Origin of the sequence: Thalassobacillus cyri (assembly GCF_900107755.1) — a bacterium.
GTDB classification, from domain to species: domain Bacteria; phylum Bacillota; class Bacilli; order Bacillales; family Halobacillaceae; genus Thalassobacillus; species Thalassobacillus cyri.
Genome location: NZ_FNQR01000010.1, coordinates 1 through 57,671 on the forward strand (window position 1 = coordinate 1; position 57,671 = coordinate 57,671).

A 57,671-nucleotide genomic window follows, 5' to 3' on the forward strand; every position below is an offset into this window, starting at 1 on the left:
TTAATAATGTGTAGTTTTTCTTCGGGGGTATACTGGCTCATAAGAGCACCTCCTATTGTCAGATGAGTGTCCAACAATAGGGGTGCACTGCACTTTAGCCCGAGGAAGCTCACCGTACACCCATGGAAAGTGAGTAATTTCCCGGACCTCCATACGCTCACCACCATAACAGAAACAGTATTTTTCGAAACTGCGTCTTCAAGTAAAGGGAGCTTAACTGTAATATCAACGTTTCATTTCGTATTATTTCTCGATAAATTTCAATATTCTTTCCCGGTTCTTTTCATAAATTTGCTTACCGAGTTCTATCAGTTCTTCGGTGAACTTGACTTCATCAAATGGAACTTCTTCTCCAAGCTCTTCGTTTATACGGAGATAATTATCCTGCAAAAGCAGCTGGCAGTGGTAGGATACGGATTCGGAAGACAGATTAAGTGCCAGATCCAGCAGCTTCGGAGTGACCTTCATGGCTGGCAGTTGGAATGGCATCCATTTTTTAATTCCCCAAAACTTATCATGGTCGATTGTAAAATCAATGTTTTGCTTCCCTGTTCCCAGGGAGAGGATTTGTATGTCCTGAAGGCTTTCTTCAAAATAATGGACCGCTTCAGTAATACAAACGAGTGAAGGGTTGTTCGCCCATAGGCCACCGTCGATCGACAAGTAATCGTTGTCGACATTGTTTGGTGGAAAATAAATCGGTGCTGAGCATGAAGACAAGACAGCATCCCATAACGGTATTGATAAATCATCTTCTTCTGAGTCAACGGCGTGAGAGCGGTGGATATAGGGTTTGCCATGAGTGACGTCGACCGCGGGAATCAACAAAGGGCCATCCATCTCGCCCAGCTTTTTATTTTCAAAAGCTTCCTTCAGCAATTGACGCAGATAGCGATCGCTATAAACGCTCTTGAACACTCCCACTTTCGCCTGCCGGATAAAAATCTTTTTTCCATATCTCTGATAGGCACTCAGCAATTCGCCCATATCCGTACGCAGCATGACAGAGGCAGCAATAATCGAACCAGTACTCGTCCCTGCAATCAAATCAAACTTTTCAGCAGCAGAGGTTCCGATATCGTTTTCCATCGCTCTCAACACAGCAATCGGCATAACACCACGGATACCGCCACCATCAATACATAATATTTTCATCCATCTTCACCATCACTCATTATGCAGAAATTCCTGTCTCGACGATATCCACATTAACTTTTATCTCAACAGATACTTCAGGATAGAGCTCTTTCCATTCTTCATCCGTTACTTTGCCTTTACGGTTTTTCAAAAGATGCCCCAGTCCTAGTGGGTCAATGTTTTTTTTCTGGAATTGTGTGATCATCCTTCTGCTCTTATCCTCAAAAAACGACGAAAATGCGGCTTCCATCTTTTTAACACGCATTTGTGTCTCTATGGTTTTAATATCGGAAACCTCACTGACGATTCCGGCCATATCCACTGTAATGACAAACTTTGGATTAGCTTTGTCTCCTTTTATCTGATACTTCACTTTTGAACCGATATTCTCAAGGACTACGCCATTCCCTTCCAATTCAATTGCCTGGATTCCCTGTTTGAAGTTTTCCACCATCATCTTGAAGGTGAATACATCCTCATAAGGGAGCAGATGGACAGATTTGCCACCTTGGAATAAAGCAAGGCCATCCATCTTAACCTCTCCCTCCTCTAACAACAGGTATGGCAAGTAGCCGTCCATGCCCATCGCATAGTAAGCGTATAAAAATGTATGAAGGTTGGTTTTTGGAAAGATGTTCTTTTCATTTTGTTCAATCAGACCGATCAAGTAATCTGCAGTCGTTTGATTTTCACTATATTTCGTTTCAATCAGTTCCTTTGTATCCCCCTCAACTACCCCTAACTGTACGTCCCTTCCTATATGAGGATCCCGGGCAAGCATATCAATGATTTTACTCAAATCTCTTTTAGCTAGATCTTCTCCATATAAGGAGAAGGAAAGTTTCCCCATCCGAATCGGTCTAGGAGACTTACTTTCCAATCCATTGCCAATCTCTTTCATTGTTTTGGCCTGATAGGATAAATATTGTTCGGTCGGCACTTCTTCCTTACTACGACCATAAATTGGAACAGCTACCGTGCATTCTGTCAGTTCTTCATCCACATAATCACACCCGGAAATACTTACCAGAGCTACTTCCTCGACACTGGGATGCGGCATACACCCTGCAAGGAAGACAGTTACAGCAAGCATGATTGGCAATAGCTTTTTAATTTCCATGACGGTATCTCACCTTTTTCATGATCAACATCATAATATATAGCACGGGAATATAGAGCAGGAAATAGAATCCGGCTTGGTTCGTAAACGTATTTAAAGCATCGATCATCCTGCGATCATCTATCAAATTGGAGGCAATTAATAAAATGATTAAATATAACCAGAGTACGTATTTTTGCTTGATTTTGAACATCCGTTTCGGAATCCGGCTGGCGGCCCATAAGCCCAGACAAATATTCGGCAGAACAACATAGGCCCATAATCCGATTCCCATATATTCAAAGCGTTGTAGAAATGGGAAATCAACGATTTTCCATAAAGAAATCGTTCCCCATGTTACATGCTGCAATTGCTCTTCACTGTAATAAATGAAGGCGACTAGCGCACTGATCAGGTAAATCATTGTGGTATAGAAAGCTCCAAAATGGGCCCATTTCTTCGATGCTTTCTGATCTTTGATAAACGGATAAAACATTAAGAGCAATTCAAAACCTAGAAAGCTTAGTGTACTTACTTTCGCCGAGCTGAGGATGTCCGTTACCGAGGCGTCAATCATAGGGTACAGGTTATTGACATCCCCAATCTGTAATGGGAAAAACTTGAACAACAATAACGGCAATCCAAGAATGACGCTGAGAAGACACATCCCAGTGATCACCCGAAGCCCGCCCTCAATAAAGTAGTAAGCAAGGAGAAGGTATACTAATGCAAACAGCCAGGTATTCAATTGAGGAAAAACCCAGACCTGGATGACTTCAACAAATGTCCGCAATACGGTCAGACTCAACAAAAGAAAGTAGACACTGAATACGAGATTCATCAAACCGCCTAAATATTTACCGAAAATAAAATTATGGACAGATACCAAGTCCCCGCCACAGCCTTGCAAGAGACGATAAATCATCCATAATAGTAGATGAATGGCCAGGCCAGCCACCAAAATAGAAATCCAGGCATTATAACCCGCATCCTCGGCAATATATTTTTCAAATCCGAGTATCCCGACCCCTACTTGCATGGAATGTACCAAAAAGAAAGCCATCGTAGAGGTAACCATTAAGTTTTCTGGTACATGAAAACCTCCCTTTGTATCATTCATCTACATCCCTCTTCTCATTTGCCCGTTTCTGGTTGAACCGGCTGGAATCCACCGGCCTTGTCTGAATCGGTCTCATGGATTGTTTATTAAACGGAAGGCGGATGAAGGCATCCTTCAAATCATGAAACCGAAGTGGATAGATCGGCGCAAAAAAAGGTCTTCCAATCGATTGCAGCTTGATCAAATGAGCGATGAAAAAAGACATCACGATCGATATTCCTACAACCCCCCACATTTGGGCCCCGAGTAAAAACGGAAACCTTAAAAGCCGGATCGTGTTGCCTATCTGATAGACGGGGGTCGTAAAGGAAGCCAGGGCTGCCAGCGCAACTATAATCAACAGCACATTACTGGTCAAACCGGCTTCGACCGCTGCTGTTCCGATAACGATACCACCAACAATACCGATGGTCTGACCGACCTTTGTTGGAAGTCGTGCTCCCGCTTCCCTGAGCAGTTCAATTGTCAATTCTAAAATGATCACTTCCAATATCGGCGGAAAAGGAATGTCTGCCCGGGAAGTTACTATTGTCGCCAACAAGTCTTCCGGAATCATCTCATGATGATAACTCAGTATCGCGACATACAAAGGGGTGCTTAAGACTGAAAATATGACCGCGAATAATCGGATTAAACGAAACCCCGAAGCAAGATGCCAGGGAAGAAAGTAGTCATCAGAAGCAGAGAAAAATTCAACGACTGTTGTCGGACAAGTCAGGGCATGAGGAGAACCATCGACCAAAATGGCCACCTTTCCCTCCACCAGCGAACCCGTAACCCGGTCCGGCCGTTCTGTATCTAACAGCTGAGGAAACGGGGAATTGGAATTATCCGCAATCATCTGTGTAATATAGGAACTATCATTGATCTGATCATATTCAATGTCTTTCAGCCGCTGCATGACTGTGTTGACATTCTCTTGATTTGCTACGCCATCGACATATAATATAGCGACACGTGTTTTGGTCATTTTTCCGATATTCAATTCCTTGACCGTCAGCTGTGGCAGTGTCAATCGTTTACGTACCAGGTTGATATTCGTGTCAAGCGATTCTACAAACGCCTCTTTCGGCCCAACTACACTGAATTCTACTTCAGGGATGCTGACTTTTCGATGTTCAGCGATCACAGCAGGAATCGTCAGAAATTTCTTGTCGTACTCCTTCATTTGAAGGATGACATGACCTTGCATTACCCGCTGTCGAAAAAGGTCGACATCATTCGTGATAGCCAGCCCCTCAACTGGGATGACATCTTTCATTTCCTCCAGTGAATGCAAAGCATTTTGTTTTAAGGCAGGGAGGATTATTTCATTTAAAACTTTCGGCTCTACCATGGTTTCAAAATACGATAGAAAGCACTTCGTCCCGCCTTCAAGAGGATAGACCATGAAATCCTTCGACTGTTCCAGACTCTTTGTCACATCTTTGACTGTTTCGTTTTGTTCTGGAAATTCGTTACCTTTATCTTTCTTCCATTTCCACATGAGAAATCTCCTTATAGCTACGAATCGTTCATCTCTTTAGTACTTTGCAAAATGGAATAATTTATACCAGACAGGGAAAGATATTGTTTACATGGAAATGGGAGGGAACAGTGTGGTTATAGCGTATATCCTGCCGCTTGTGATGGTTGCGGCGTTTTTTATAGCAATCATGCTATTGTTAGACTGGCTTGCTCAAATAATTCTATATTCTTTAATCATTGTCCTCTTCTTCCTCCCGTTTGTTCTTCTTTATAAAGCTGAAAAAAAAGACGAAAAAAAATAAAAATCGATTCATCTTCACTAGAAGATGAATCGATTTTTTTATTTATATTTAGCTTGCCATCCGCTTCTGCTTATGTTTCCTCAAAGATTGCTCAAGTGCTCCTGTCCCCAGTAATACTCCTGCCACAATGAACAAAAATCCGAACAACTGCTCAACCATAATCCTTTCACCTAAAAACAGGTAAGAACCAGTCAATGAAAAGAACGGGGTAAGATTGATGAAAATGGCCGTTTCACCAGCACCAATCTGGTGAATTGCTTTATTATAGACCATGTGACCAATTCCCGTGGCCAGTATTGCCGAAGCTAAAAACACAATCCAGTCCACAGGAGTACCTGTCGTCAATGTGGAAAGGCCGTCAGGTTCCAGCCGGGAGCTTACAACGAACAAGAAAAAAGCCCCTACGATTTGCATCCATCCCGTCATCAGCCGTGCATCCATCGTTTCGGTCGCCCGTTTGATGGCAATGAAACTGACTGCCTGGGTAACAACGGCAAGAAAAATGTAGAGATCGCCACGAGAGATGCTCCCTACGCTTCTTTCACCGTTCAAAACAATGAACGAAACGCCAATCAGCCCGGACACGATCCCTATCATTCTCAGGATTGTCAGTTTATCTCCTAAAAATAAAATGGCAGCCAAAGCCGTCATCAGTGGCACTAATCCCAGGATAAGACCAGCATTAGAAGCGTTGGTACCCGTGAGACCTACTGACAAAAAGAAATGGTGGCCCAAAATACCGGTTAAAGCTCCTATCGTAATGTAGATAAGTTGAGGTTTGGTAACCTTTCGGAATTCCTTTCTGATTCCTAATATAAGCATGACAACAATACCTGCAAGTAGAATCCGTAATGCTGTAATGGTTACAGGCGCAAAGCTCTCCACCAGAATTTTAATCGCAATGACATTGAAGCCCCATATCATCATGATCAAAAAGAGCAGGGTATACGTAAGTGATTTAGACATATGCTTTCATCTCTTTCTTTCTTTGAGTAAAAGTATAAAAATATAGTTTACTTTCGAAATCGAAAATCTTCAACACAAAAGCCCGGGATTCTTTCCTCATCCTCGGGCTTTACTGTTTAATATCAAGCGATTTCTGGGCGTGAATTTTTAATGAAAAAGGACATGATCAGACCGGCAATTGCAATAAGACCGGCTACGATGAACGATACATTTACACCATGGATCAATCCTATCACCCCATCTGAGGGAACTGCCTGTGTCGTCATGACAGAAACAAGCAAAGCTGTACCGACAGCACCAGAAACCTGACGCATGGTGTTATTCATAGCTGTACCATGCGGCATCAGTTCATTCGGCAGTTGATTAAGCCCCGCGGTGGTCACCGGCATCATCACCATCGAAATACCGAACATGCGGGCTGCATTGACACTGGCTAAATACAGAAAAGTCGTTTCAAGTGTGGTATTTGAAAACATGAATGTAGTAATCACTAAAATTGAAAGTCCGATAATGGCAAGCCAGCGTGCTCCGAATTTATCAAACAGACGTCCTGTAACAGGATTCATCAATCCCATCAAGACTGCTCCTGGCAGCAGCATCAACCCTGATTCCAGAGCTGTGAACCCGAGCATATTCTGCATGAGAATCGGTAAGATAACAGCACCACCGATCATCGCTATGAAGGATACCATGCCGATAGCTGTCGTAACCGTAAACATGGTATTTTTGAAAATCCTGAATTCCAAAATTGGCTGCTCTAATTTTAGCTGTCTTAGTATGAAGAAAACGAGCGTGATAGCCCCGACAACAATCGCACCGAGAACCTCCCCACGAAGCCAGCTGCCACTGCCTGCGACACTGAATCCATATAAGATCCCGCCAAAACCGATTGTCGACAACATAATAGACAGGACATCAACCTTCGGGAAAGTCTGCTTCGTTACATTTTTCAAAATGAAGTAAGCAACTATGATAGCAATTGGCAAAATGACATAAAACAAGCTGCGCCAAGGGAAGTTTTCAACCAGATAACCAGACAGAGTCGGTCCTATGGCAGGTGCGAATGCGATGACCATACCGAACATCCCCATAGCCGCTCCCCGCTTTTCTATCGGAAACACCAGGAAAAGGATGGTCTGCATCAATGGAAGAATAATTCCCGCACCTGCTGCCTGCAGAACCCTTCCGGATAAAAGGACAGTAAAATTCGGAGCTATCGCACACACTAATGTACCGAATGCGAAAGTACCGACAGCTGTTAGGAACAAGCTCCTTGTCGTAAAGCGCTCAATTAAAAAAGCTGTGATGGGGATCATGATCCCATTCACAAGCATAAAAATTGTCTGCAGCCACTGGGCCGTATTGGCATCCAGGTTCAAATCAGCCATAATATGAGGAATTGCTGTAGCCAGCAATGTTTGATTCAAAATAGCGACGAATGCGCCAGAAATAAGCACAATCATTAATGGAACTTTATTTATTGGCTCTTCTTGTGAATTTGATTGTTCCACGGTATTCCTTCTTTCTTTTTTAGGTAACTAAGAAATTCTAACTCAATTTATCTTGAAAATCAACATTTAGCCACTCGAAACATTCAAGAGAGTACACTTAAGTATTCCATATTAATCATTTCTGTTTCAAAACTACATAAAAATAACTAGCTTACTCACTTATGCAACCGGGTATATTATGAGCAAAACTTTTTTTACTGGGAGTAAATCCCTTAATCTATTACTGCAAAGGAGACTGACTATGGGTAGCAAACGGAAGAAGTACAAATTTATGAACAGTATCTTCTGGGTATCATTTACCATCATTTTTTTATTCGCCTTGTGGGGTGCTTTAGCTCCAGGAGCCCTATCCTCCCAGGCAAATACCATCTATGGCTTCATTGCTAATACATTTGGCTGGTTTTATTTAGCTTTTGTCCTCTTCATTATCATCTTCAACTTTTATTTAGCATTCAGTAAATACGGAAAGGTTAAACTGGGCGGTGAAAATACAAAGCCGAAGTATCCGATTTTCACATGGATTGCCATGCTATTCAGTACTGGTTTCGGTGTCAGTATCGTGTTCTGGGGGGTTGCCGAACCGATGACCCATTTTGGATCGCCACCGCCATTTGATAATGTCGAACCTGAAACTGCTGAAGCCGCTCGGATAGCAATGTGGAATGCATTCTTCAACAACGGTATCCATCAATGGGCTTCATTTACATTCGTAGGACTGGCTCTTTCTTATTTCATCTATCGTCAGGACGAAAGAAGCTTGATTAGTGATACCATGAACCCGGTTATCGGCAATTCAGGGAAGAAGCCGCTTCGAAATACGATAGATATCATCGCAGTCATTGCAACCGTAATGGGTGTTGCTACTACCTTAGGTTTAAGTGTGCTGCAGATCAATGGCGGACTCGGTTTCGTTTTTGATGTGCCAGCCGGAACCACTACCCAAATCATTATCGTTTCATTGATGTTCTTATTCTTTATGGTCTCGACTATTTCCGGTCTGGATCGTGGAATCAAATACTTAAGTAATACCAACTTAGCACTTGCACTCCTGCTGATGGTAGTAGTGTTGTTCATCGGCCCGACTGGGTTCATCCTCGATACCATAACCATGGGGATCGGTGATTATTTACAAAACTTTTTCCAGGCAAGCTTAAGACTGGATCAATATACAGATGGAACCTGGGTCCAGGATTGGCCGGTTTATTATTGGGCGTGGACGATTGCATGGGCACCATTTGTCGGGATGTTCGTAGCCCGGATTTCGAAAGGGCGGACCGTCCGCGAATTTGTGCTAGGTGTTATGGTAGCTCCTCCAGCTATCGGGATTATCTGGATTGGAATTTTCGGTGGAACAGCGATCAATCTCGATCTTTTCCATGGAACAGACATCGCAGGCGCGGTAGCTAAAGACGAAACCACTGCACTATTCAATATGTTGCAAAACATACCATTAGGCACTGTTCTCTCTGTTTTGGCAATCTGTCTATTGTTTACATTTCTGGTTACATCAGCTGACTCCGCTACCTTCGTACTAGGAATGATGACCTCGAATGGAGACAATAATCCGTCCGTCATTGTAAAAATCGTATGGGGTTCCCTAATCGCTGTTCTAGCTGCTGTCTTAATTATCAGTGCTGGATTAAAGGGCTTACAGACAGCTTCACTAATAGGAGCGCTGCCATTCTCCTTTGTACTGCTGGTAGCTGCGATTTCATTATTGAAATCAATCCGGGAAGATTATAAAGATGCTCGCAGGAAAGCCGAGAAAAAAGCAGAAGAAAAACGCCATCAGCGAGTTATCGATCATATCGAGGAAAATTATGATTGGAATGAAAATGATCAGTAAAAACACGAAAGCCCTCTCGATGCGAGAGGGCTTTTTTTCTGCGTAACATCCAATAGACGGCTTTTTCAATATATTGAGTTATAACTTTTTCATCATGTGTTCCGAATATCCCTTATACCATTACAATTCCAAAAAATTGAGTAGTTTCTTAAGATCTAATTGCTTATACAACAATAGCAACCTCGCTAAAGGTTGCTATGTTACTATTTATAAATTATCTTTTATTTCCTATCTTCATATCTGGCTGTAATCAACCCTAATGCAGTTCCTAAAATCGCTCCTCCCATCACTTCTAATGGCTGATGTCCCAGCAGCTCCTTTAATTCCTTTTCCCGCTGAACGAATTGAAGGCTCGGAAAATCTTTTGATATCATAGCAAAACTGTCTTCTAATTCATTGACCAGCTTGGCGATTTCTCCGGTATGACGTCTGATTCCCTGAGCATCGTACATGACAATTACTCCAAATACTACTGCTAAAGCTGTTTCCGTATGACGTGAGCCTCTATTCGCCGCTATGTAAGTAGCGAGCGCTGAAACGCCAGCCGAGTGCGAACTTGGCATGCCGCCTGTTGTAGCGACCTGCTTTATATCCCATTTTCCTGATACACGTTTATGTGTCAGTATCTTTAGTCCCTGTGCAATTCCTATTCCAGCTAGAGCTGTCCATATTCCTCTATTCATTTTATCATCCATACCATTACCCTCCATTCTATCATTTACTTTTGCCCAAACTCACTTCTTCTATATTTCATTACCCGAAATGGACAGTTTTATTCAGGAAAGTCATTACGATGATTGTAGTCCTGGTATGTTAAAATGAAAGAATCATTTAATAAAAAGCACACCCCCACAGAATTTAGGAGTGAAGAATTAATGGACAAAAAAGATGTAGCTGGAATTCGAAGACAGTTCAAAGTGGACAATGACTTATTGAAGATCTCTGACCTCTTTAACGTATATATCATGAAGGAAACAACTGACATTTATCACCATCAGAGTCAGCCGTTCGAAATGCTCGATAGAGACCAGCAGGAACTATTTATGAATAATTTTAAAAAAGTACTGACAGGCCAGCTTGATGAAAAACTGTTTGCACTGAAATTCAAGGGGGACGCAGAAAATCACACCCAATTCATGCTACATAAAGGACTGTTAAGCAGTGACCTTGAGGACTGGAAGACACAGATGCTGCAGATGACAGAAAAAATAATCAAAGATCATCCATATGAAAAGGACGTCGTCATCTCCTTCATCCGCGCCGAATATATGAAGCCGATGAAACGACGTAATGAAGAAACTGAGGAAAGCGAACGGGACGCCGTCTATTCTCATCCCTTTATTCTTTGCAGCATCAACAAAACGCAGGAGCCTAAAAGAGAGTGGCAATTCGACTATATCGAAAAGGAATTTAAATACAATATCGAGGTGGATCCGGTTATCGATCTCAACGCCCCAATGGCAGGATTCCTTTTCCCGTGCTTTACTGACAACTCAGCCGATGTAAACCATATCCTCTATAGTGCTGGCAAGGCAAACGAGCCTGACTACCGATTTATCGAAGAAGTTTTGAATGGCGAAGAAATCATGACAGCGAAAGAAGACAAAGCGGTGTTTGAAGAAGTCATTAGAGATGTCGTCGGAGATCAACTCCCCCCATCTACCCTGGCTACCGTTTATGGAGAAATTAACAATGTAGTGGAAGAAAGTGAAGAAGGAGAAGCCCCAAAACTCGACTATAATGACGTAGAACGTGTCTTAAATAGAAGTGGTGCAAAAGTAGAAGCAGAAAAAGTGAAAGACGCCTTTCAAAGAATCACGGATAATGAAACTTACGGACTGAAAGCAAGCAGCATTGTTCCCAAGTATAAGTCAAAGTCGATTAAAATCAATACGAAAGTAGCCAACATTTCCATTAGTCCGCAAGATTTACAATTTGTGAGACAAGTCAATAATAAAGGGAAACGTTACATTATGATTGAAGTTGAAGAAGATGCGGAGATTGAAGGATTCAAGATGCTTCCGGAAGCTTTCGGTGAATGATGCTTGATAAATCCAATGGAAGGCAATTCTAGAAGGCATTCTCATTGGGAATGCCTTCTTTTTATGAAAAGATCATGCCTCAAAATTAATATCATTATTATCACACCACTCTTTAGCGATTACTTCCATCTTCTTATCTCGGAATTGATACCATTCCTGGTCAATCCCCCACCGCTGTACCTGATCTTTAAACCTGCGGAAAGCACCACGGCCACGAATAGCTTTCAGTAGCCGCTCTTGTTTCCTTTCGTCTCCCAACTGGAAACAAAAATCCTCCATCATGCTATATTCGTTAATCTCAAATTTATCAGGTAAACTTACAAAGCGATCTGGATATTCGAGCCATAAATCCGCCCTTTCCCTTTCTTCCTGCTGCCAGTCCGGCAAATGGTCAAATGGCTCCCTATCCTCAGCATCCTGATAAGCTTGTTCACTGAAATGTATGAATGTGTAAGTCTCGCGGTCAAATAATGTATAATATTCATCCATTTGCATATCAATGACTTCGCCGACTTCTTTCAGTTTCACCTTCATCCTCTCACCCTTTCTTATATTGAAATAACCAACTTATAGCTTTAGAGAACATATTAAATTATTAAAAAAGCAGAAGCCTGATTAAGACTCCTACTCTTCCAATTCAACAACTCTCGCAACTTTATTCCCACAGTCCTTACACTTTCCTTCTAAAAGTACACCCGATGGATGATCGACAATAATAAAATCCTCAATCGTTACTGCGTCCAGACAATTCGAACAGAAGACATTGCTGATTAACTGCTTTCTAGTATCCATAGGTATAGATAGCCACTTTTTATTCGCCTCCATTTAAACTCCTCCTTTTATGATTAACGATAGTTACATTTTCTTCTCCAACCACGAGACGCACTCCACGTGAGAAGTCTGCGGGAACATATCGACAGGCTGCACTTCTTTTGTTTCATAGCCGCCGTCTTCAAGAATTCTCAAGTCACGCGCCAGGGTTGAGGGGTTGCAGGAAACGTAGACAATCCGTTCTGGTTCCATATCCAGCATCGATTGCAATAATTGCTCCTCGCAGCCTTTTCTTGGCGGGTCGACAACTATTACATCCGGATTCAGCCCCTGTGACTTCCACCATGGCATCACTTTTTCGGCCTCGCCAACATAGAACTCTGCGTTATCAATATGATTTAACTTAGCATTTTCTTTTGCATCTGCGACAGCTTCCGGCACCACTTCGACGCCATACACTTTTTTAGCGTTCCGAGCTAAGAAAAGGGATATCGTTCCGATTCCGCAGTAGGCATCGATGACTTGTTCTTTTCCAGTTAATGCCGCGTAGTCCAATGCTTGATCATATAACATTTTCGTTTGGGCAGGATTGACTTGATAAAAAGATTTAGGCGATATGGCAAATTTGATATCACCGATTGTGTCATAGATATATTCTTCGCCGTATAGCACCTTTGTATCGTCACCCAATACAACATTCGTCCGTCTGGGATTTACATTTTGGGCAATCGACTTCACACTTGGATAGGCTTCCCGTAATTCATCAATCAGCTTGTCCTGGTTAGGTATTTCTTTTGTTCTTGTGACCAGTACAACCATGACATCCTGGGTGTTCTGCCCGGTACGGACCATGATATGGCGCAATACTCCTCGGTTATTCTCTTCATCATAGGCTTGAATCCCGTATCGCTCGGCGATACGGCGCACTGCTTCAACCATCCGGTCATTTGATTCATCCTGTACAACACAAGTATCCATATCGATGATATTGTGGCTCCGTTTTTGATAAAATCCAGCAACCAGACGATCATCACGCTCCCCCACTGGCATCTGAACTTTATTGCGATAGCGCCATGGGTCCTTCATTCCTTTTACAGGGTGGACAGGTACATGTTCAAGATGACCGATTTTCCGCATCGCATCTTTAACCTGCTTCTGCTTCATTTCCAGCTGCATATCATAGCTCATATGCTGGATTTGGCAACCGCCACACTGAAAAAAAACATTGCAAGGCGGCTCCACACGTTCCGGACTTTTTTCATGCAGGTCGAGCAGTTTACCGAACCCAAAGTTTTTCTTTACTTTAACGACTTTCACCGTCGCTTTTTCACCTGGCAGTCCATAGGGAACAAATAGCGGATAGCCATCAATTTTTCCGACGCCGTCTCCTTCATGGGTCAAATCCTCAAAAGTCAGTTCCACCCTTTGATTTTTTTGTACTGGCGGCTTTGGTTTAGCCATTTTACATCGTCCTTTTTCTTAAGTTTTTCAAAATAACACAGACCCTCAAATATTAGTATTGAACGCTTAATTTTTGCATGTGCGCCTAATTCTCCGGCTAATTCGCCTAATGATGACAGTTTAGCGCTCAATTTCAGAAGAATAACGCCCAATTATATGATACAGATTGGAAAAATACTCATTATTTGCTTTAATATCAAAATGTTTTTAATAGGTGTTCGCTGACAAAAGTTTAACACAATAAGCTTCTGAAAGCGAAAAGGCTGTAGATATTCATATCTACAGCCCCTCTGGCTTTATTTCATATCGATGTCTTCTAATTTCTTTTCTTCTGCGACAAATTTATCTTCAGGGACAAAAAAGTCGATATGTCGATACAAGTTTACAAATTTCCCGGGCAATAATCCACCAAATTCTCCGTCGATATTCAATTGCATCTTCTCTTCGGTGTGAACTTTGATCAGACTTGCTTTGGTATAAATGATATGCGGATCATTCAAATGCCTTCCCTGGGCTGCTAATGAAGCGATCCGGATAAAATCTGCCATGTTCATCTTTTTGATAATCAGCAGGTCGAATAATCCATCGTTCATTTCCGCACCTGGGGCCAGCTTCTCAAACCCACCGACTGAGTTTGTATTAGAAACGAGGAAAAGCATGATTTCCCCTTTGAATTCTTTGCCATCATACTCTATTTCTACATAGGTCGGCCTAAGTGAAGGGAGCATCTCGATTCCTTTCAAATAATAGGCAAGCTGACCCAGCATCGTTTTAAGCTTGCTGGGCACCTCATACGAAAGTTCGGTCAATTTTCCTCCACCGGCAATATTCATGAAGTATTGATTATTGACTCTGCCGATATCCAACGCTTCATAATGATCATCCAGGATGACATCGACCGCTTTATGGATATTATTACGTGGTACAGAAAGTGCGCGTGCAAAATCGTTGGTCGTGCCGACAGGGATGATGCCAAGCTTTGGACGGTTTTCCTGTTCAGCGATACCATTGATCACTTCGTTGATCGTTCCATCACCGCCTGCCGCTACTACGACATCAAAACCACGCTGAACCGCAATGGTAGCGGCTTCTGTCGCATCACCCGCACAGGTAGTGGCATGCGCAGATGTTTCGTAGCCGGCTTGCTCAAAGCGCTGCAGTACATCAGGTAATACTTTTTTGAATACTTCCCTTCCGGAGGTCGGATTATAGATGATCCGAGCACGTTTCATAAGGTCTCCCCCTCATCCAGGCTTGTTCCATTATCTATCATAGCTTGTTTACATTTTTTTCGCCATTATTATAGTGTATGGTTCTAAAATGTAAACATACAAAAGCACGCAGTCCTATGCGTGCTCTTGCAAGCCCGTGTTCTGTTCTGTAGTATGATTTAGCGTTTTTCCATTTCCGAGAGAATGATCTTGTTGACCATTGGCGGATTCGCTTGTCCTTTGGTTTCTTTCATGACCTGTCCGACAAGGAAACCAAGGGCACGGTCTTTCCCATTCTTATAATCCTCAATCGACTGCTGATTGTCATCAAGAATCTTGGTGATAATTTCAGTCAGCTGGCCTTCATCAGAAATCTGTACAAGCCCTTTATCTTTGACGATTTTCTCTGGGTCGCCGCCTTTTTCAACGAGCTCGGCAAAAACTTTCTTGGCGATTTTAGAAGAAATCGTACCATCTTCAAGCAGCTTGATCATCTTAGAAAGCGATTCCGGAGTCAATGCTATCTCATCAAACTCCTTCTGCTGCTTGTTCAAATGAGCAGAAACTTCACCCATCAGCCAGTTAGAGGTTTGTTTGACGTCCGCTCCATGGTTGATGGTTTCTTCAAAGAAATCAGACATGGCTTTGTTATTGGTAAGTACCATCGCATCATATTCCGGAAGCTCAAGGTTTTCAATATAACGTTTCTTTCGTGCATCCGGGAGCTCTGGAATTTCGGCACGAATACGCTCTTTCCAATCTTCATCTATATACAATGGAACCAAATCCGGTTCCGGGAAGTAACGATAATCGTCCGAACCTTCTTTGACACGCATTAAAATCGTTTCTTTCGTCTGTTCATCATAACGCCGTGTCTCCTGCAAGATTTCTCCGCCGGAAAGCAGGACTTGCGCTTGTCGCTTTTCTTCAAACTCCAGACCTTTTTGCACAAAGGAAAATGAATTCAAGTTCTTCAACTCTGTCTTGGTACCAAACTCCTCTTGGCCGATTGGGCGCAGGGAAAGGTTAGCATCACAACGGAGTGAACCTTCTTCCATCTTACAATCCGATACTCCTGTGTACTGGATGATATTCTTCAGTTTTTCCAGGTAAGCATATGCTTCTTGGGGAGAACGAATATCGGGTTCCGATACGATCTCTACAAGCGGGGTACCCTGGCGGTTATAGTCGACCAGCGAGTAGCCTTCATCGCTATGGGTCAGTTTACCAGCATCTTCTTCTAAATGAAGACGAGTGATACCAATTCGCTTTTTCACCCCGTCAACTTCGATATCGATATGGCCGTTTTCCCCAATCGGCTGATCGAATTGGGAAATCTGGTAGGCTTTCGGGTTGTCCGGGTAGAAGTAGTTCTTCCGGTCGAACTTAGTATCTGTTGCAATCTCACAATTTAAGGCCATTGCAGCTTTCATAGCGAAATTGACCGCTTCCTCATTCAAAACAGGCAGAACACCAGGATACCCGAGGTCGATCGGGTTGACGTTTGTATTTGGCTCATCTCCAAACATATTAGGAGATGGGCTGAAGATTTTTGAGTTTGTTTTTAGTTCTACGTGTACTTCGAGACCAATTACTGTTTCAAAGTTCATGATTGCGCACCTCCAAGGGATGGGCGTTGTTTATGAAAATCTGTCGCTTTCTCGAACGCATGTGCGGTGCGGTAGACAGTGGTTTCATCAAAATGTTTACCGATGATTTGCAGTCCGATCGGAAGTCCATCAGATGAGAATCCGCATGGCACAGAGATTCCCGGGACGCCTGCAAGGTTGACTGGAATCGTCAAAATATCGTTAGCATACATCGTCAGTGGGTCATCTACGATTTCACCGACTTTGAAAGCAGGTGTCGGAGTTGTCGGTCCGATAATGACATCGTAGTCTTCCAACACTTTTTCAAAATCATTCTTGATCAATGTACGTACTTGCTGGGCTTTTTTATAATAAGCATCGTAGTAACCAGAGCTTAACGCAAACGTACCAAGCATGATACGGCGTTTCACTTCATCACCAAAACCTTCGGAACGGGAACGCTTGAACATATCAAGCATGGTTTCAGCATTTTGTGTGCGGACACCGTAACGGACACCGTCAAAACGAGCAAGGTTAGCAGAGGCTTCTGAAGATGCCAGCAGATAATACGTCGCTACTGCATATTTGGAATGCGGCAGGGAAACCTCTTCCCATGTCGCGCCAAGTTCTTCGTATTTTCTCAGGGCGCTCATAACCGCTTCTTTCACTTCAGGGGCGACGCCTTCACTTAGATATTCTTTTGGTACGCCAATTTTCAATCCTTTGACATCCCCTGTCAAAGCATCGGTGAATTTCGGCACTTCAACATCTGCAGAGGTAGCGTCCATTTTATCGTGTCCGGAAATAGCTTCTAGCAAATAAGCATTATCTTCTACCGTTCTGGTGATTGGTCCGATCTGGTCTAGAGAAGAAGCAAAAGCGACTAACCCGAACCGTGAGACACGGCCGTAAGTCGGCTTCAATCCGACCACACCACAGAATGCCGCCGGCTGACGGATGGACCCCCCTGTATCTGAACCAAGTGAGAAAAACACTTCACCTGCAGCGACAGAAGCAGCAGAACCGCCACTGGAACCGCCTGGCACGTAATCCGTATTCCATGGGTTGCGCGTTGCATAGTAGCTGGAGTTCTCATTGGAAGAACCCATTGCGAATTCATCCATATTCAATTTACCGATTGTTACGGACTTAGCATCTGCTAATTTTTCTACAACCGTTGCCTCATATAACGGATCGGTAAAGTTGTCTAAAAACTGGCTGGCACAAGTCGTGCGAAGGCCTTTAGTAACAATATTGTCTTTTACACCGATCGGCAGTCCGAACAAAGCTGCCGAATCAGTCCCACGTGCTGCATCAAGTTCTTCTGCCTGCTTCAATGCTTGTTCTTTATTCAAAGTCAAAAATGCTTTGACTTCGCCATCAACTGCTTCAATACGCTGATACGATTCTTCAACCAGGTCTGTTACACTGATTTCTTTATTATGTAGCTTCTCCTGAAGCTCTCTTAATGTATAGTCAAACAATGACATTGGTGTACCTCCTTTATTCCAAAATAGATGGAACCTTGAATTGTCCGTCTTTATGATCTGGTGCATTATTTATTACATCTTCTTTCTCCAGCCACTTTCTCGGCTCGTCCTTACGCATGACATTCTTCAAGTCCAATACGTGCGTCGTCGGTTTAACATCAGTGGTATCCAGTTCATTCAGTTGTTCGGCATACGTAATGATATCGTCCAACTGTTTTGTAAACATGTCCGCTTCTTCTTCACTAATTGCAAGACGTGCCAAATTGGCCACGTGTTTCACTTCATCTTTACTAATTCTAGACATAACCAAACCTCCATTCAGTCTCGTACTCACATAATATTAGATGATACCAAATGATTGATTCAATAAGCAACGTTCAAGTTTTTCACCTTTCCTATCTTAACATAAAACAGACGGTAGCTCATTAGAAACTCTTAAATAGGAAGGAAAGCATTACCGCAAGATTTTCTATTAAAATCATGCTATAATTTCGATGGTACAACCGTTTTCACAACCAACACACCCTATTCCCTCATTAGTTTATGGACTAGCGCAAAAGGGAACATTTATGTATGTGTTGTCACAAAGGAGATCATCAATGCTTGACTACGTTTTGAAAACAAATGATTCTACTTCTGAGTACGTTGTTTTTGTTCATGGTATTGGAGGAAACTCAACGATATTTTATAAGCAGATTAAAGCTTTCCGTAAACATTTCAATGTATTATCCATCCACCTGCCTGGACACGGTGATTCACCCAGCACCACATCTTATCCAGAAAAAATGAGCTTTCAAACGGTAAACGAGGAAATTATCGCTTTGCTCAACTACTTAAAAATCCCTAAGGCACATTTTGTTGGAATTTCATTAGGATCGATGGTGATCCAGAGCTTGATCAGTCATTTTCCTGAACGAGTTAGATCCACGGTACTCGGGGGCTCTATTGTCAGGTTAAATGCGATGGCAAAAGTATTACTCATTTTCGGTGAAGCACTCAAAAATTTCATGCCTTACCACGCACTATACAAATTGTTCGCGCGTATATTGATGCCAAGATCCAATCATAAATCAGGACGAGAAGCATTCGTCCGGGAAGCCAAAAAAATGAAGCGAAAAGACTTTTTGACCTGGTATAAAGTAGCCAGACACCCGAAAATGACATTGAAGAACATCCACAAGGCAGCAAAGGTTCCAAAGTTATTTATCTCGGGAACGCAGGATCACCTTTGTATCAAGGATGTTCGCAAAACAGTGCAAAAAGTTACTCATGCCCAGTTAGCAGAAATTGCGGACTGCGGCCATGTCTGCAACATTGAACAGGCAGACAAGTTCAATGAGTTAGCGATAAACTTCATCAATCAGTATCGTCATAAGAAAAAGATTCAAAACTCTATTGCTTTGTAAAACATTTCTAAACACAAAAAAGAGGCTGTCCCGGTAAGTCTGTTGCAGACTTATGGGACAGCCCTTTTTTATTTTGATTAACGGCGAGCCGCTTCATCAAATGCACTAATTACTTCTTTCGATGGTTTCTTCCCTGCTAAACTGACAATAACAGCTACAAGGGTATTCAAAATGAAACCAGGTACAATTTCATATAAATCAAAGATACCGCCGCTTAGGAAATCGGCCCAAACTACGACTGTAACCGCACCGACAATAATACCTGCCAATGCACCGTTTCTAGTGATGCCTTTCCAGAATAGGGACAACAGGATGATCGGTCCGAAAGCGGCACCGAAACCTGCCCAGGCGTACGAAACAAGACTTAATACGGAGCTGTCAGGATTACCGGCAAGCAGGATTGCAATCAATGCAATTGCCGCAACTGCGATACGACCTACCCATACCAATTCACGCTCTGTCGCCTGTTTACGGATGATTGCTTTATAGAAATCTTCCGCCAATGCAGAAGAAGATACAAGCAACTGAGAGTCAATCGTACTCATAATAGCAGACAGAATGGCTGCTAATAAGATACCTGAAATGATTGGATGGAACAGAATTTGAGAAAATGCGATAAATATTTTTTCAGGGTCTGCAAGCATTTGGACGCCATTTTCATTGACGATTTCAATTCCAAACTGGCTTAACATGCCAACATCCTGGGAATTGATATAAGCAAGACCTGCAATACCTGTAAAAATAGCACCATAAAGACCTAGTACCATCCAGCCGATACCGATGAAACGGGCTTTCGGTACATCTTTTGCTGAACGCAGTGCCATAAAACGTACAAGGATATGCGGCTGACCGAAGTAGCCCAGTCCCCAGGCCATAGACGAAATGATAGCGATGATGCCTACACCTTGTACCATATCTACGTGAGACGCGCTGATATTTCCAACAGCATCAATCGTAGCATCCCATCCACCGATTTGACTGATCGCTACAATCGGGACTGCGATCAATGCGACGAACATCAGGATACCTTGGACGAAGTCTGTCCAACTTACAGCCAGGAAACCACCTAAGAAAGTATAAGAAATGGTTACGATGGCACCGATCCAAAGCGCTTGGGTATAAGTCAATCCAAATGAAGCTTCGAACAGTTTGGCACCTGCTACCATTCCGGAAGATGTGTAGAAGGTAAAGAATAGAAGGATTACAAGTGCTGAAATCACACGCAAAATATGTGTGTTATCGTGGAAGCGATTCTCTAAGTAGTCGGGAACCGTGATCGAATCATTCGCAACCTCCGTGTAAACACGTAGACGGCGGGCAACGAACTGCCAGTTCAAATAAGCACCAATGGCAAGACCGACACCGATCCACGCTGCTGAGAATCCGGAAGCATAAATAGCACCAGGCAAACCTAGCAATAGCCATCCACTCATATCCGATGCACCTGCACTTAACGCTGCAACACCAGGTCCAAGACGGCGGCCACCTAATACATAGTCAGATAAATTACTTGTCATTTTGTATGCGGCAAAACCGATGCCGAGCATACCTAAAAGATAGATAATAAACGTTATTAACGTTGCTGTACCCATTGTTTGTTATTCGCTCCTTCCAGTAAATAATGTAATGACGGATAGTATGATTAATATTGGCATTGGGACAAACAGCCAGAACCATGTTGCCCCCGATAATGCGAATTCTTCCATATTTCCACCTCCAAGTTTTTTGTCCGTAGCTCCGTTATACACTCCCATGCAATTTTTTAAAAATTTTAAATAATGATTCCAAAGTCACAGGAGCGCTAAATCACAAACGCAGGTACAACTATATCATATACAAATGATTTGAACATTGCAAAAATTATATCATCGACAAACGGATGTATATTTATTCATATAAACGCTATATTTAACGTCATATATTTTTTATATGCGATATATATTCATAAAAGGTAATAAAAAAAAATTTAATAAATTTGCAGAAACACCCAAATATGGGGATACTACTATCTACCCATACATTTTTTAACATCTCTTAAACCCTATCGGATGATGTTAATATTTTTCCCAAACCCACAAAAAAAATCCTCCAGGAGCGGAGGATTTTTTGTATAGTCTGTATTGATTTTTATAGCATTTCAGAAGTAGTTTTTGGCTGCATGTGATGCAGAAGGTAATCTGGACCGCCGGCTTTAGAATCGGTACCGGACATATTGAAACCACCAAATGGATGGTAGCCGACAATCGCTGCTGTACACCCACGGTTAAAGTAAAGGTTTCCGACATGGAAATCTTGACGAGCCTGTTCCAGGTGCTGCCTGTTGTTCGTAATGACAGCTCCAGTCAAACCATAATCGGTATTGTTAGCGATATCGATCGCTTCCTCAAACGAATTAGCTTTCGTAAACGCGACAACCGGGCCGAAAATTTCTTCTTGCATAATAGTGGCTTCCGGGTCGACGTCAGCGAATATAGTCGGTTCAATGAACCATCCCTTGCTGTTGTCGCCTTTGCCACCGTGCATCAGCCGGCCTTCTTCTTTCCCTGTAGAAATGTAACCGAGAATCTTATCGTAAGCTCCCTGGTCGATGACAGGCCCCATATAGAAGCTATTATCTGTCGGATCCCCATATTTCACTTCTTTTTTTGTTTTTTCTACGACACGTTCAAGCAGTTCGTCATACACATCTTCATGAGCGACGACACGGGAACATGCGGAACATTTCTGACCAGAGAAACCGAAAGCAGAATAAGTGATAGCATCCGCTGCAAGCTCCAGGTCCGATTCATTATCTACAACAATCGTATCTTTTCCGCCCATTTCTATAATCGTACGTTTCAACCATTTTTGCCCATCCTGAACTTTGGCTGCACGTTCGAAGATACGAGTTCCTACTTCCCGGGATCCAGTAAAACTGACAAACCTTGTACGCGGGTGATCGACAAGATAGTCGCCCACTTCTTTACCGCTGCCAGGAACATAATTGATGACGCCTGCAGGTAAGCCTGCTTCTTCTAATACTTCCATCATTTTATAAGCAATGATAGGAGTCGCGCTCGCAGGTTTCAGAAGGACTGTGTTGCCAGAAACCATAGAAGCAACTGTCGTACCGCACATGATTGCGAATAAGAAATTCCATGGGGAAATTACAACACCTACACCCAGTGGGATATAGTGAAAACGATTGTTTTCAATCGGACGGGAATTCACTTCGACTCCTTCATCAATGCGAAGCATCTGGCGGGCATAATATTCCATGAAGTCAATCGCTTCTGCTGTATCCGCATCTGCTTCCTTCCATGGCTTACCGCCTTCTTTAATCAGATGCGCAGTGAATTCATGTTTACGGCGGCGTACGATTGCAGCCGCACGGAATAGGATATCCGCACGTAAGCTGGCATCCGATTTGCGCCACCATTCAAAAGTTTCGTCTGCAATTTTGTGCGCTTTCTCAGCAAGGTCTCTATTTGTTTTTGATACATACCCAATGACTTCTTTCCGGTTGGCAGGGTTGACGACCTCAATTTTATCGTCCGTCATGATACGCTCGCCACCAATGATCAGTGGATATTCTTTACCTAAATCAGATTCCACTTTGGCAATCGCTTCTTCTATTGCCTTGCGATTTTCTTCCACACTGAAATCTGTAAACGGTTCATGCTTGTAAGGTACTACCATTCTAAAACGCCTCCTTGGGAAATAGAAATAGAAGCCCGCTTTCGTCTCACATATGTAACCTTATTAAAGCGCTTCCATAACATATTCTATCCTATCTCTTCCAACTCTTCAAACGTAATACCTATTTTTCCGTTTCATACAAAAAAACCACCCAGCAATTTGGCTGGATGGATATAAGTTTAATAGATATGGACGGTGGGTTCTTCTTCCCCCCGTTCTTTTACGATCAAGCTTTCGGGCTTGTTATTACTATGAATTTTCACTTCAATTTTATAACCTTTATTGAACATCTCCATGACTAAGCCATAGACATATTGCGTGAAACCGACAACTTCCGTTTTTGAATAGAATTGGATCGGGATTTCAATGGAAATCTCCCTTAAGGTATCCTCGACATAAAAACCTTCACCCACGAAGCCTACGAAGTTAGGGAAATATTTGGATACATCATTTCGAAACTCCCCAATCAGCTGAGAATCTTCGAAATGCTTTTCTTCTGCTTCGCTGGACGGGAATAAAATGTAATCTTCATTGACGTCTTTCCAATCGGATGCTGATGTGCTCCCGCCTTTTACATACGTTTTTTTGACAAAATCACCTGGGACAGCTGAACCTGACTCTTCCTCACGATAGAGCGCAATCATAACAGGAACATTCTGTAATGCTTCATTGCTGCGAATTTCCTCAAGCACACGATCAGCTGTTTTTTTCCCCACTTCCAAAATTTCCTCGTTAGAGACATCTTCATGGTAGGTAGGTCCCCCAATTTCCGTTTGAAAGGAATAGGTGGACTTAAGGGCTATTCCAATCGATATCCCCGCAACCTTGACTACTCCTTCTTCTTCCTCTTTCAAGTAATTTTGCTCCAGAATATGGGACAATACCCGGGGGTTTTCCCTGTAATCTTCTTCGGCTTCCAATTTATCACGGTTTGGATTCAATCCATCAATCAACGACAGGACTGTCCCTTTATCTAAATACTGGCCGGCCTGAAAATAAAAGGATTCCGGATTAAAAAACTCTTTCGAATGCCGTTGCAGCCCAGTTTCAAACGCATCAATATCAAGACGATTACTGATTTGACGGGTAAGAGCTCCTCTGGCTTCAGCCTGTTTCGGTCCATCTTCGGTCAAAATCGTTTTGTAGTGTTCCTCGGAAATATTATGGCGCGGTACGATGGCTGTCTCGTTTTTATTTTCTTCGGAGTTCTCTTGTACGATTTCTTCTTCATTATCATAGACCGGAATACACCCGGTCAGCACCAGGAGGGTACTTATCCATAATGCATGCAGCTTTCTCATATTTCCACTCCCTAAGCATCCAATGCTTGTTTGAACTTCTCTTCATCCCAGATCTCAACTCCAAGATCTTTCGCTTTATCATACTTCGAGCCAGCATCTTCCCCTGCAATTAATATATCTGTTTTTTTGCTGACACTACCTGTGATTTTACCTCCAAGGTCTTCCACTAATTTTTTTGCTTCCGAACGGGTATAATCTTCCATTTTTCCGGTCAGCACAATCGTTTTATCTAAAAATAATGAATCAGTGGGCTGGTCGTTCTTTTTACGTCCTTTATATTCCATATTAAGACCGAGGCGTTTTAATTCCGTAAGCAAATCCTGTACTTTTGGTTCATCAAAATAACGATAAATGGAATCGGCCATCTTATCTCCGATTTCATTGACTGCCGTCAGGTCTTCATAGCTCGCTTCCTGCAGGTTTTCCATCGTCCCGAACGCTTCTGCCAAAGTTTTAGCAGCTTTTGAGCCGACATAGCGGATTCCGAGACCGAATAAAAGCCGCTCTAACGAGTTCTCTTTGGAAGCATCAATCGCATTTAGAAGATTATCTACCGACTTTTCTCCCATCCGTTCCAGCTTCAGGAGTTCCTCGCGATCCAGTTTATAGAGATCGGCGATTGTCGATACGAGACTTTCTTTAAATAGCTGGGCAATTACTTTTTCTCCAAGACCATCGATATTCATCGCATTTCTTGATACAAAATGGATCAGACCTTCACGTAATTGAGCGGGGCAGTTCGGATTGATACAGCGAAGTGCTACTTCCTCTTCTAAACGAACCAGCTCACTTCCACATTCCGGACAGTGGTCCGGCATCCGGTAAGGCTCCTCTTCCCCCGTACGTTCATCCATCACGACCCGTACTACCTCAGGGATGATGTCTCCAGCTTTTTTGATGACTACCGTATCACCAATACGGATATCTTTTTCTTTGATCAAATCTTCATTATGAAGGGAAGCACGCTGTACCGTTGTTCCAGCCACCTTTACAGGTTCAAGGATGGCAGTTGGTGTAACTGCTCCTGTTCTTCCTACGCTTAATTCAATATCTTTCAGATGAGTGATCGCTTCTTCTGCCGGAAACTTATAGGCCGTTGCCCAACGGGGGCTTTTAGCGGTAAAGCCTAGTTCTTCCTGCTGATCGAGGCGGTCTACCTTGATGACGATGCCGTCGATCTCATAATCGAGGTCCATACGGCGTTCCACCCATCCATTGACATAATCGATCACTTCATCAATATTACGGCACTTTTTCCATTCTGGATTGGTTTTCAGACCTAGTTCTTTTAATTTTTCGAGGCGCTCACTATGAGACTCAAGCGTGCTGTCCTCCCACTCCCCGACACCATATAAGAAGATATCGAGATTCCGTTTGGAAGCGATTTTAGGATCGAGCTGGCGCAAAGATCCTGCTGCTGCATTACGAGGGTTGGCAAACGGCTCGTCCCCATTTGCTTCTTTTTCTTCGTTAAGTGCTATAAAGGACCTTTTCGGCATATAAGCTTCCCCACGAACTTCCAACGTATAGTTCTCCTCCAGTCGCAGTGGAATATTGCGAATGGTACGCAGGTTTTTCGTAATATCTTCTCCAGTTGTCCCGTCTCCACGAGTGGCCCCGCGGACGAACAAGCCATCTTCATATGTCAAAGACACAGCAAGCCCATCAATTTTCAGCTCACATACATATTGGACCTCTTCCTCGACACCACCCTGGGCACGACGGTCAAAATCCCGGAGTTCCTCTTCATTGAAAGCATTTCCGAGGCTGAGCATCGGAACATTGTGCTGGACCTTTTCAAATGCATCCAGCGGGGGCCCGCCGACACGTTGAGAAGGAGAATCAGGTGTTATCAATTCTGGGAATTGCTCTTCAAGTTCGATCAATTCCCGCATTTTCATATCATATTGGTAATCAGAAACACTTGGATTATCCTGAACATGATATTCATAATTGTACTGATTCAGTTGTTCACGCAGTGTTTCCAGTTTTTGTTTTGCTTCCGTTTCATTCACAGGAGCCACCTCACCTTATCCTTTTGTGATTGGTGCGAATTTGGCCAGCAGGCGTTTGACACCGACTGGTGCCGGGAACGCGATATCAAGCTCCATCGCTTCTCCTTCTCCCTGCACCTTGACGACCGTTCCCTCGCCCCATTTTTTATGTTGAGCTTTGTCGCCGGCCTGCCAGGTGATTTTTTCGCCGCCAGACGCTGGCTTTTTCTTGATCTTTTGAGCAGCCCGTTTCGGCTGAGCAGGGGCCTCAAATCCGGTAGAGCGTATTTGGTTATTGAAAAATGGCAAGCTTTCTTTTTCTGCTTTACCTTCGATCATATCTGCTGGAATTTCATTGATAAACCGGCTGACCGGGTTCATATTCGTCCTTCCATATAACGTGCGCATTTTTGCATGACTCATGTACAGCTGCTTTTCCGCCCGGGTGATACCGACATAAGCAAGACGACGCTCTTCCTCCATTTCATCATCATCCATGATGGAACGGCTGTGCGGGAAGACATTCTCCTCCATCCCAATCAAAAAGACAATCGGGAACTCCAGTCCTTTAGCGGAATGGAGCGTCATAAGGACAACTTTATTATCACCCATTGGATCTTCATCCATTTGATCGATATCGGCAATTAAAGCAAGGTCGGTCAAAAAGGCAATCAACGTTTTATCTTCGCTGTTTTCCTCGAAGTTCTTCGTGACTGATTTGAATTCTTCGATATTTTCCAGACGGCTTTGCGCTTCAATGCTTTTTTCGTTTTTCAGCATTTCTTCATAGCCTGTCTTATCGATGACTTCCTGAACCATGTCTGTCGCAGATAAAAATTCCTGCTGCTGGGTCCAATTCCTGATCATGGTACGGAAATCCATGATCGCCTTTGCCGCCCGGGCGCTGACACCGACAAAGTCCACTTCTGCCGCTGCCTCATAAAGAGAAATATCATGATCAGCTGCATAGGCCTGCAGTTTTTCAATACTCGTTTTACCAACCCCACGCTTCGGCTCGTTAACGACACGAGTAAAACTTAAATCATCATTCGGATTAGCGATCAAACGTAAGTAAGCAAGCATATCCTTGATTTCTTTACGATCGTAGAACTTTGTTCCGCCAATCATTTGATAAGGGATCCCAGCTTTTACGAATGTTTCCTCAATCGTACGGGACTGGGCGTTCGTCCGGTAAAGAATCGCAATGTCTTTATACTGGCATTTGCGGTCATGGACCATGTCTTCAATTTTATTGGTAACGAAAAGACTTTCTTCCCTTTCCGTCGCTGCTTCATGGTAAAAAATCTTCTCGCCGCCATCATTAGCGGTCCACAAGCGCTTCGGTTTACGGCCCGAGTTATTCTCAATCACCTTGTTGGCGGCATCAAGAATCAATTTAGTGGAGCGGTAATTTTGCTCCAGCATGATGACGCGTGCGTTCGGATAGTCGTTTTCAAACGACAGAATATTCTGAATGTCCGCTCCTCGCCAGCGATAAATTGACTGATCGGAATCCCCGACGACACATAGATTCTGGTAGCGGCTCGCCAATTGATTTACCAGCTGGTACTGTGCATGGTTGGTATCCTGATACTCATCGACATGAATATACTGGAAACGGCGCTGGTAATATTCCAGCACTTCCGGTACCCGGTCAAATAAGTTCAGCGTCTGCATGATCAAGTCATCGAAGTCTAGCGACTGATTTTTCCGCAACGTTTTCGTATAGCGCTTGTACACTTCAGCGACTTGCTCTTCATAAAAACTTCCAGCCTGTTGGGAGTAATCATCTGGAGACATCAATTCGTTTTTCGCACCACTAATCGCACCGAGCATCGCACGAGGGTCCCATTTTTTCGGGTCCAGGTTGAGCTGTTTCAACACCTGTTTGATAACCGACAACTGGTCACTTGAATCTAGAATGGAAAAATTGCGGTCGAATCCGATCCGGTCGATATCACGACGCAGAATTCTCACACACATCGAGTGGAACGTCGACATCCAAATCGCATCGCCTTCCGCTCCGACAAGACTTTCTACCCTTTCTTTCATTTCGCGCGCGGCTTTATTGGTAAACGTAATTGCCAAAATGCTGCGCGGAGAGACTTCCTTCTCTTGAAGCAGATAGGCAATCCGATGTGTAAGTACTCGTGTTTTCCCACTTCCTGCACCTGCCATGATCAGTAGTGGTCCTTCTGTATGTGTCACAGCATTCCGCTGTTCTTTGTTAAGACCTTTCAATAACCCGTTAATAGCCTGGGCCATGTTGACACCATCCTTTATTTATTATCCTTTTGCCGCCTTGACCGTTTTCAGGGCAGCTTTTATATCCTCATAAATGACGTTTCCTATGACGATGACATCCGCGTGCTGCTTCATTTCTTCTGCTTGTCCAGCTGTGGTGATCCCGCCGCCATAAAAAAGGCACGTTTTTTCAAGCGTGTCTTTCACCTCTTTGACGAGCTCGGTATCACCGTAGACGCCGCTATATTCCAGATAAAAAATCGGCAGTTGGTACATATGCTCTGCCATTCGTGCGTAGGCGATGACATCTTCTCTTGAGGGGAGACTGCTATTTGTATACTGAAAAGCTTTCGCATCTTCATTAAGAATACAATAGCCTTCTACCAGCATCTCGTCCCAGTTCATGATATCACCGTACTCCTTTACTGCCTGGTGCTGGATATCCATCATCCATTTTTTATCCTGACTATTCATCACCATCGGAATAAAATAAAAGTCGAAGCCTGGTGTTATGGCATCGAGATTGGAAACCTCCAGCACACATGGTACAGAATAGCGTCTTATTTTAGCCATTAAATTCAGGACATCATCAAGCGTGACATTGTCCGTACCACCTACGATGACAGCGTCTGTGCCTGATTCGCATATTTGTTCCAAATGATCATCTGAAATTTCTTTATTCGGATCGAGCTTGAATACATGCTGCCACTCGTTCACATTGTACACGATTGTATCCTCCAATACCTATTATCCATTATTTCATTATAGCAAAAATCACTGGCAGAAAGGAACCAGCATCACCCTTTCTTCCATAGACGGATATGAGGAGCGAAAACTGGGTATGGGAGCAATAATCTACGTAGGTGAGCAATAATACAGATTTGCGATCGACAATATCATAGTACGAGCGAATCGCATTCTTCCTTTTTCTGCGAAGTACTTTCAAAGAATTAGTTCTAGTGTGGCGTTATCGGCACTAGCATGTCCTATGCGTCGGAGCTGGATGCGACTCACTGCATAATGTTGGCCACAACCATCATTTTTAAAAATTTCCTAGACTAAAAAAAATCGCGCTCCGTATAAGGGGCGCGATTTTCTTGTTTATTCACTTTTTTGGACGGCCAGGCGATCAAGCGCCATTTGGTATGCATCGTTCCCATAATTCAAGCTGCGCTTGACCCGGGAGATTGTTGCAGTCGAAGCTCCTGTTTCTGTCTCTATTTTATGATAAGTGTATCCTTCGCGAAGCATCCGGGCCACCTCAAGACGCTGAGCCAATGACTGGACTTCATTCATCGTAGCCAAGTCATCAAAAAAGCGATAGCATTCTTCTACATTTTCTAGTGCGAGGATTGCTTCAAACAGTTGATCTAGTGTCTTCCCTCGCAATTTATCAATTTGCATTAACCTTCATCCTCCTATTCTCCGTTTACCGGTACGACACGGAACGTTCGAGACCAGGATCAGCCGGAATGACATTGACCCATGTTTGTCCTGGAACCAGCCCTATTTTTTCATCTCCTTGATAAGGAATGATGCGGCCAGCTTCATTTTTCCATGTCACTTCATGAAGCTTTCCTTTTTGGAGTAAATACCCTTTTCCACCAGTGTTTAAATCAATATCTCTGCGGCCAGCCGAATCAATTACCCGATGACTCGTTTCTATAATCAGAACATTATCGAGTTCAATCGGAGTTTGCCCCTCTCGCTCTACTGTCTGTTTCCCATCATTGTAGCGGAGGTAACTCCCTTTATCCTCATCATACTCGTAAGCTACAGTCACACCAAACCGATTCGAGTAGACGATTTTCAAGTCAGAAACTACTTTTCCGTTCTTTGTTTCCGCCGACTCCTCATCCGTATAGAAGTATGGCTCAATTTGATGGCTTGCTGCGTAGCCTTTCCGCTCCATAACAGAAGATAGTCCGTCTTTCAGCATATACGAATTGTGCGGAGCTTTCCTGGTATTATCCCGCTGAAACAGCTTCCCGTCATTATCATATGCTGCCCCGTTCAAATAGTCGTGGCCATCATTCCTGATTTGGTCGTCAATGAATTTAGCAGCCCCATGATAGGTGTAGATAGCATCATGAGCTTTAGCCAGGTTGAAATAATAAGGACGCGCACTTCTTACAGGACCGATTTTAGCGGGTATGTTACTATGAAAAACCGCTAAAAATCTAGTGATTTCCCCCTCTGCCAGCAACTCATAAACAATATCGGCCTGGCTGAGCCCTGTCTGCGGCCTTGCTTTCGAATGATTGTTCACCATTACGGCGATAGCGCGATGATCCACCGTTTTGTTGGTCGGCTCCCCTGTAAAAGGAAATACATGGCTATATGTATTCTCCTCGGGTTCTTTCTTCTCATAGCTGTCCGAGTCCCGTGTCTCCTTTTCAGGAGCATCGGCTGGTTCTTTGCCCTCGGTTTTCGCATTTGTACAGGCGGCGAGCAGAAGAGACAAGAGCAACAACACACCCATTACATACTTTTTCACGGATTCCCACCCTTATTTTATTATTTCTCTATATTAACATTTTAACGCATTATTGCAGGAAAGAGTACCTCTTTCTTCTTGATATCCAATATTCCAACAGGGGTAATGCGTATATAAGGCAAATGAACAGAGGATAAGAATAGCAATGTGTATACAGGATCCTCATGACGATAGCCGAAGCTTTCCATGTGCTTCCGCAACTCTTTTTCCTTTGCCATCACCTGCTCCATTTTTTCATCGGACATGACACCGCCCAGCTTAAGAGGCATTTCAAAGATGATTTCTCCCTCATGGGTCAGGACGATGCCGCCACCCATTTCCTTCATCCTGTCAAAGGCGATTCTCATATCATGCTTGCTTTTACCAATCATGACAATATCGCCGGTATTGGAATATGAACTTATCAAGGCACCCAGTTTATTGGTAAAACCTTTTAAAATCGTATTTACCCGCCATTCCCCGTCGCGGTCGAGAAGCATCAGGAATGATTCATCATTTTCTTCCGATAGTTTTTCTGCCGAAGCATCAATACTTACCGCGTAAGGCTGCAGAATGACAGCACTGGTCATTTTAATTCCTAATGGCATGGAAAATTGCAAATCTTCCTCCTGCAAATCCCAGTCCAATCGGAGTGGAGTCACACCGAAGGCAGGAAAATCAATCTTCTTATCTGTTGTGATTGCTTCACCATTACGCTTTACCCATTCGCCCTTTGCAAGAACTGAGTGCGGGTTCGGGTCATCCGGTGCACGGAGAAAATTTAAATGAGCGGTTCTACCGGGAGCGATACTCCCGACGCGATGTTCAATACCGAAATGCCTGGCCGCATGATAGGATGCCATCAAATAGGCATCTACTACCGGCACCCCTGCTTCGATTGCTAATTCAACACAGGTATCCATGATCCCCTGTTCATAAAAGCTTGGAGTAGATCCATCAGTAGTCATCATAAAGTGATCGAACTGTGTGTGACCGCGATCGACCAGCTCTTTTAACATGTCATAGAGATCTGGGCGAATCGAAGAATTACGAAGCCCGACATTGTAACCAAGCGCTAACCGCTTTAATACTTCATCTGCGGTGATCGCTTCATGGTCGGAGTCTACACCGAGCAGGCGCATTTTCGTCAACGTCTTTTCAGAAGCTCCCGGCAAATGGCCTTCCACCGGCTTACGAAGCCTGGTGGTTTCTTGCATCCAGTATAACGTCTGATCATCACCCTTCATCACTTCCGGCCAGGAGGTCAACTCCCCTCCCTGGATGACGGCATCATGATTCAGCCAGGGCATCACTTTTTCTGAGAATTCCTCCTGATCCGTTTCCTGAAGGACTGATTGTGAATCGTAACGCCCCCACCAGAACATGGAGCAAGGAAGTTCTACAAATTCTTCTAATAAAGAAAACGCTTTCTTTTCATCTAATAAAAAAAGCCACATCAAGTTGTCATTTATTAGAGTCGTGGTCCCTGTCTTAGCTGCATAAAGCCCTAGACTTTGGGGATTATATAACTGAAATGGATGAGAGTGGGGCTCAATATAGCCAGGTACGATATATTGGTCTTCCGCATCAATGATATCAGTTCCCTGGATGTTGCCAGGCATTTCCTTGCCAACATAAACAATCCTGTCTAGATCAATCCATATGTTGCCTTCCATCCATTGTTTCATATATACATTTAAATACGTAGCATGTTTGATTACTTTGGTAGGCGCTTGTTTTCCATCGATGATGGAGGCATGCTCTCTTAGCTGCCGATTGCGCCAACGGAATCGATTTTCGTTCATTACCCTTCCCCCAATTTGGAGTTTCTTTCTATCTTAACACAGGAAGAGTTTTCACGCAGTAACGTTTTGAAGTATTATTTGACGAAAATATGACAGGAAAAGGGGTGTTTTTTATGTTTAAACGAATAAAGCCGAATATTGGTATCTTGAATGCCATGGTGCGTATTACAGCAGGATTCACTTTAATGAGTTATTGTACGATCCGGGCATTGAAACGTCCGTATTCTGATACTAATATACTGTGGATTATGATTGGTGCTATGAAGGTTGCGGAAGGTATCGTGCGATACTGCCCGGTGACAGCCCTTGTCCAAACAGGGATGAAAGCCAATGATGGCAAGAAAGAACAGGAACAGACCTTCAATCCATCTTAACAACATAGAAAAAGGGTTACTCTCATAAGGAGTAACCCTTTCCTATAAAAGGAGTGAATACTATTATGGACATCATGGAATATTTAACGGACACTTCATTTGTGCTGGCTGTCATTATCGGGAGTATTATTGCGCTTTTATATGCTTTTATGAAAAAAAGACGGTCTTAGTGCACGCTTGGCTATGTCAGTACGATAGAAAAAGTGTGCTGAATCATCGAATGCCTGTAGTTTTTGATATACATGCTGCATCGCTTCTTCGAGCTCCGTCGCATAAGAATATGCCAGCAGCACGCGTCCTCCATCCGATACAAAGCGGTCTCCCTGCCGCTTTGTCCCGGCATGGACGATGGTCACTTCGGATTCTTCTATAGGTAAATCCGGGAGCGGTTTCCCTTTTTCATAAGCTTCAGGATAACCTTCTGAGGCAACAACTACTCCACCGCAATAACCTTGTTTCCATTGAAGTTGTGGATCTTTCCCCTTCAATACGTCAACCATTACTTGAACTAAGTCATTTTTCAGCAAAGGCAGCACAACCTGTATTTCGGGATCGCCGAACCTGGCATTGAATTCAATGACCTTAGGCCCTTCCGCTGTCTGAATCAGGCCAGCGTACAGGATGCCGGTAAACGGCCTTCCTTCGTCTGCTAATGCTTTCGCTGCCGGCTTCAGAATACGGTTGATCGCAGTATCTATATCTCCGTCAGATAAAAACGGGACAGGAGCATATGCCCCCATGCCTCCTGTATTCGGACCCTTATCGCCATCAAAAGCACGTTTATGATCTTGCGAAGGGAGCATTGCAAATACCTGCTCTCCGTTTACGAATGCCATCAGGGAAAACTCTTCCCCTTGTAAAAATTCTTCGATGACAATTTCCTTGCTCGCTTCTCCATACTGTTCTTCAATCAGCATTTTATCCACCGCTTGTTTGGCTTCTTCATCGGTTTCTGCAACGACTACACCTTTTCCTGCTGCTAAACCATCTGCTTTGATAACGATTGGCACGCCCTTGGCATCCATATACGCTTTCGCTTCGTCCGGATCTGTAAACACACGGTACCCAGCTGTCGGAATATCATATTTTTCCATCAATGCCTTAGCGAAGTGCTTACTGCCTTCGATTTCCGCCGCCTGCTTATCAGGACCAAAGACGGTGAGCCCGGCTTTTTGGAATTCGTCAACGACTCCTGCCATCAAAGGGTTTTCCGGTCCTACAATCGTAAGGTCTACCTCATGTTCCCGAGCGAAAGCAATCAATCCTTCCCTGTCTGTTTCATGGATAGCCACCCGTTCTGCCAAGGCTTCCATTCCTCCATTTCCAGGGGCTGCGAAAATCTGATTGACCTGAGGACTTTGATAAACCTTTTGGATGATGCTATGCTCACGCCCTCCACTTCCGATAACTAATACGTTCATAACGTTCCACTCCCGTCTGGATTAATGTTTGAAATGACGCATTCCCGTAAATACCATTGCTATACCATGCTTGTTGCAAGCATCAATGGAATCCTGGTCGCGCTTCGAGCCGCCCGGCTGGATGATTGCTTTGATTCCAGCTTCAGCTGCCGCTTCCACCGTATCAGGCATCGGGAAGAACGCATCAGATGCCATCACAGCTCCCTTCGCTTTAGCAGCCGCCTGCTCTAAGGCTATTTTCGCAGCGCCGACACGATTCATCTGCCCGGCACCAATGCCTAACGTCTGGTCTGCCTTGGCAACTACGATTGCGTTTGACTTCACATGCTTGACAACTTGCCAGCTCAGTTTCAAGTCTTCCATTTCCTGTTCCGTAGGTTCGCGATCTGTTGCCACCTGTAAGTCAACGGAATCTAAGTTTCCTTCATCCGTATCCTGGACTAGCAGCCCTCCACTAACCGAAGTAAGCTTATGTGCATTTTTGCTGTTTTTCGTCCATTCAACTTCCAATAAGCGCAAGTTTTTCTTTGTGGTCAGTATATCTAATGCCTCCTGGCTGAATTTCGGTGCAATGATAATTTCCAGGAAGATCTCTTTCATCTTTTCTGCAGTGAGCAAATCGACTTCCTGATTAACTGCGACAATACCCCCAAATATGGAAATCGGGTCCCCTTCATAAGCTTTTTGATAAGCCTCAAAAAGCTTAGTTCCGGTACCGACCCCACAAGGGTTCATATGCTTGACTGCAACTGCTGCCGGTTTCTTGAATTCCTGAACGATTTCAAGCGCAGCATTGGCATCCTGGATGTTATTATAGGAAAGTTCTTTTCCATTCAACTGCTTAGCATTGGACAGTGTGGCACCTTCTGCATTTGCCTGCTTATAAAATGCTGCTGTCTGATGGGGATTTTCACCGTAACGAAGAGACTGGACTTTTTCAAAAGTTGCCGTGTATGTCTCTGGATAGTCATCTTCTGTCCTTTCTGTAAAGTACGCTGCAATCGCCGCATCATAATTGGCAGTATGACGGTAGACTTTGCCTGCGAGACGCTTGCGCATATCGACACTAAGTCCGTCATTTTGCAACGCATCCGCTACTGCCTCATAATCCGCTGGATCAACGACCACAACCACATCGTGGAAGTTTTTAGCCGCAGCACGCAGCATAGTAGGACCGCCGATATCAATATTTTCAATGGCATCAGCTTCTGTCACATCAGGCTTGGCAATTGTTTGTTGGAAAGGGTATAAGTTTACGACTACCACATCGATTGTGTCGAGTTCCAATTTACGCAGCTGATCCATATGGACTTCGTTATCCCGTTTCGCCAGCAACGCACTGTGCACAGCTGGATGAAGGGTTTTGACGCGCCCGCCCATGATTTCCGGGAAGTTGGTTACATCACTGACTGATAATACAGGCAACCCTGCTTCCTCGATCACTCTTTTCGTCCCGCCAGTAGACACCAGCTCGTATCCGTTATCCACTAATTGTTTCGCAAAACCAGGTAATCCGGTTTTATCTGAAACACTTAACAATGCGCGCTTTTTTTCACTCAATGTATTTCCTCCTCGACTAATAATGTTTGAATGACTTTAGGATACAGGGAATGTTCAATTGCCTGGATTTTTTTCTGCAGGCTTTCTCTTGTATCTTCGGCTGTAATCCGGACTGCTTCCTGTTCTATAATCGGACCGGTATCCATCCCGTTGTCAATATAATGGATGGTCACCCCTGTCACCTTCACTTGCTTTTCAAAAGCCTGACCGATGGCATCTTTACCTGGAAAAGCAGGCAAAAGTGATGGATGGATATTGATGATCCGGTTTTGATATGGAGCTAATAAAACAGGCCCGATCAACCGCATATATCCAGCAAGAAATATCCACTCAATTCCCCGTTTCCTACATTCTAATAGAATTTGCTGCTCATACGCATCCTTTCCACCAAATTCCTTCGGTGAGAATACGAACGTGTCGATGTTTTTCTTCTTTGCTTTCTCAATCACCCGCGCATTACTGCGGTCACAGACAAGTAAACGGACATCACAGGAAATTTCCCCCTGCTCGGCAGCCCGGACAATGGAATCAAAATTACTCCCTGTACCTGAGGCGAAAATAGCGGCCTTTATCATGTCCACTGAACCCCTTCCTGGGCTGTTACCATTCCGATGTGATGGGCGGTTTCTCCGCTTTCTTCCAATCGTTCCATCACTTCTTCCCGGACTGCTTCTGAGACGATAACGATCATTCCGATGCCCATATTGAACACCCCATACATTTCATCATCAGAAAGATTTCCCTTCTCCTGCAGGAAAGGGAATACCTCAGGCTGCTTCCATGCAGCACGATCGATTTCCACACCAAAACCATCCGGTAGTGCACGAGGAATATTCTCATAGAAACCGCCGCCGGTAATATGAGCGATACCTTTAATTTCTGCATGCTGTTTCATTGTCTTCACTTGCCTGGCATAAAGTCTTGTCGGTGTCAGAAGTACTTCTCCTAATGATCCCGATAATTCCGGAATAGCTTTTTGAAGATCCAGGTTATACTCTGCAATAATTTTTCTTACTAATGAAAAACCGTTGGAATGAACCCCTGATGAGGACAGCCCGATAATTGCATCTCCTGCTCTGACATCTTCGCCGGTAATCAATTCACTCTTCTCTGCAATCCCAACAACAAACCCGGCCAGGTCATACTCCTGCGGGTCATACATTCCAGGCATTTCCGCTGTTTCCCCGCCAATTAAAGCACATCCGGATTGTTCACAACCATCCGCGATACCTTTGACAATCTGTTCGATCTGATCGGGGCTATTTTTTCCACATGCGATATAATCTAAGAAAAATAATGGATCTGCTCCTTGAGCGACGATATCATTGACACACATCGCCACAGCGTCCTGACCGATGGTATCATGTTTACCCATTTCGAATGCCAGCTTCAGCTTGGTCCCGACCCCATCCGTGCCGGTGACCAGTACCGGATGCTCATAGTCGAATTTACTGATATCGAATATACCTGCAAAAGCGCCTAGACTGCCGACCACTTCCGGACGCAGTGTCCGCGTCACGTGTTTTTTCATCTGTTCCACAGATTGATAGCCTGCTTCCACATCGACACCTGCTTGTTTATAACGATCGCTCATGTTAACCCCTCTTTTCATATTGTTTCTTCTTAACAGTAATTTCTAAGCTTTCACATAGGGAGGCACGGTATTCGGGTAGATTTCTGTTGGATAGTTGCCTGTAAAGCAGGCCGCACAAGCGCCGTGCTCCATGGATTGGCTACCTTCATAGATGGCATCTTCCAACCCTTCGACTGATAAAAATGCCAAACTATCCGCACCGATGATGTCCTGCATTTCTTCCAGGCTATGATTGGCGGCTATCAACTCTCCGGATGTCGACGTATCAATACCGTAATAACAAGGGTTTTTGATCGGTGGCGAAGCGATGCGGACATGAACCTCAGTCGCCCCAGCCTCCTTAAGCATCTTAACGATCCGTCTGCTGGTAGTTCCGCGAACGATCGAATCATCGACCATTACAACGCGTTTACCATTGACGATACCTCGTACCGGGGATAGTTTCATTTTCACTCCTTGTTCCCGGAGCTCCTGCGATGGCTGGATGAAGGTTCGGCCTACATACCGGTTTTTTATCATCCCAAGTTCATACGGGATGCCAGCCTCCTCGGCATAGCCGATGGCTGCAGAAATACTGGAATCAGGGACGCCTGTCACTACATCCGCTTCAACAGGGGCTTCTTGAGCCAGCGCCTTTCCCATCCGCTTCCGGGAAGCATGGACATTGATGCCATCCAAATCACTGTCCGGACGAGAAAAATAAACATGTTCCATCGAGCAGAGTGTCCGTTGAATAGGGGCAGAAAAACGCTTCGACTCTATCCCGTTTTCATCGATGATCAATAGTTCTCCTGGCTGCACGTCACGCTCATATTGAGCTCCCACGACATCAAACGCACAGGTTTCTGAAGCCACCACATAACCGGTGCCGAGGCGTCCGATCGACAAGGGACGCAGCCCGCGTGGATCCTGAGCTACAAACAGCTGTTTTTCTGTCATGACTGAAAATGCGTAAGCTCCTTTGATCATCGTCAGTGCCTGGACCAATGCTTCTTCCATGTCCAAGTGGCCGCTCCGTTTGATCAAGTGGGCAATCACTTCTGTATCGGAGGTCGTTTGCAAAATGCTTCCTTGTGCTTCCAGCTGATATTTAAGTGCCTGGGCATTGACGAGGTTGCCATTGTGCGCGAGTGCCATGCTGCTTTTTTGTGATCGGAATAACAATGGCTGGACGTTTTCATATCCGCCACCGCCCTGAGTTGCATACCGAACATGACCGAGCGCTGCATGTCCTTCCATATCCCCAAGCAAATCCTGTCGGAACACGTCATTTACAAGGCCTAACCCTTTGGCCAGCTTCAATTCTTCTCCATTGCTGACGACAATTCCGGCTCCTTCTTGCCCGCGATGCTGTAATGCGTGAAGACCATAGTACGTAATTTGTGCCGCTTCTTCATGCCCCCACACTCCAAAGATGCCGCATTCTTCATTCAGGCCTTTGATTTCACCAAGCATGGAATTGCTCCTTTCCAGGCGTCCTTCAATTTTTTCGTCGGTGTATGAAGGATAGTTTCACCATCCAGACTTACACGATAATGACCATCATTATTGACGGTACCGACGAAGACTGCCTCTGTCATCAATTGCTCCCATTTCTCATGATCTTCCGGACGTACAGAAACAAGAAAACGCGATTGTGTTTCCGAAAAAAGCTCCGCTGCTGCATTTCCTGTCAAACTGACATCACAACCGAACTCCTTCCCGAACAGACTCTCTGCCAAAGCAACCGCGAATCCGCCTTCTGAAATATCATGTGCCGATTGAACAAGGCCTGTTTGAATCGCAGCTAACAAACTGGTTTGACGCTCTTTTTCCACTTCTAAATCAATACGGGGCGCTTTACCAAAATGACGACCTTCAAACATCCCTTGCAATTCGCTGCCGCCAAATTCCGGTTCTGCTTTTCCAATCACATAAATCAAGTCACCAGCTTGTCGAAAATCGGCTCTCGTAATATGGGAAGTATCTTCAACCAAACCGACCATTCCAACAATCGGTGTCGGATAAATCGCTTTTCCATAGGATTCATTGTATAAAGACACATTTCCACTGATTACAGGTGCATCAAGCACCTTACATGCTTCACTCATACCATCTACGCTTTTTTCCATTTGCCAGAAGATTTCCGGATTTTCTGGCGAACCGAAATTCAAACCATCCGTCAAACCTAATGGACGAGCACCTGAACAGACGATATTACGTGCTGCTTCTGCTACAGCGATTTTCCCGCCTGTTTCCGGATCAAGGTAGATATAACGGGAATTACAATCCGTAGTCATGGCCAGGGCTTTTTTAGTATCCCTGACTCTGAGAACCGCCGCGTCAGAGCCTGCTGTGACGACCGTATTGGTCTGCACCATGGAATCATACTGATCGTAGACCCATTCTTTACTGGCGATTGTGGGCTGCTGCAATAGCTGAAGCAGTGTTTCCTCATAATCTTCTATAATAGGCTGATAAGTTTCCATCGCTTGAAATTCTTTATAGTATTCTGGAACGCTGGAAGGCTGGTGATAGACCGGTGCATCTTCCGCCAGGGCATCTACTGGTACATCAGCGACTACCTCACCATGATGAAGCAGACGGAAGCGGCGTTCTTCGATGACTTCCCCGACCGCTACAGCTTCCAGGTCATACTTTTTGAAGATCTCACTGATTTCCCGCTCGCGTCCTTTTTCAATAACCAGCAGCATCCGCTCTTGGGATTCTGACAGCATCATTTCATAAGGCGTCATATTCTTTTCCCGCTGGGGGATATGGTCTAAGTTCATTTCCATTCCTGTTCCGGCTTTACTAGCCATCTCACTTGCTGAAGAAGTCAGACCAGCTGCTCCCATGTCCTGAATACCGACAAGTGCATCATGATGAATGACCTCCAGGCACGCTTCAATCAACAACTTCTCCATGAACGGATCGCCGACCTGTACGGAAGGACGCCTGCTTTCTGCTTCTTCTGACAGTTCTTCCGAGGCAAAAGTAGCACCATGGATCCCATCACGGCCGGTTTTCGCTCCTACGTACATCACCGTGTTGCCGACGCCAGCGGCAATCCCCTTCTGAATATCGTCATGGTTGATCAAACCGACACACATCGCATTGACAAGCGGGTTGCCTTCATAGGAATCATCGAATTGGACTTCTCCTCCCACCGTCGGCACACCGACACAGTTGCCATAACCGGCAATCCCGCGTACTACTTCTTCAAACAGATATTTGATCCGTGGATGCTTAAGGGAGCCGAAACGAAGGGAGTTCAACAAAGCAATCGGCCGGGCACCCATAGAGAAAACGTCACGGATAATCCCGCCGACCCCTGTCGCTGCTCCCTGGTATGGTTCGACCGCAGAAGGATGGTTATGGCTTTCGACTTTGAATACGACAGCCTGATTATCACCGATATCAATGACTCCCGCGCCTTCACCTGGTCCCTGCAATACGTGAGGACCTTCTGTCGGGAACTTTTTCAAAAGCGGCTTTGAGTTTTTATAACTGCAGTGCTCGGACCACATGACGGAAAACAAGCCGATTTCAGTATGATTCGGGCGTCTTCCTAACAATTCGACAACCTGCTTGTATTCCTGGTCGCTGAGTCCCATTTCTGCGTATAACCGTTTCTGTTCTATTTCTTTTGGACTTATTTCAAGCATGGATGACATGATTATTCCTCCAATACATCAAAATGGACTGAAATAAGCGCAGACCGTCTGCATTTCCGAGCAGGCTCTCAACCGCGCGTTCCGGGTGTGGCATCATACCGAGCACATTACCGGTTTCATTGACAATACCAGCGATATCTCCTGTTGAACCATTAGGGTTATTTGTGTAAGTGAAGACAATCTGTTCATTATCCTTCAACTGTTGATAAGTTGCATCATCACAATAGTAATTCCCTTCTCCGTGAGCTATCGGAAGATGGATTAGTCCGCCTTTTTGATATTCAGAAGAGAACATCGTTTCCGCATTTTCGACACGCAATTCTTCGTGGTGGCACATAAACTTAAGATCCCGATTAGGAAGCATCGCACCTGGTAAAAGGCCGGATTCCAATAAAACCTGGAACCCATTACAAACACCTAAGACCGGCTTTTTCTGAGCTGCTGCTTCTTTAATCTGCTGGACAATATTCGACGTGGAAGCAATCGCCCCGGAACGAAGATAGTCGCCATAAGAAAAGCCGCCTGGAAGTAAAATCACGTCATATTCAGATAAATCTGCATCCTGGTACCAAACTAAGTCCACTTCTTCGTTCAAGCTATCTTTGACGGCATGGTACATATCCCGATCACAATTGGATCCTGGAAATACAACGACAGCGAATTTCACGCGATGACCTCCTCTATCTGATAGGAGTAGTCTTCAATAACCGGGTTAGCAAGCAGTTTTTCACACATCTCCTCTACCTGAGCTTCCAGATTCTCAGCGTCTTCCATCATGACTTCCATGTACTTTCCAACCCTTACCTCATTGACATTCGCATAATCCAATGTATTCAAAGAGTTTTTCACTGCTTTACCTTGTGGGTCTAAGACGCCTTCCTTTAATGTGATATAAACTTTTACTTTACGCATTTGTTCTCCTCCAGTCGTTGTAAAATAGTTTCATAGGTTTCAATCAGATCGCCGATATCTTCGCGGAAGACATCTTTGTCCATTTTTTCTCCGGTTGTGACATCCCAGAGCCGGCATGTATCTGGTGAAATCTCATCAGCTAATACAATAGTTCCATCTGCCAGACGGCCGAATTCCAGCTTGAAATCTACCACTTCCAAATCAGCCTGCCTGAATAGCCGTTTCAATATTTCATTGATTTTAAGTGCGAGAATTTTAATATGGTCAAGATCATGTTCCGTTACGTCTGCTAAACGTTTCGCATGATCATCATTGATGAGCGGATCATCGAGTTCGTCATTTTTATAAAAAAGTTCGATGATGGGAGGGTTAAGCGCTGTTTTTTCCGGGATAGCCAGCCGTCTTGTCAAGCTGCCGGCGGCAATGTTCCGGACCACTACTTCCAACGGAATGATTGTTGTTTTTTGAACAATCTGTTCATTATCATTCAGCGCTTTCAAAAAATGCGAGGGAATATGCTGCTGGTGTAAATGTTCGAAAATACGGGCAGTAATTAAATTATTCAACCGACCTTTACCGGCAAATTGGTCTTTTTTCTTGCCATTGAAAGCCGTAGCATCATTTTTGTAAGAGAGTATTAATTGCTCGGGTTTACCGTCGACATAATAAACTTTTTTCGCTTTACCTTCATATAATAGGGAGCCTTTCATCTTCAGAACACCTCGTTTAGTAAAAGTAAAGGGAGAAACACCATGTGTTCCTCCCCTCCAGTCGACTACAATCCAATCCGTTCGAAAATACGGTCTACGTTTTTCAAATGATGGTTGTAATCAAAGCATTGGTCGATTTGTTCAGGGGACAGTGTTGATGTTATTTTTTCGTCTGCTTCAATTAATTCCCGGAATGGAATACCTTGCTCCCAGGCTTCCATCGCCTTCGGTTGCACCAAGTCGTAAGCTTCTTCACGTACCATGCCTTCATCAATCAATGTCAGCAACACCCGCTGTGAGAAAATCAAGCCGTAGGTTTTCTCCATGTTGGCTTTCATCTGTTCTGGGAATACGGTCAGGTTTTTGACGATGTTTCCAAACCGATTGAGCATGTAATTAATCGCGATGGTCGCATCCGGCAAGATGACACGTTCCGCGGATGAATGAGAAATGTCGCGTTCATGCCAGAGAGCGACATTTTCAAACGCAGTCATCATTTCACCGCGGATTACCCTCGCCATTCCGGTCATATTCTCAGATCCGATTGGATTACGTTTATGCGGCATTGCCGAGGAACCTTTTTGGCCTTTTGCAAAAAACTCTTCCACTTCACGGGTTTCCGTTTTTTGCAGCCCACGGATTTCAACGGCCATCTTTTCAATAGATGTCGCAATCAAACTTAAAGTAGAAACGTAATGAGCATGACGGTCACGCTGCAATGTCTGCGTTGATACAGGCGCCGGCTTAAGTCCCAGGTTGCGGCACACATAATCCTCTACATATGGATCGATGTTAGCGTAGGTGCCGACCGCCCCGGAAAGCTTTCCGACTTCGATATGGTCGATGGCGAGATCCAAACGTTCCAGGTTACGCTTCATCTCCTCATACCATAGGGCAAGCTTCAAACCGAAAGTCGTCGGTTCGGCATGGACACCATGTGTGCGACCCATCATGACCGTGTGCTTATGTTCCAGGGCTTTGTCCGCCAGGATGTCGATAAAGCTTACCAGGTCTTTACGGATGATCTCATTCGCCTGTTTCAATAAGTAAGAAAGGGCGGTATCAACGACATCTGTTGAAGTCAGCCCATAATGGACCCATTTTCTTTCCTCCCCTACCGTTTCAGAAACAGCACGGGTGAAGGCGACGACATCATGGCGGGTTTCTTTTTCAATTTCATAGATACGCTCGATGTCAAACGATGCATGCTGGCGCAGCTTCTCCACATCTTCTTTCGGAATAATGCCAAGCTCACTCCACGCTTCGCAGGCAAGCAGTTCAACTTCAAGCCATGCATTGTACTTGTTTTCTTCTGTCCAGATAGCTCCCATTTCTGGACGTGTGTAACGATCGATCATGTTACTCCTCCTAAAACTGTCCCACCCAACACTTTACCATGTGGGAAGCTGATTTTCTTCTATCCGTTGAAAAATCTCTTCTAAGCTCTCCCCTATCATCGTGATATGTCCCATCTTCCGTGCCGGCCGTGCTTCTTCTTTGCCGTAGTCATGGAGATGAAAGTCATGAAGTTGAGGCAGCTTAGCAAAAAGTTCTTCCTGATGTTTCCCAAGAATATTGATCATGACCGCAGCCGGAAAAGATTGGATTTTCAAAAGCGGCAGTCCGCAAATGGCACGAATATGCTGTTCGAACTGTGAGACGTTGCATGCTTCAATTGTATAATGACCGGAATTGTGTGGGCGAGGTGCCATTTCATTGACATACACCTGGTCATCCTTTACGAACAGTTCGACGGTAAATGTGCCGACTACTTGTAAATGCTCGGCTAAGGTCTTTGCAGCTTCCTTAGCCTGATTTTCCACTTTTTCGGTGATTGCCGCCGGTATCTGCGTCTGATGAAGAATCTGGTTATGGTGGGTATTCTCTGCAATTGGGAAATAAGTTATGTCTCCTGTTTGACTTCGTGTAAATACCACTGAAATTTCTTGTTCAAAAGGGATGAACGCTTCAATAATGTAAGTAGAGTCTGGAGCGATAAACGTTTCTACCTCTGAGAGACCTCCTTCATTTTTCAGCTTCATCTGTCCCTTTCCGTCATATCCCCCCGTAATCGTTTTGATGATTGCGGGGTAGCCGATAGTCTGGATAGCTGTTTCTACTTGATCAAACGTTTGAACTATCTCGTATTCCGGCACATTCAAACCTGATTCGACAGCGATTTGTTTCTCTTTTTGTCGATTTTGCGTGACTTCTAAAGGCAGTGACCCTTGCGGGAGCTTCCCCGTCTTTTCGAGCATGTTCGCCACATTCAGGTCGACATTTTCAAATTCATAGGTGATGACATCACTGACCTTATTAAGCTGTTCAGCAGCTTCCAGGTCATCATAGGCTGCCTCGATATGATAGTCAGCGACCTGGGCACATGGGCAATCAGGTTTCGGATCCAGCACAGCGATCCGGTAGCCCATATGCTTCGCTGCTACAGCCATCATCCGTCCCAGCTGTCCGCCTCCTAATATTCCAATCGTCTGGCCCGGTTTAAGTCTAACTGTCATGAAGCTCTCTCCTCATCTCATTTACTTTTTCTTTCATATGGGAACGATAGTCTGCTAGTTTTCCCGCAAGTTCATCATCAAAAGCACCAAGAATTTCTGCAGCTAACAGTCCGGCATTCTTTGCACCAGCTGTACCGATAGCAACCGTAGCGACCGGGACACCTCCTGGCATCTGGACAATCGATAATAGTGAATCCATTCCTTTTAATGCCTTGGATTCAACCGGGACACCGATGACCGGAAGAGTCGTCTTGGCTGCTGCCATTCCCGGTAAATGAGCAGCACCACCAGCTCCGGCGATAATTACTTTTAACCCTTTATTTCTTGCTTCATCTGCGTAACGGAACATATCTTCCGGTGTCCGATGAGCGGAGATAATTTCTTTCTCATAGGCGATTCCGAGATCATCCAGAACTTCGCATGTATGCTTCATCGTCGACCAGTCGGAAATGCTTCCCATGATTACTCCTACCCTAGCCATCAAATCCCTCTTTTCGTTAAATTTACGGCTTCGCGCCTAATTTTAAATTTTCACGCTATTAGTAGCTGTTTTTGAACTTTTATTCGGATTTTCGCCTGAAAACCAAAAAGCGCCTATCCAACCTTCTCTACGACTGAGAGAAGATGGGTAGACGCTTTTTGCGGATACCGAATATAACCATCGCAAAGTTGCAATGATCCATCTTCCTCATAGTCCGGCAATTTAAGGTTGCCGGGTAGAGACGAACGGGCCATATTCCCGTCTTATATGAGGTGCTCTATTCAATTTCTACATCCATCATAACAATTTCTTCGAATAGCTGTCAACGCCAAAGGCGAACATTTAAAATCACAATCATTTTTATCGTTCGTTTTTCATCGCCTGGAAGACAATTTTCCGTCCAACCGGTTCGTAGGCTTTCTGGCCGTCACGCTTCACTTCCTGAAAAATTGGCTCTTCTACTCTTCTTACCGGTGTGTAGCCTTCCTTTTTCATCCGGTCCAGGCATTGATCAATGGTTTCACCTTCCTGGACTTCAAAGCGCGTTTTCTTATTTTTTGCCATTACTCAACCTTCCCTTCTTCACCTGTTTGACCCAGAACCCTCCGTGGATCTGTTTCGGTTCATAAGCAATGATGAACGCTTTCGGGTCAAGTGTACGAATGGTTTCATATAACTTCAATTCATACTTGCGAGGGGTCAGTATTTGCATGGCTAACCGGTCACCTTCCATCCCATAGGCAAACCAGCTGGTAACCCCGTATCCTTTATCCCGGAGCTTACGAGTGAATTCAATGTCCGGGCTGGATGAAATCACGTTCACCGTAATGTACCCAAGTGCCAGCTTTTCTTCAATTTTCATACCGGCAATGACACCGAGTCCGTACCCGACTGCATAAGCGATGATATTCTGGATCTGATCAAGATTTTCCAACACCAAGCCTAAACCGAGGATATAAATAACAACCTCAAACATACTGATAAAAGCAGCTAAATACCGTTGTCCTTTCAAGGTCAATATCATCCGGATGGTAAAAAAGGACACGTACACGATATTGATGATTAAAATAATGGCGATCATGACCAAGGCATTATCCAGCATGGCAGCCCCTCCAAACCTATTAACTTATCGTCCCACCTGATAATTTGGGTATTCACACAGGCAAAAGATATGCATACACTATATAACACGAATAATCGTCTACACAATATCTTTTTTACATTTTAAGGGAGAGGCTGGATTACCATGAATCAATTCGATGATTGGAAAAAGAATCTGGATCGTTTTTTTGGCCATGATTTCTGGGGAGATTTTGAAGGACTGGTCAAGCCCCCGCTGCCCCAACTGAATTTATACCAATATGATAATGAACTGCTATGCATTTTCAATATCCCTGGTTTAAAGGACTTGAATAAGGTGGATGTCTTCGTGAACCATGCCACACTAGAAGTCAGAGGGATAGTCGAAATCAATCAGAAAGGCGGCCAACAGCTGAAAGGCGAAATCATGCAGGGGACTTTTGATCGTAAAGTCGAACTGCCCTACCCTGTCCGGGACGATAAAATTCACGCGTCCTATAAACAAGGATTGTTAGTCGTGCAGCTCCACCGCTTGATTTCAGATGCCAACCAAAAGAACCGGATTCAAATCACTAATATGGAAGAAGAATAAGTGCATCTCTCTTGTAAAAATAACCAATGCTGACTTTCGTGCAGCATTGGTTATTTCTATTGGCGTCCTTCTCGGGTTATGTGGCGCCCGCTACCCTTTAATCCCCTAATCTTTTTACGACAAGAAAATAAAGTAAAGAATAAAGATTACAAACAGCAGGTACATGACCGGATGGATTTCTTTGATCCGCCCTTTCATGATCATTGTAATCGGGTAGAAAATGAATCCCAGCGCAATACCAGTAGCGATACTATACGTCAGCGGCATCGCGATGATGGTGAAAAAGGCAGGGACAGCAATTTCAAATTGATCCCAATCGACATTTTTCAAGGAAGATGCCATCAACACGCCGACGATAATCAACGCTGGGGCCGTCACTTCCGCGGTCACTACTCCCAACAAAGGAGAGAACCATAGAGCTAATAAGAAAAACCCGGCAGTTACGACAGAAGTAAAACCTGTACGTCCGCCGGCTCCAACACCTGCAGTCGATTCGATATAGGAAGTTGTGGTGGATGTACCGGCCACTGCACCCACAACGGTTGCAGCAGAGTCAGAGAACAAAGCACGTCCTGCTCGTGGCAATTTATTGTCTTTCATAAAACCAGCTTGTGTCGAAACAGCAACTAATGTTCCTGCGGTATCAAAAAAATCAACAAATAAGAACGTCAATATGACTACCAGCATTTCAATCGTGAAAATATCTCCAAAGTGGAGGATAGCCTGTCCAAAAGTAGGCGCAATACTTGGTACGCTGCCTACGACATCTCCGGCCCCACTCGGCGGGTCAATCAACCCAACGATCATGCCAGCGATAGCAGTCAGAATCATGCCATAAAAAATTCCGCCTTTGATTCCCAGTGACAATAAAATGACAGATGCGAAGATACCGAAGATGGCTAGAAGAACGGATGGTGAGGTTAAATCACCAAGTTCAACCAAAGTCGCTTCATTTGCCTGGATAATTCCCGAACTCTGAAAACCGATGAAGGCGATGAATAACCCGATACCAGCCCCAACCGCCATTTTCAAATTGGCTGGAATAGCATTGATGATTCTTTCGCGCAGGCCGGTCAGTGTTAAAACAATAAAAATAAGTCCAGATGCCAAAACACCAGCAAGTGCGGTTTCCCATGGAATTCCATACCCTAAAACAACCGTGTAAGCAAAGAATGCGTTCAGTCCCATACCCGGAGCTAAAGCAATCGGATAACGGGCGAACAGCCCCATAATCAAGGTACCAATAGCAGCAGCAATAGCAGTAGCTGTAAATACCGCACCTTGGTCAATGCGTGTCACGCCTTCAGGCAGCTCTTCGATTCCGACAAGTGCCAAGGTCGCCGGGTTGACGAATAAAATATAGGCCATTGCCAGAAACGTCGTCATACCAGCCATGAATTCTGTCCGGTAATTTGTTCCGAACTCTTCGAATCTAAAAAACTTCTTCATTGTGATACTCCCCCTCTATATTTAACCAGTCGTATGCCCAAAAGCGTCAGCGCCTCGTTCAAGCAAATAAAAAGCACTCCAGGAACTTCTCCAGGAGTGCTGAACTGACGTGGGGGAATTAGACCAGCAGCCCAAAATACACCTTGGCCACTTGCCCAATTCACCAGCGTAGTCAGGCCATTTACGGCAGCCTGGTAGAAACGATCGGGCCTTATCCCCGAAATTATACGACGGTGTAACGTTATTAATTTCTCTTTTATCGTACGAGCCTTTCCGGCAATTGTCAACACAAAAACCGAATGTTAATCAAAAAAAAATTGGTAATGTTCGTTATTCCCACTCGATAGTTGCAGGCGGCTTGCTTGTTATATCATAGACGACACGATTGATATGTTCGACTTCATTGACACAGCGAGTCGAAATTTTTTCTAAAACATCCCACGGGATACGAGCCCAATCGGACGTCATACCATCGATAGAAGTAACCGCTCTGATTCCGATCGTGTGGTCATAAGTCCGTGTGTCTCCCATGACCCCGACAGAACGGAAATTCGGAAGAACCGTGAAATATTGCCAGATATCCCGGTCCAGTCCGGCGTTGCTAATCTCTTCACGAAGAATTGCATCGGATTCACGAACAATCTTCAGCTTTTCATCGGTAATCTCTCCTAAAACACGAATGGCAAGCCCCGGACCTGGGAACGGCTGCCTCCATACGATCTCATCAGAGACACCAAGCTCAGAGCCCAGCACACGAACCTCATCTTTAAACAGCGTATTCAAAGGTTCAATTAATTCAAATTGCAAATCTTCCGGAAGTCCGCCGACATTGTGGTGAGATTTGATGGTCTGCGCTGTGTCGGTACCACTTTCGATAATATCGGTATAAAGGGTTCCTTGGGCAAGGAAATGGGTATCTTTCAATTTAGCAGCTTCATCATCAAACACATAGATGAACTCGTTGCCAATGATCTTCCGCTTTTGTTCCGGGTCCGACACACCCGCGAGCTTATTCATAAACCGGTCTTTGGCATCTACTTTGATAACATTCATATGAAACCCGTCACGGAAGGTGCGCATGACACTGTCGGCTTCCCCTTTTCTCAGCAGTCCATGGTCAACGAAGATACATGTCAGCTGATCGCCGATTGCTTTATGGATCAAAGCAGCAACGACAGAAGAGTCGACCCCGCCGCTTAATGCGCACAGTACTTTCTGGTCGCCGACCTGTTCGCGGATTTTTTCCACTTCCATATCGATGAAGTTTTCCATCGTCCAGTCTCCCTCACAATCACAGACAGCGAAGACGAATTGCTTTAAGAGATTATTTCCGTATTCCGAATGTCGTACTTCTGGATGAAACTGTACGCCATACATTTTCCGTTCATCATCGCTGATTGCTGCTACCGGACAAGAAGGGCTGGTAGCATCTGTAGTGAATCCTGGAGGAGCTTCGATCACCTTGTCGCTATGGCTCATCCATACGGTTTGAACCAATGGCGTATCCTGGAAAAGGACAGGCTGGGATTCTTTCAGTGTAATAGCAGCCTTTCCGTATTCACGCTCGTTTGCACGCTCTACTTTTCCCCCAAAGTGGTGCGTCATCAGCTGCATCCCGTAGCAGATACCGAGAACAGGGATACCGAGTTCAAAGATCTCTTCATCGCAACGGAAACTATTATCTCCATATACACTGTTCGGCCCACCGGAAAGAATGATTCCCTTCGGATTCATCGCTTTCACTTCATCAGCGGTCAGCTTATGGGAGTGCAACTCACTATATATCCCAAATTCCCTGATTCGTCTTGTAATCAACTGGTTGTATTGACTTCCGAAATCCAGCACAAGAATAAAGTCGTCCATCTGTGTCATTTCTTCAGCTCCCTTTTCTTCAAAAAGCTCAATCCCCAAAAAATAGACTTCTGCCCCTGGACATAGGAAGGCAGAAGTCCACTATCATCATTGGAAATCCGCCTTCATAGTCAGGACATTTACGGCATCCCGGTAGAGACTCTCGAACCCTATTATCGAGGATATATGAAGGTGTGTTTGGTTGTAATTTTTATTCATTCTATCAATGGGGATGATAAGAATCAAGACAATGCCTTGTTAATTAAATTTTCCCATAATTCTGTTACCTTATCCCATTGATTGGATTGTTGTTCATTCCGGTAAAGCATCCGTTCATAATGGTGCGTCAATATCTTCATATCATTCGTCTGGAAACGCATGTCTACGTCCCGGGCATATTCCCGGAGTGTCTGGTTCGACTTCCGCTGCATCCCTCTATTATCAAGGACCTTCAGTAGATACTGGTAAGCTTTTTGATAAGTGGCTGCATCTCCAATATGTTTATATCTACGCTTCAAAAAGGCGGACATCCAGCGGAACCTTGTGACGTATAAAACAATCGCGATTCCAATTACTGCAATAGCAAAGGTAAGGTACTTCCAGAAGTTACCACTACCACCAGCAGCTCCCGTACCACTTTCCCCTTCATTGAAATCTTCCTCAATTTCCATTTGATGTTGGGGATTTCCTGTTTCAGGAGTAGTGCTATCCGCTGAATCTTCTTCCTCCGTACCATCTCCTGTCCCCTCTGTATCCACATAAAAGTCGGTGGGGTTTGAAAAGCCTTTGGTTGGTTCGAATGGCACCCAGCCAATGCCAGGAAAATGGACCTCTACCCATGAATGGGCATTGCCATTTGTCACTTGATACAGATTATATGACTCGCCGTCATCCAGCTCGACATCTGACTGATGCAGCTCCCCGCCAGTAAAACCTTTCACCCAGCGTGCCGGGATTCCGACCGAGCGCAGCATGACGACCATTGAGGTAGAAAAGTTATCACAATAGCCTTTCTGCGTTTCAAATAAAAACTGATCGACATAGTCATCACTTTCTCCAGGCACAGCTACGTTCTCCATATTGTATTCAAACCCGCTTGAAGAAAAGTAATCTTCTATTTCTTTTACGGCATCATAGCGGTTATCTTCATCCTTGATAATTTGCCGGGAAAGATTCCTGACGCGATTCGGTAAGTTATCCGGTAGCTGGAGGTAGGTGGCGCGAATATCCTCTGGATCGTCATCCCCCGCTTCCCTTAACTGATCATACGCATAAGAAGGAACATTAATCCGCATCCGGTAGCCAGGAATCTGACTTGCCCTGTCATTCTTTCGCGTTTCGACTTCACCCGTCGGCTGGTTGACATAAAATTGAAATTCTTCCGGGTAGGCGACCACTTCTCCTGTCCCATAGGGATAGACCAATTTTTTTAATGCTGCTTCGTTAGTGAAGTTGACTACGGTGAATTGTTCTTCGGTTTCCACTTCATCCGTGAATGTTTGGATTCCGAGGTCGCCGCCATTAACATGACGTACATTTTCTTCAAGGGTATTCTCCCACCCTTTACCGGTGTAATGATTCTTTGATTCTACCCGCCAGTATCTTTCTTTTTTAGCGGCCACCTGGAAGACTGGTGTTTCATCCTGTATAAAAGCCCCGCCTAACTTGGTATCATCTTCTCCGTAGCCTATTTTTTGTATGCCTTTTCCGCTACCAACTGTGCCACTGTTGCCACCGACTGCACTCTCCAGATAAGGAACGGGGTCAGCCCACTGCGGTCCCGGTTTCGGAGCGGCATAGCCCACAACCGTGGATAATAAGATGATGGAAGACATCGGGATTACCCACCGCCGCAACCGGTTCATCCCCATCAGGGTAATCTCTTCTTTTTCCATTTCTTTAAAGAAGCTGGACACCCCAAGAGCGATAAGAGCGATTAAAAATGTCCGTACGATCGCCCACTGACCGTTATACTCCGTAAATGTATCCATGACAGTAATGACGATGAAGGTCATCAGCACGAAAAGGAAAATTCGTTTGGCGACGACAAACCAGAAATATAATAGGTAACTCATCAGCCAAAGCAGAACGACGAACAAAAAGCTCCTGAAGAACCCCGTTATCTCCCCCCATGATTGAGCCAGTATCACTTCGAAGTTATAAGCGAACTGCTGATAAACAATCAGAAACCATTCTTTACTGAACAATCTTTCATATAGAAACAATCCGTCTAAAATGAACACAAGTCCTAGAAACTTCAATGGCATAGAAAGCCACCAATTGACCTGTAAAAAAGAGATGAAAAAACAGAATGCTGCATAAATCACAAAAATCGTCAGGTTATGAGTGTCCGTCACTTTTTCTAACGGGCGCATCCATTCCCAAAATAATAGAAATCCACAAAGGTACAGGATCAGCTGATAATAATGTTGTTGTTGACTACGAGAGAGTGTCATACCTTCACCTCGAATTTCTTCTTGCTCAGCTCTTCTTCGGTTAATAGATTAACGATGATGTCCCGATAATCCAGTTGTTTCATCAGCTTGCGTGTGTGAGCTGTGATTTCTGTTGAAGGACTGATAAAAAACAAAACCACTCGTTTAGCTTTATGCTGCATGCGAACAAGTGCTTCTAAGAGCTCGTCATCGAGTGCGGTGGTCACCACCATCGTTATCACTCCTGCCGGGAGCTGGTGCTGCTCCTTTGCTAAGCGCCTTGAGAAAGAGGTCTGACCTAAGGGTATGATTGTCGATAAGTGACGCCGGATATTTTCCATTTGCGTCTTATTCTGCTGTAAAGAAAACGAAGCGGTACGATCCGTCATCGTCTTCACCAACAATTGGGAAGACTTCTTTTGCAGCGTGGCAAGGAGGGAATCGGTCAATTCCACTGCCCCTTCAAAGGTGATCATATTTTGTGACGCTCGCCTGCTGGCATCCAATACCACCAGCATATCCACACTTTTTTCTTGCTCAAATTCTTTCGTCATAATAGCATCTTTGCGAGCTGTCGCTTTCCAGTCGATCCATTGGAATCGGTCCCCTGGCATGTATTCCCGTACACCAGCCACAATGTTTGTGTTCTTATCACTAAGGGATAATGATGGACTGGCTCCCTGCTGGTAGCTGTACGCCTGTTCTTTGAACTGCAGATCACGACGGTAAGGATACGCGATCAGCATGTGATCCGATTCAAAAATATGTTCCTTTTTGATGAAACCAAAAAAATCACCGGTTTTTATCCGGATCGATTTCAAATGATGTTCGCCTCGCGGGATATGATCAAGTTCATACCGGTAACGAATGGATCGTTGAAACCACGGAAATGCCACTCGTTTCATCACTCGTTCATCCAATACTTTTTGAGGCTGAGCCATCCAGCGGAATTTTTCAATATGGGTATCACGCTTTTTCAAAGAATCAGGGAAATACTCTTCCAGCACACAATAAAAGAGTGGGAAAGGGGTCCGTCTGGTCAATATGACTTCAACCTCAACAGACTCACCTGCCTGGACAATCCGTTTGGATAAATGACGGGAAATACTCCAGTTATCAAGCGGATATACCAATAGCAGTAGCATATAGAGGATAAAAGGAAAGAAAGCCGCAAACAAAAACCAGCTGACAAAACCACCCTGGAACATTGCATAGGAATATACCACCGCAAACAGCAGCAGAATCACCAATAACTGAAGGGTAAATCTTAACCAGCGTTTCATTCATGTTTAGTCCTTTGTACAGGTATGGCTATATTTTCAAGGATACTTGCAGTGATGCCTTCCGGTGTATGTCCTTCAAACTCCGCCTCTGATGTCAATATGATGCGGTGCGGCATCACAAACGGGGCCAAATATTTCACATCATCCGGAATAACGTAATCCCGGTCCTGAATGAATGCATATGCTTTAGCAGCTTTCATCAACGCAATGGAGCCACGAGGACTTACACCAAGATAAACACCCTCATGTTCTCGTGTGGCCGTTACGATATCAACGATATAATGACGGATGGTATCGTCCACATAGACATCTTTCACCTTATTTTGAATATCGATCAATTCATCCTTGGTCAGCACAGCTTCTACAGTGGTCAATGGATGTTCTCCTGAGGTACGACTCAACATTTCCCGTTCCTGCTGTACTGTCGGGTACCCCATATTCAACTTGAGAAGGAAACGATCCAGCTGCGCTTCCGGTAAAGGATAAGTTCCTTCGTATTCAATCGGATTCTGGGTCGCCATGACAAAGAATGGTTCTTTTAATGGCACAGGAGAACCTTCCACCGTGATACTGGATTCTTCCATCCCTTCCAATAAAGCGGATTGAGTCTTCGGCGAGGTCCGATTGATCTCATCCGCAAGGACGACATTCCCCAAAATCGGTCCTGGACGGAATTGAAATTCCATTTCTTTTGGATTATAAATAGACACACCAGTCACATCAGACGGCAGCAGGTCAGGGGTAAACTGGATCCGTTTGAACTCACAGTCCAGTGATTTCGCGATTGTCCGCACCATCATGGTCTTTCCGACACCTGGTACGTCTTCTAACAGGACATGTCCTTTTGCTATAAGGGCCACCATACTTAAGAGGGTGACCCCCTCCTTTCCTACCATTACTTTATTCACATTTTTCAATACTTCCGAAATTTTCGGTTCATATAAGGATAATTGCTGGGTCATTTGTCGACTCCTCTCACCTTCGATAACTCCTGGAAAATTTAATTTTCCGTATATTTCAACTATACTATATCCTGCCTAATGGGACAAAGTTCACCGCATTTAGACCTATCTATGTAAAAATACAAAAAAGCCTTATAAATAAGGCTTTTCACACATGTTTAAGCTTGAAGTTACGAAAATTTTTTAACAGGATAAAATTGTCATACATTTCTATGCTGAATTTTCCGCGAATGGATTCCCGGTAACCTTCTCCTTCAAACTCCAGTCGCCATAGATGGAGGGGTTCTTCCAAAAGCTGTCCTATCCTGTGTAAGGAATGAGAAGTAGCCGTAATCTTAATGATACTGCATTCCCTCACATATACGCCTGTTAAGGAAAAGGTCTTACTGCCAATTTTCATTTTTGAAAAATATCTCACTCTATCTCCTACTTTTCGAAAAATCTGACGAAATTTCACAAACTAAATCTTTGCAATGATCTTCATAAATTATACCATATGATTAACCCAACTACTCGTCATAACTTTTCAAAAAGGAGGGGGTATCTTGAGTTTGAAGTCCACCATTTATAAAGTATCGCGTGTCTGGAATGATATCGATGCTGTCAGAAAAGGAAAGATCGGCCGCAGAATCGGAAGAAGAGCAGCTGGAAAAGCAACTGGGAAAATCATGCGAAAGTTATTTAAATGAATATGCAGGGAAGCTTCTATTTAAGGGAGCTTCTCTTTTTGTTTACATTTTTTATCAAAATCATTAAACTGAAGTAATGAATTAGTTACCCAGGTAAATAAATTGAGGTGAATATAATGACTGACAATGAAACCCGCGAGTTATTCCACCTATTGAATCAGCGGGTCCGAATGATAACTAAAGAAATGAACACCGTTTTGAGTGACCATGGGCTATACCATTCCCAATGGTCCATTATTTTTTGTCTGAACCAATTCGGCCCAATGACGCAAACAGCAGTTTGGAAGTACTTGAACGTAGAAGCCCCTACCGTTACCCGCACCCTGTCCCGGATGGAAAAGAACGGCTGGACTATTAGGAAGCACGGAGCGGACAAGCGGGAGCGCCTCATCGAATTGACGGAAGCGGCCAAAGAAAAGTTCACTGCTGTCAATAAAGCAGTAGCACAAGCCGAAAAGGAAATGGCACAGCTGCTGTCCAGCGAGGAAATTCAACAATTACAACATCTGCTAAGGAAACTAGCTACTACAGAAGGAGAGTAACGCATCATGAAACAAAGCAAGAGGGAACCGATTTGGACGAAGAGCTTCATCAGTATCTCGTTAACACAATTCACGGTCTTTCTGGCTTTTTATGCCCTTTTGACCACACTTCCAATATATGTAATACAGGATATGAACGGAACAGAAGCCCAAGGCGGCTTGACGGTTACCGCCATGTTAGTGGCAGCCATTCTTATCCGTCCTTTTTCAGGGAAATTGATAGATGTAATCGGCAAAAAGAAGACGTTAATCGCCGGCATCATGGTTTTTACAATGACCACCTTCTTTTATATAGGAATTACGGAATTTATTCCTTTGTTATGGCTTCGGCTTTTTCACGGTCTGTCATTCGGCCTGTTCACTACCGTAAGCGGAGCGATTGCCGCCGATGTCGTTCCCGAATCACGCCGTGGTGAAGGAATCGGATATTTTGCTATGGCTATGAATCTTGCCGTAGTTGCCGGTCCGTTTATCGGGTTGACGGTACTCCAGTTCGCTCCATTCCATTTGCTTTTCATCCTGTTAAGTGTATTTATGGTTAGCGGAACCCTATCCGCTTTTCTAGTTAACGTACCTAAAACAACCGAAACAGGCCGGCAAACGGACAAGATAAAATTATCTCTGCATGATTTGATAGAGACAAAGGCA

Annotated in this window: 53 protein-coding genes and 3 riboswitches (1 of these 56 running past the window's edge); of the genes, 10 read left to right on the plus strand and 43 right to left on the minus strand. The window is 44.3% G+C overall.

Going from position 1 to position 57,671, the window contains the following annotated elements; translation table 11 throughout:
* Positions 1-243: 243 nt before the first annotated feature.
* The 4 genes from BLV00_RS12555 to BLV00_RS12570 are packed head-to-tail and all read right to left on the minus strand — an operon-like array spanning position 244 to position 4,842.
* Positions 244-1,155, minus strand: a complete 912-nt coding sequence (locus BLV00_RS12555) for a CBASS cGAMP-activated phospholipase (RefSeq protein WP_093045333.1) — start codon at positions 1,153-1,155, stop codon at positions 244-246.
* Positions 1,156-1,174: 19 nt separating this feature from the next.
* On the minus strand, positions 1,175-2,257 hold the full coding sequence (locus BLV00_RS12560) for a Ger(x)C family spore germination protein (protein WP_093045334.1): 1,083 nt from the start codon (positions 2,255-2,257) through the stop codon (positions 1,175-1,177).
* Positions 2,247-3,356, minus strand: coding sequence for a GerAB/ArcD/ProY family transporter (locus BLV00_RS12565; protein WP_093045335.1), 1,110 nt, complete (start codon positions 3,354-3,356; stop codon positions 2,247-2,249). Before BLV00_RS12565 ends, BLV00_RS12560 begins: the two co-directional genes overlap by 11 nt.
* Positions 3,349-4,842, minus strand: coding sequence for a spore germination protein (locus BLV00_RS12570; RefSeq protein WP_093045336.1), 1,494 nt, complete (start codon positions 4,840-4,842; stop codon positions 3,349-3,351). Before BLV00_RS12570 ends, BLV00_RS12565 begins: the two co-directional genes overlap by 8 nt.
* Before the next feature lie 112 nt (positions 4,843-4,954).
* Here BLV00_RS12570 and BLV00_RS22000 point away from each other — a divergent pair, with 112 nt between their 5' ends.
* Entirely contained in the window at positions 4,955-5,125 is a 171-nt protein-coding gene (locus tag BLV00_RS22000; RefSeq protein ID WP_176791518.1) for a hypothetical protein, read from the plus strand.
* Between the two features lie 48 nt (positions 5,126-5,173).
* Here BLV00_RS22000 and BLV00_RS12575 read toward each other — a convergent pair whose 3' ends face one another.
* Positions 5,174-6,091: a DMT family transporter gene (locus BLV00_RS12575; RefSeq protein ID WP_093045337.1), complete on the minus strand. Its 918-nt coding sequence runs from the start codon at positions 6,089-6,091 to the stop codon at positions 5,174-5,176.
* A gap of 122 nt (positions 6,092-6,213) precedes the next feature.
* Positions 6,214-7,554, minus strand: coding sequence for an MDR family MFS transporter (locus tag BLV00_RS12580; protein ID WP_093045454.1), 1,341 nt, complete (start codon positions 7,552-7,554; stop codon positions 6,214-6,216).
* A 289-nt stretch (positions 7,555-7,843) separates the two neighbouring features.
* On the opposite strand from BLV00_RS12580, the gene BLV00_RS12585 reads away from it, so the two are divergent.
* Positions 7,844-9,448 (plus strand): BCCT family transporter, encoded by a 1,605-nt coding sequence (locus BLV00_RS12585; RefSeq protein ID WP_093045338.1) that lies wholly within the window; start codon positions 7,844-7,846, stop codon positions 9,446-9,448.
* Between the two features lie 221 nt (positions 9,449-9,669).
* On the opposite strand, the gene BLV00_RS12590 is transcribed toward BLV00_RS12585, so the two are convergent.
* Complete coding sequence (locus tag BLV00_RS12590) at positions 9,670-10,143, minus strand: divergent PAP2 family protein (RefSeq protein ID WP_093045339.1); 474 nt, start codon at positions 10,141-10,143, stop codon at positions 9,670-9,672.
* A gap of 180 nt (positions 10,144-10,323) precedes the next feature.
* On the opposite strand from BLV00_RS12590, the gene BLV00_RS12595 reads away from it, so the two are divergent.
* Complete coding sequence (locus BLV00_RS12595; protein ID WP_093045340.1) at positions 10,324-11,490, plus strand: DUF4317 domain-containing protein; 1,167 nt, start codon at positions 10,324-10,326, stop codon at positions 11,488-11,490.
* A gap of 72 nt (positions 11,491-11,562) precedes the next feature.
* Here the strand turns inward: BLV00_RS12595 and BLV00_RS12600 are convergent, their stop codons facing one another.
* The 7 genes from BLV00_RS12600 to gatC all read right to left on the minus strand — a co-directional run bounded on the left by BLV00_RS12600 (position 11,563) and on the right by gatC (position 18,316).
* A complete protein-coding gene (locus BLV00_RS12600) occupies positions 11,563-12,018 on the minus strand; it encodes a UPF0158 family protein (protein WP_218131903.1) in 456 nt (151 codons plus the stop codon).
* Between the two features lie 96 nt (positions 12,019-12,114).
* Positions 12,115-12,315 (minus strand): hypothetical protein, encoded by a 201-nt coding sequence (locus tag BLV00_RS12605; RefSeq protein ID WP_093045342.1) that lies wholly within the window; start codon positions 12,313-12,315, stop codon positions 12,115-12,117.
* Between the two features lie 30 nt (positions 12,316-12,345).
* Positions 12,346-13,722 carry a 23S rRNA (uracil(1939)-C(5))-methyltransferase RlmD gene (rlmD, locus tag BLV00_RS12610; RefSeq protein WP_093045343.1) on the minus strand — a complete coding sequence of 459 codons (1,377 nt, stop codon included), beginning with the start codon at positions 13,720-13,722 and terminating at the stop codon, positions 12,346-12,348.
* A gap of 296 nt (positions 13,723-14,018) precedes the next feature.
* Positions 14,019-14,954: a diacylglycerol kinase gene (locus tag BLV00_RS12615; protein WP_093045344.1), complete on the minus strand. Its 936-nt coding sequence runs from the start codon at positions 14,952-14,954 to the stop codon at positions 14,019-14,021.
* A 158-nt stretch (positions 14,955-15,112) separates the two neighbouring features.
* Positions 15,113-16,543, minus strand: a complete 1,431-nt coding sequence (gene gatB / locus BLV00_RS12620) for an Asp-tRNA(Asn)/Glu-tRNA(Gln) amidotransferase subunit GatB (RefSeq protein WP_093045345.1) — start codon at positions 16,541-16,543, stop codon at positions 15,113-15,115.
* Positions 16,540-18,012, minus strand: coding sequence for an Asp-tRNA(Asn)/Glu-tRNA(Gln) amidotransferase subunit GatA (gatA, locus tag BLV00_RS12625; RefSeq protein WP_093045346.1), 1,473 nt, complete (start codon positions 18,010-18,012; stop codon positions 16,540-16,542). Before gatA ends, gatB begins: the two co-directional genes overlap by 4 nt.
* Positions 18,013-18,025: 13 nt before the next feature.
* Entirely contained in the window at positions 18,026-18,316 is a 291-nt protein-coding gene (gene gatC, locus BLV00_RS12630; RefSeq protein WP_093045347.1) for an Asp-tRNA(Asn)/Glu-tRNA(Gln) amidotransferase subunit GatC, read from the minus strand.
* Positions 18,317-18,611: 295 nt separating this feature from the next.
* Between gatC and BLV00_RS12635 the strand changes: the two genes are divergently transcribed.
* A complete protein-coding gene (locus tag BLV00_RS12635) occupies positions 18,612-19,418 on the plus strand; it encodes an alpha/beta fold hydrolase (protein ID WP_176791521.1) in 807 nt (268 codons plus the stop codon).
* 77 nt (positions 19,419-19,495) lie between these two features.
* On the opposite strand, the gene putP is transcribed toward BLV00_RS12635, so the two are convergent.
* From putP to BLV00_RS12680, 10 genes are all read right to left on the minus strand, one after another.
* Positions 19,496-21,010 (minus strand): sodium/proline symporter PutP, encoded by a 1,515-nt coding sequence (gene putP / locus BLV00_RS12640; protein ID WP_093045349.1) that lies wholly within the window; start codon positions 21,008-21,010, stop codon positions 19,496-19,498.
* Between the two features lie 6 nt (positions 21,011-21,016).
* Positions 21,017-21,172: a hypothetical protein gene (locus tag BLV00_RS22005; RefSeq protein ID WP_176791515.1), complete on the minus strand. Its 156-nt coding sequence runs from the start codon at positions 21,170-21,172 to the stop codon at positions 21,017-21,019.
* A 373-nt stretch (positions 21,173-21,545) separates the two neighbouring features.
* Positions 21,546-23,096: an L-glutamate gamma-semialdehyde dehydrogenase gene (pruA, locus tag BLV00_RS12645; RefSeq protein ID WP_093045350.1), complete on the minus strand. Its 1,551-nt coding sequence runs from the start codon at positions 23,094-23,096 to the stop codon at positions 21,546-21,548.
* A 179-nt stretch (positions 23,097-23,275) separates the two neighbouring features.
* The gene (locus BLV00_RS12650) at positions 23,276-24,397 is read right to left on the minus strand and encodes a CamS family sex pheromone protein (RefSeq protein ID WP_093045351.1); all 1,122 of its coding nucleotides are present in this window, start codon (positions 24,395-24,397) and stop codon (positions 23,276-23,278) included.
* Between the two features lie 11 nt (positions 24,398-24,408).
* Complete coding sequence (gene ligA / locus BLV00_RS12655; protein WP_093045352.1) at positions 24,409-26,412, minus strand: NAD-dependent DNA ligase LigA; 2,004 nt, start codon at positions 26,410-26,412, stop codon at positions 24,409-24,411.
* Between the two features lie 15 nt (positions 26,413-26,427).
* Complete coding sequence (gene pcrA, locus BLV00_RS12660) at positions 26,428-28,656, minus strand: DNA helicase PcrA (RefSeq protein WP_093045353.1); 2,229 nt, start codon at positions 28,654-28,656, stop codon at positions 26,428-26,430.
* Positions 28,657-28,677: 21 nt separating this feature from the next.
* The gene (pcrB, locus tag BLV00_RS12665; RefSeq protein ID WP_093045354.1) at positions 28,678-29,361 is read right to left on the minus strand and encodes a heptaprenylglyceryl phosphate synthase; all 684 of its coding nucleotides are present in this window, start codon (positions 29,359-29,361) and stop codon (positions 28,678-28,680) included.
* A 375-nt stretch (positions 29,362-29,736) separates the two neighbouring features.
* A complete protein-coding gene (locus tag BLV00_RS12670) occupies positions 29,737-30,039 on the minus strand; it encodes a YerC/YecD family TrpR-related protein (RefSeq protein WP_093045355.1) in 303 nt (100 codons plus the stop codon).
* 25 nt (positions 30,040-30,064) lie between these two features.
* Positions 30,065-31,132, minus strand: coding sequence for a DUF3048 domain-containing protein (locus tag BLV00_RS12675; RefSeq protein WP_093045356.1), 1,068 nt, complete (start codon positions 31,130-31,132; stop codon positions 30,065-30,067).
* A gap of 41 nt (positions 31,133-31,173) precedes the next feature.
* Positions 31,174-32,916, minus strand: a complete 1,743-nt coding sequence (locus BLV00_RS12680; RefSeq protein ID WP_093045357.1) for an adenine deaminase C-terminal domain-containing protein — start codon at positions 32,914-32,916, stop codon at positions 31,174-31,176.
* 113 nt (positions 32,917-33,029) lie between these two features.
* Here BLV00_RS12680 and BLV00_RS12685 point away from each other — a divergent pair, with 113 nt between their 5' ends.
* On the plus strand, positions 33,030-33,290 hold the full coding sequence (locus BLV00_RS12685) for a YgaP family membrane protein (protein ID WP_093045358.1): 261 nt from the start codon (positions 33,030-33,032) through the stop codon (positions 33,288-33,290).
* Between the two features lie 74 nt (positions 33,291-33,364).
* Entirely contained in the window at positions 33,365-33,460 is a 96-nt protein-coding gene (locus BLV00_RS22670) for an EYxxD motif small membrane protein (RefSeq protein WP_342722701.1), read from the plus strand.
* Here the strand turns inward: BLV00_RS22670 and purD are convergent.
* The 14 genes from purD to BLV00_RS12755 all read right to left on the minus strand — a co-directional run bounded on the left by purD (position 33,428) and on the right by BLV00_RS12755 (position 47,242).
* Entirely contained in the window at positions 33,428-34,711 is a 1,284-nt protein-coding gene (purD, locus tag BLV00_RS12690; protein ID WP_093045359.1) for a phosphoribosylamine--glycine ligase, read from the minus strand. The genes BLV00_RS22670 and purD overlap by 33 nt on opposite strands.
* A 21-nt stretch (positions 34,712-34,732) precedes the next feature.
* Positions 34,733-36,271, minus strand: coding sequence for a bifunctional phosphoribosylaminoimidazolecarboxamide formyltransferase/IMP cyclohydrolase (gene purH / locus BLV00_RS12695; RefSeq protein ID WP_093045360.1), 1,539 nt, complete (start codon positions 36,269-36,271; stop codon positions 34,733-34,735).
* Positions 36,268-36,846, minus strand: a complete 579-nt coding sequence (purN, locus tag BLV00_RS12700) for a phosphoribosylglycinamide formyltransferase (RefSeq protein ID WP_093045361.1) — start codon at positions 36,844-36,846, stop codon at positions 36,268-36,270. The genes purH and purN overlap by 4 nt, the downstream gene beginning before the upstream one ends.
* Positions 36,843-37,865 carry a phosphoribosylformylglycinamidine cyclo-ligase gene (purM, locus tag BLV00_RS12705; protein ID WP_093045362.1) on the minus strand — a complete coding sequence of 341 codons (1,023 nt, stop codon included), beginning with the start codon at positions 37,863-37,865 and terminating at the stop codon, positions 36,843-36,845. The genes purN and purM overlap by 4 nt, the downstream gene beginning before the upstream one ends.
* A 42-nt stretch (positions 37,866-37,907) precedes the next feature.
* Positions 37,908-39,320 carry an amidophosphoribosyltransferase gene (gene purF / locus BLV00_RS12710; RefSeq protein WP_093045363.1) on the minus strand — a complete coding sequence of 471 codons (1,413 nt, stop codon included), beginning with the start codon at positions 39,318-39,320 and terminating at the stop codon, positions 37,908-37,910.
* The gene (gene purL / locus BLV00_RS12715; protein ID WP_093045364.1) at positions 39,296-41,521 is read right to left on the minus strand and encodes a phosphoribosylformylglycinamidine synthase subunit PurL; all 2,226 of its coding nucleotides are present in this window, start codon (positions 41,519-41,521) and stop codon (positions 39,296-39,298) included. The genes purF and purL overlap by 25 nt, the downstream gene beginning before the upstream one ends.
* Positions 41,505-42,188 carry a phosphoribosylformylglycinamidine synthase subunit PurQ gene (gene purQ / locus BLV00_RS12720; protein WP_093045365.1) on the minus strand — a complete coding sequence of 228 codons (684 nt, stop codon included), beginning with the start codon at positions 42,186-42,188 and terminating at the stop codon, positions 41,505-41,507. The genes purL and purQ overlap by 17 nt, the downstream gene beginning before the upstream one ends.
* Complete coding sequence (gene purS / locus BLV00_RS12725) at positions 42,185-42,433, minus strand: phosphoribosylformylglycinamidine synthase subunit PurS (RefSeq protein WP_093045366.1); 249 nt, start codon at positions 42,431-42,433, stop codon at positions 42,185-42,187. Before purS ends, purQ begins: the two co-directional genes overlap by 4 nt.
* Complete coding sequence (purC, locus tag BLV00_RS12730) at positions 42,421-43,143, minus strand: phosphoribosylaminoimidazolesuccinocarboxamide synthase (RefSeq protein WP_093045367.1); 723 nt, start codon at positions 43,141-43,143, stop codon at positions 42,421-42,423. Before purC ends, purS begins: the two co-directional genes overlap by 13 nt.
* Positions 43,144-43,208: 65 nt before the next feature.
* Complete coding sequence (gene purB / locus BLV00_RS12735; RefSeq protein WP_093045368.1) at positions 43,209-44,501, minus strand: adenylosuccinate lyase; 1,293 nt, start codon at positions 44,499-44,501, stop codon at positions 43,209-43,211.
* A 33-nt stretch (positions 44,502-44,534) separates the two neighbouring features.
* A complete protein-coding gene (purK, locus tag BLV00_RS12740) occupies positions 44,535-45,659 on the minus strand; it encodes a 5-(carboxyamino)imidazole ribonucleotide synthase (RefSeq protein WP_093045369.1) in 1,125 nt (374 codons plus the stop codon).
* Positions 45,649-46,140, minus strand: coding sequence for a 5-(carboxyamino)imidazole ribonucleotide mutase (purE, locus tag BLV00_RS12745; RefSeq protein WP_093045370.1), 492 nt, complete (start codon positions 46,138-46,140; stop codon positions 45,649-45,651). The genes purK and purE overlap by 11 nt, the downstream gene beginning before the upstream one ends.
* 190 nt (positions 46,141-46,330) lie before the next feature.
* Positions 46,331-46,431, minus strand: a riboswitch (purine riboswitch).
* A gap of 69 nt (positions 46,432-46,500) precedes the next feature.
* The gene (locus BLV00_RS12750; RefSeq protein ID WP_093045371.1) at positions 46,501-46,704 is read right to left on the minus strand and encodes an NETI motif-containing protein; all 204 of its coding nucleotides are present in this window, start codon (positions 46,702-46,704) and stop codon (positions 46,501-46,503) included.
* The gene (locus tag BLV00_RS12755; RefSeq protein ID WP_093045372.1) at positions 46,691-47,242 is read right to left on the minus strand and encodes a DUF2179 domain-containing protein; all 552 of its coding nucleotides are present in this window, start codon (positions 47,240-47,242) and stop codon (positions 46,691-46,693) included. The genes BLV00_RS12750 and BLV00_RS12755 overlap by 14 nt, the downstream gene beginning before the upstream one ends.
* A gap of 144 nt (positions 47,243-47,386) precedes the next feature.
* Here BLV00_RS12755 and BLV00_RS12760 point away from each other — a divergent pair, with 144 nt between their 5' ends.
* Positions 47,387-47,812 carry an Hsp20/alpha crystallin family protein gene (locus BLV00_RS12760; protein WP_093045373.1) on the plus strand — a complete coding sequence of 142 codons (426 nt, stop codon included), beginning with the start codon at positions 47,387-47,389 and terminating at the stop codon, positions 47,810-47,812.
* A 114-nt stretch (positions 47,813-47,926) separates the two neighbouring features.
* Here the strand turns inward: BLV00_RS12760 and BLV00_RS12765 are convergent, their stop codons facing one another.
* The 5 genes from BLV00_RS12765 to BLV00_RS12785 form a co-directional block, all read right to left on the minus strand.
* Positions 47,927-49,261, minus strand: a complete 1,335-nt coding sequence (locus BLV00_RS12765; protein ID WP_093045374.1) for an NCS2 family permease — start codon at positions 49,259-49,261, stop codon at positions 47,927-47,929.
* Between the two features lie 149 nt (positions 49,262-49,410).
* Positions 49,411-49,512, minus strand: a riboswitch (purine riboswitch).
* A 79-nt stretch (positions 49,513-49,591) separates the two neighbouring features.
* Positions 49,592-51,133, minus strand: a complete 1,542-nt coding sequence (gene guaA, locus BLV00_RS12770) for a glutamine-hydrolyzing GMP synthase (protein ID WP_093045455.1) — start codon at positions 51,131-51,133, stop codon at positions 49,592-49,594.
* 87 nt (positions 51,134-51,220) lie between these two features.
* Positions 51,221-51,322: riboswitch (purine riboswitch) on the minus strand.
* Positions 51,323-51,354: 32 nt separating this feature from the next.
* Positions 51,355-53,568, minus strand: coding sequence for a transglutaminase TgpA family protein (locus BLV00_RS12775; protein WP_093045375.1), 2,214 nt, complete (start codon positions 53,566-53,568; stop codon positions 51,355-51,357).
* Positions 53,565-54,830 carry a DUF58 domain-containing protein gene (locus BLV00_RS12780; protein ID WP_093045376.1) on the minus strand — a complete coding sequence of 422 codons (1,266 nt, stop codon included), beginning with the start codon at positions 54,828-54,830 and terminating at the stop codon, positions 53,565-53,567. The genes BLV00_RS12775 and BLV00_RS12780 overlap by 4 nt, the downstream gene beginning before the upstream one ends.
* Positions 54,827-55,792 carry an AAA family ATPase gene (locus BLV00_RS12785; protein ID WP_093045377.1) on the minus strand — a complete coding sequence of 322 codons (966 nt, stop codon included), beginning with the start codon at positions 55,790-55,792 and terminating at the stop codon, positions 54,827-54,829. The genes BLV00_RS12780 and BLV00_RS12785 overlap by 4 nt, the downstream gene beginning before the upstream one ends.
* 545 nt (positions 55,793-56,337) lie before the next feature.
* On the opposite strand from BLV00_RS12785, the gene BLV00_RS22010 reads away from it, so the two are divergent.
* From BLV00_RS22010 to BLV00_RS12800, 3 genes are all read left to right on the plus strand, one after another.
* Entirely contained in the window at positions 56,338-56,481 is a 144-nt protein-coding gene (locus BLV00_RS22010) for a hypothetical protein (RefSeq protein ID WP_176791525.1), read from the plus strand.
* Positions 56,482-56,597: 116 nt separating this feature from the next.
* Positions 56,598-57,023 carry a MarR family winged helix-turn-helix transcriptional regulator gene (locus BLV00_RS12795; protein WP_093045379.1) on the plus strand — a complete coding sequence of 142 codons (426 nt, stop codon included), beginning with the start codon at positions 56,598-56,600 and terminating at the stop codon, positions 57,021-57,023.
* A gap of 6 nt (positions 57,024-57,029) precedes the next feature.
* Positions 57,030-57,671: the 5' portion of an MFS transporter gene (locus BLV00_RS12800; protein ID WP_093045380.1), read on the plus strand. The gene runs 558 nt beyond the window's last position; 642 of the gene's 1,200 nt are visible here — the first part of the coding sequence; the start codon lies at positions 57,030-57,032; its stop codon lies beyond the right edge, outside the window.

What these genes read in the sequence shown, in the direction of transcription:
- BLV00_RS12555 (WP_093045333.1), bottom strand. Translation starts at nt 1,155, where the DNA reads ATGAAAATATTATGTATTGATGGTGGCGGTATCCGTGGTGTTATGCCG.
- BLV00_RS12560 (WP_093045334.1), bottom strand. Translation starts at nt 2,257, where the DNA reads ATGGAAATTAAAAAGCTATTGCCAATCATGCTTGCTGTAACTGTCTTC.
- BLV00_RS12565 (WP_093045335.1), bottom strand. Translation starts at nt 3,356, where the DNA reads ATGAATGATACAAAGGGAGGTTTTCATGTACCAGAAAACTTAATGGTT.
- BLV00_RS12570 (WP_093045336.1), bottom strand. Translation starts at nt 4,842, where the DNA reads ATGTGGAAATGGAAGAAAGATAAAGGTAACGAATTTCCAGAACAAAAC.
- BLV00_RS12575 (WP_093045337.1), bottom strand. Translation starts at nt 6,091, where the DNA reads ATGTCTAAATCACTTACGTATACCCTGCTCTTTTTGATCATGATGATA.
- BLV00_RS12580 (WP_093045454.1), bottom strand. Translation starts at nt 7,554, where the DNA reads ATGATTGTGCTTATTTCTGGCGCATTCGTCGCTATTTTGAATCAAACA.
- BLV00_RS12585 (WP_093045338.1), top strand. Translation starts at nt 7,844, where the DNA reads ATGGGTAGCAAACGGAAGAAGTACAAATTTATGAACAGTATCTTCTGG.
- BLV00_RS12590 (WP_093045339.1), bottom strand. Translation starts at nt 10,143, where the DNA reads ATGGATGATAAAATGAATAGAGGAATATGGACAGCTCTAGCTGGAATA.
- BLV00_RS12595 (WP_093045340.1), top strand. Translation starts at nt 10,324, where the DNA reads ATGGACAAAAAAGATGTAGCTGGAATTCGAAGACAGTTCAAAGTGGAC.
- BLV00_RS12605 (WP_093045342.1), bottom strand. Translation starts at nt 12,315, where the DNA reads ATGGAGGCGAATAAAAAGTGGCTATCTATACCTATGGATACTAGAAAG.
- rlmD (WP_093045343.1), bottom strand. Translation starts at nt 13,722, where the DNA reads ATGGCTAAACCAAAGCCGCCAGTACAAAAAAATCAAAGGGTGGAACTG.
- BLV00_RS12615 (WP_093045344.1), bottom strand. Translation starts at nt 14,954, where the DNA reads ATGAAACGTGCTCGGATCATCTATAATCCGACCTCCGGAAGGGAAGTA.
- gatB (WP_093045345.1), bottom strand. Translation starts at nt 16,543, where the DNA reads ATGAACTTTGAAACAGTAATTGGTCTCGAAGTACACGTAGAACTAAAA.
- gatA (WP_093045346.1), bottom strand. Translation starts at nt 18,012, where the DNA reads ATGTCATTGTTTGACTATACATTAAGAGAGCTTCAGGAGAAGCTACAT.
- gatC (WP_093045347.1), bottom strand. Translation starts at nt 18,316, where the DNA reads ATGTCTAGAATTAGTAAAGATGAAGTGAAACACGTGGCCAATTTGGCA.
- BLV00_RS12635 (WP_176791521.1), top strand. Translation starts at nt 18,612, where the DNA reads ATGCTTGACTACGTTTTGAAAACAAATGATTCTACTTCTGAGTACGTT.
- putP (WP_093045349.1), bottom strand. Translation starts at nt 21,010, where the DNA reads ATGGGTACAGCAACGTTAATAACGTTTATTATCTATCTTTTAGGTATG.
- BLV00_RS22005 (WP_176791515.1), bottom strand. Translation starts at nt 21,172, where the DNA reads ATGGGAGTGTATAACGGAGCTACGGACAAAAAACTTGGAGGTGGAAAT.
- pruA (WP_093045350.1), bottom strand. Translation starts at nt 23,096, where the DNA reads ATGGTAGTACCTTACAAGCATGAACCGTTTACAGATTTCAGTGTGGAA.
- BLV00_RS12650 (WP_093045351.1), bottom strand. Translation starts at nt 24,397, where the DNA reads ATGAGAAAGCTGCATGCATTATGGATAAGTACCCTCCTGGTGCTGACC.
- pcrA (WP_093045353.1), bottom strand. Translation starts at nt 28,656, where the DNA reads ATGGCCCAGGCTATTAACGGGTTATTGAAAGGTCTTAACAAAGAACAG.
- BLV00_RS12670 (WP_093045355.1), bottom strand. Translation starts at nt 30,039, where the DNA reads ATGCAAATTGATAAATTGCGAGGGAAGACACTAGATCAACTGTTTGAA.
- BLV00_RS12680 (WP_093045357.1), bottom strand. Translation starts at nt 32,916, where the DNA reads ATGAACGAAAATCGATTCCGTTGGCGCAATCGGCAGCTAAGAGAGCAT.
- BLV00_RS12685 (WP_093045358.1), top strand. Translation starts at nt 33,030, where the DNA reads ATGTTTAAACGAATAAAGCCGAATATTGGTATCTTGAATGCCATGGTG.
- BLV00_RS22670 (WP_342722701.1), top strand. Translation starts at nt 33,365, where the DNA reads ATGGAATATTTAACGGACACTTCATTTGTGCTGGCTGTCATTATCGGG.
- purD (WP_093045359.1), bottom strand. Translation starts at nt 34,711, where the DNA reads ATGAACGTATTAGTTATCGGAAGTGGAGGGCGTGAGCATAGCATCATC.
- purN (WP_093045361.1), bottom strand. Translation starts at nt 36,846, where the DNA reads ATGATAAAGGCCGCTATTTTCGCCTCAGGTACAGGGAGTAATTTTGAT.
- purM (WP_093045362.1), bottom strand. Translation starts at nt 37,865, where the DNA reads ATGAGCGATCGTTATAAACAAGCAGGTGTCGATGTGGAAGCAGGCTAT.
- purF (WP_093045363.1), bottom strand. Translation starts at nt 39,320, where the DNA reads ATGCTTGGTGAAATCAAAGGCCTGAATGAAGAATGCGGCATCTTTGGA.
- purL (WP_093045364.1), bottom strand. Translation starts at nt 41,521, where the DNA reads ATGTCATCCATGCTTGAAATAAGTCCAAAAGAAATAGAACAGAAACGG.
- purS (WP_093045366.1), bottom strand. Translation starts at nt 42,433, where the DNA reads ATGCGTAAAGTAAAAGTTTATATCACATTAAAGGAAGGCGTCTTAGAC.
- purC (WP_093045367.1), bottom strand. Translation starts at nt 43,143, where the DNA reads ATGAAAGGCTCCCTATTATATGAAGGTAAAGCGAAAAAAGTTTATTAT.
- purB (WP_093045368.1), bottom strand. Translation starts at nt 44,501, where the DNA reads ATGATCGATCGTTACACACGTCCAGAAATGGGAGCTATCTGGACAGAA.
- purK (WP_093045369.1), bottom strand. Translation starts at nt 45,659, where the DNA reads ATGACAGTTAGACTTAAACCGGGCCAGACGATTGGAATATTAGGAGGC.
- purE (WP_093045370.1), bottom strand. Translation starts at nt 46,140, where the DNA reads ATGGCTAGGGTAGGAGTAATCATGGGAAGCATTTCCGACTGGTCGACG.
- BLV00_RS12750 (WP_093045371.1), bottom strand. Translation starts at nt 46,704, where the DNA reads ATGGCAAAAAATAAGAAAACGCGCTTTGAAGTCCAGGAAGGTGAAACC.
- BLV00_RS12755 (WP_093045372.1), bottom strand. Translation starts at nt 47,242, where the DNA reads ATGCTGGATAATGCCTTGGTCATGATCGCCATTATTTTAATCATCAAT.
- BLV00_RS12760 (WP_093045373.1), top strand. Translation starts at nt 47,387, where the DNA reads ATGAATCAATTCGATGATTGGAAAAAGAATCTGGATCGTTTTTTTGGC.
- BLV00_RS12765 (WP_093045374.1), bottom strand. Translation starts at nt 49,261, where the DNA reads ATGAAGAAGTTTTTTAGATTCGAAGAGTTCGGAACAAATTACCGGACA.
- guaA (WP_093045455.1), bottom strand. Translation starts at nt 51,133, where the DNA reads ATGACACAGATGGACGACTTTATTCTTGTGCTGGATTTCGGAAGTCAA.
- BLV00_RS12775 (WP_093045375.1), bottom strand. Translation starts at nt 53,568, where the DNA reads ATGACACTCTCTCGTAGTCAACAACAACATTATTATCAGCTGATCCTG.
- BLV00_RS12780 (WP_093045376.1), bottom strand. Translation starts at nt 54,830, where the DNA reads ATGAAACGCTGGTTAAGATTTACCCTTCAGTTATTGGTGATTCTGCTG.
- BLV00_RS12785 (WP_093045377.1), bottom strand. Translation starts at nt 55,792, where the DNA reads ATGACCCAGCAATTATCCTTATATGAACCGAAAATTTCGGAAGTATTG.
- BLV00_RS12795 (WP_093045379.1), top strand. Translation starts at nt 56,598, where the DNA reads ATGACTGACAATGAAACCCGCGAGTTATTCCACCTATTGAATCAGCGG.